Source organism: Vibrio sp. NC2 (genome assembly GCF_025195005.1).
GTDB classification, from domain to species: Bacteria; Pseudomonadota; Gammaproteobacteria; order Enterobacterales; family Vibrionaceae; genus Vibrio; species Vibrio splendidus.
Window position 1 is genome coordinate 1 of the sequence record NZ_JANVFC010000030.1, and the last position, 51,205, is coordinate 51,205.

Genomic DNA, 51,205 nt, shown 5'->3' on the forward strand with positions numbered 1-51,205 from the left:
GAATGGAGGCGCCTCCCGGAGTCGAACCGAGGTCCACGGATTTGCAATCCGCTGCATAGCCACTCTGCCAAGGCGCCATTTTTCAACACGTTAGAACCGACTAAACGTTAGCCCCGCTGTGTTCGGGTGCCTACTTTACGGATTGAGTGAAGATAGTCAAACAAAAATGTGAATTTACATTCTGTTTGCTGACATTTAAATCAAATTGCTGCATGTTCGATCTCTTCAATCAAAAAACACACAGCAAAAACGATTTAAATAAGAAGTTCTAGCGCTACCACTTCTTCATGAAGCGGCCAACGAGACTTGGATGATACGACCAACAGTGATCAAACATGGTCATAAGTTGAGGGTTACCATACTTAGAAAGACTGACCGCATGGAAACGGTTTTTGTGCTCTTTCAATTTTTCAACCTGTGCAATCATTTCATCAGATTGCTTAGGGGCAATAAAGTCAGAAAGTACGATCAAATCTGCGTTCTTGTATTTATCACCCGTCATTAGGTCAATCGACTTCATGAGTACAGGTTCTAGATCCGTGCCGCCGTGGAATGAATAGCTTAAGAAGTCACTCGCTTCACGCAGGCCATCTTGTCTTGTTAATTCATAGGTAATCTGCTCAGAAGAGAACAGAATCACGTAACAGTCTCTCTCTTCCGCAAGCGCGATTTGCATCAAAGCGTAAGCCATTGCTTTGGCTGACTGCTCTGGGAACCCACTCATAGAACCAGAAGCGTCCACACAGACGATGAACGGACCTTTTTCAATATCGACGTTTTTGCTATCGGGCTTTTGCGCTTTTACTTTACGTAACGTGCGTGACTTACCTTGCGAGCGATAGCTAAGTAAACGTTTGTCAGCCAAATGTTTATAAAAGATAACCTCAAGTTCAGGATAAGCTAGGAACATGGTCTCGTTCGGCAGCATTTTGTTGAGGTCATCACTTTCATGAATCCCAACAATATCATCGACCGCCTCATCACTTTTCTCTTCAACCATCTGCAGTTCTTCTACAGGGGCTTTATGCAAAGAAGGATCATCTTCCTCGCTAGCCATACGACCTAGCTTTTCAGCGATATCTTGCAGGCCTTTGTGCTTATTCAAGAACTCCGCATGACGCTTCATGATGGTGAGATCAGTTTTGCTTAATTTGGCAGATGCCATGTCCCACAAGCGCCCTACGCTACCCTCATCACCCGACTCCGTCACTTTATCCATGTTTTTCATGGTTTCCATGCGTTGATAAAGATCAGCTAAGACTTTTTCTTTGCTTGTTTCGAGTTCGGTTACTTGAGCTTGTTTAATGGCGTCTGACAGTGATTGGTACCATTGATCGCAAAAATAGTGTGGAAACATCGCGTTATAAACGCCTTTGTTGTTTTCCATCAAGCGTCTTGCTTGTAGGTAGAACGCTGAGTGCCACTCCAATTTTTTGATGACACTATCAATCTCATCAAAAAACTGGGGTTCATCCCAGTAGATAACCTCTTGGTACAGAGCAATCTCTTCTTGGAAACGATCCGTTTCACACACCTTTGTGACACGTTTTTTCACTTTACCGCGCCACTTAACCAAATGGTTTTTAACCGACGTTTTCACGCCCTTGTTCTCAGCAGCCATCATGACTTGAGAACGAGCGATGAGGTCATTCATCGCTGTATCAATGATGCCTGAATCAGCCACCATCAAAGCGAGGTTTAAGCCGTCTGCTCCTAACATATGCTCTCCCCTTACTCGAAGTACTGACTCATGAACTTAATGCGCTGTGCGATCTTGCTACTCTTCACTTTCGTGGTTTCAAGATCTTGCGTTACTGCTTGCAAGCTTGATTCCATCGCTTTCGGTAAGTCAGGGTCAATATAGTTATGAGGTAGCGCATCATGGAATTCAGTGCGAACTCGTTTTAACTTGAATTCAGCTTCAGTTAACTGCTCTAGGGCTTTCTCAGCACCACTCAACCACTTGTTGTATAATTCTTGGTCTAAACCGTCAGTTGTAACCACACTCACCAGTACAGAACGATTGGCAATATCTTTAATGACTAACTGGTTCGATGCATCCAAGTCGAGTTTTAAACGGCATAGGTTTTTATTTTCGTTAACGTAACCGTAAATGTCGCCATGGCCTTCTTTAAGAACTCGATCAAAATCGTCTTTGGCTACGTATACCCAACGGCTATCGCCTTTCTCAGATTCAGACACCGACATGTTGCTTTGCAGCATCACCAGTTTAACTAGGTTGTATGCACTGCCGACGCTGTACATTTTCGCGTTCTTGATGTCATTCTGATAAACGTCTTTACGCAGCAAGCCACTGGTTGACTCCATAGAGAGCGACACAGACAGCGTTGATTCAACATCGTCTTGAATCTCTTCGAGTTCTTCACGGGACATTTCAATTTGAGCTTTCGACTCTTGTTGGTCAAACGCTCGGTTCAATGCAAAGTCTTTTACCACACTACGAACCACATCACGCGATTCTGGGCTATGCCATAAACAGTCTTGCAGTAGCATAATATCCAGCGGATTTACGCTATCACGACCACTGAAGAATGCGCTTGCCTTCAACAGCTTGACCGCTTTCTTCCAGCGTCTGTCCGATACGTATAGATCAGTTTCAGTAGCCGAACTTTGCTTTTTGACAGTCTCTTCAAGCATGCTTTTCAGTTCAAATAGCTTGTTGAACGAGTTATCTGTCAATTCCAGGTTATCGAGCTCTTTCTGCCATTGATGGTATTCAATATCAGTAATCGCCAATCCTTTTGGAATCACAGCTTCCTGAGAGGTACCCGTCGTCAGCATCGATTTGAAGTTTTGTTTGTTTTGAATACGGTTTACGAACACACGAACGAGCATCCGGTCGTAAAGAGCTTCTAAGCCGCTGTCTTCATCTGGAAGTTCGTTGGATGCAGACACTAATAAGCGCATCGGTACGCGTTCGATATCTGCGCCATTTTTGAATGTCTTTTCGTTAACGACCGTAAGCAACGTATTTAGGATTGCAGGACCTGCTTTCCAGATCTCATCAAGAAATACAACTTGTGCTGTTGGTAGGTAGCCTTCGGTCAGTCTGACATAGCGACCGTTATCTTTTAATTCTTGAATACTTAGTGGGCCAAACACTTCTTCTGGAGTAGAGAAACGGGTCATCAAATATTCGAAATAGCTACTGTTGTCAAAAGCCTGGATGAGGCGTTTAGCGATAAGGCTTTTTGCGATGCCCGGAGGACCTAATAGAAACACACTTTCGCCAGCCAGGGCCGCCAGTAAACAAAGCTTAATCGTGTCTTCTCTTTCATAAACGCCATCAGAGAGAGCATGTGCTAATTTATTAATTCTTTCAGAGAGTAGCGCCTTGTCAGCATGTGAGGAAATAGAAGGGTTCATGCGTTACTCCGAAAATCTTTGAACAGTTGAGAGTGTAGATACGTTTTTATACATTTGTTAGCACTTTGTTACAAGTATCTTTTATTATTGAGTTGCCTTTATATCAGATGGTTACGCTGCAATTTTCGCGCAATCATAGATTCCAATTATGAGAGTAACATCACGAACGGCGTGACATTAAATCTATTACTAAGCCTAATTTTTCTTTTATTTTCGACACCATAGACGTTATGGTGGTACACGTCTTCAGTTATACGAAAAATTGGCAAGGAATGTGGCCAAATTGCATGAGTAAAGTTATCCATCAATGGAAAAGTATTTCTCTCATCGAAGAGAACGTGACGCTCCCTACGAACGTCGTGGTAAAACATACAACAATACACCACCCTGGCGCGGCCGTTATTCTTCCTATCACTTCGTCAGGAAAAATCATCCTCATTAATCAGTTTCGTCCTTCTCTTAAGAAATGGCTTTTGGAGCTACCTGCAGGCACGATGGAAATTGATGAGACACCTCTTCAATGTGCCCAGCGCGAACTGGAAGAAGAAACCGGTTACAGTGCAACTTCTTTTCAGAGCTTAGGACAAGTCACACCTTTGGCTGGATTCTGTGATGAAATTCAGCATTTATTTGTCGCAAAACATCTTAGCCTCACTACCCGCTTTGAATGCGACGAAGATGAAGTTATAGAAGTGATAGAGCTGAGCTTAGAAGATCTGCACAACAAAATACGACACGATCAAATCACCGATACAAAAACTATCGCTTGTTTAAGCAAAGCCCAACTATGTGGCTATCTATAGCCAACTATATGACTACCTAAAGTACTCTAGGAGAGAAGCATGGACTTTCGTTCTGATACCGTAACTAAACCTTCGCAAGCTATGCGTGACGTAATGGCAAATGCAGAAGTGGGCGATGATGTTTATGGCGATGACCCAACTGTAAACGAATTGGAACAGTGGGCTGCCAATGAAACCGGCTTTGAAGCAGCGATGTTCACTTCTTCAGGGACACAAGCCAACCTACTTGGTTTAATGGCACACTGTGAGCGTGGTGACGAATACCTTTGTGGCCAACAAGCGCATAACTATAAGTATGAAGCCGGCGGTGCTGCAGTGCTCGGCTCGATTCAACCTCAACCCATTGAGAACAACCCAGACGGCACGTTAGATTTTAAAAAACTTGCTGCTGCAATTAAGCCAGATGACAGCCATTTCGCTCGCACCAAGCTTCTGAGCTTAGAAAACACCATTAATGGCAAAGTGCTGCCAATGTCGTACTTGGCAGAAGCTCGTGAGTTCGTAAATCAACATGGCCTGCAAATGCACCTAGATGGCGCGCGCGTTTATAATGCAGCAGCGGCGCTAGATATACACATCAAAGAGATCGCACAACACTTCGACTCTATGACAATTTGCTTATCAAAAGGTTTAGGCGCTCCAATCGGTTCACTACTCCTTGGCAACAAAGCGTACATCGCTAAAGCTCGTCGACTGCGTAAAATGGTCGGTGGCGGTATGCGCCAAGCGGGTATTCTTGCCGCCGCAGGTAAAATGGCGCTGACTGAGAACGTAGCTCAACTCAAAACTGACCACGAGAACGCGAAAAACCTAGCGATTGGCCTAAGTAAACTAGAAGGCTTCTCTGTTAATCCTGATTTCATTCAAACGAACATCGTGTTCGCTAAGTTAGATGAGTCTGTTGATATTAACCGCATCACACGAGAGTTAGGTGAACAAGGCATTACTATGTCGCCTGGTAATCCAGTACGTTTTGTTACCCATAGAGACATCAGTTCAGAAGACATCGTTACTTTCCTAACAAAGCTAGAAAATGCGCTTTAACTCTTGACGAGATTAGCCTCTATAGCAATTGAGATTTGAGCTTCCCCTGTGGGAAGCTTTATTCTTTCAGCAAAATCATTAACCAATTCCACAGCCCAAATAGCCTTCGACACATGCTAGTTTTCTAATAAACACACTTGATTGACTGGAACAGAACGCAATCTCGTTTTGGCCTATGAGAATACCCTCTGAGAATTATTCTAACATTTAAACATTAAATTATTGTTTAAGTTTAATTTATATTAATGGATTATCCGCATTGTATTGTCACTAAAGGTAAATGACTTAGTAATAATAGCTTAAAGTGTTTAATCACCACGTACACGGTAATTAAAAATAGAACACATCAATCCTAATAGATTCTTGTAAAGAACTAATTTCAATAAAGAAATAGTAGATAGTCGCTGTCCATTATTACAATTTAGAATCGCTACAATCAACTTATAAATTAAATAATAAAATTAGTGTTTTCGTTAATAATGCTGTCACATTCATGATGACAGTAACCCATCAAAAGACCCAAAACGTCCGTATAGACCATAGTCCTATTTTAATCAATTAAATAAAAAACCTCCGTTAATACTAGCATTGAGTAAAACCAACCTATCTAATTGAATATTAAATTATTCTCTAATAATTTCGCTTCTATCTCTCTGCTTAAAATCATACTAAAACTCATACTTCTCCTAAATAATAAACTTTTTTTACTACTTCACCATTTTTTAAAGCACTTATAGTTTTGAAAGTTAAGCAACAAGTTACATTCAATCAGTGAGAGGTGAAATTATGGTTAGAGTATTTCGGATTCTTCATAACTTCATCGTCTCCGTGTTAATTTTTAGTCTGTCACTTTCATTCTATGCTAGCGCTAACAACTTAACGTTAGGAATTAGTGGTCAGATCAAAGATCGATGCGAAATAAACTTTTTCTCTGGCAATATTATGAATTTTACGGAACACCGTGATGTGCAATCGCTGCCTTTTAATATGTATTGTAACCGTCCGTTGGGTATAACGATCAACTCAAAATATGGAGGCTTAAAATATCAACACCAAGGGGTTGATATTATTGAGAGTTACAATTTTTCATTACAAATAGACGAAATTCGTCTTTACGAAAGTAGGCACAGCAGCCAACTTACTTCACCGGTAATGATAAACAGTTCTGGTGTTATTCCTTTCGCTCAACATGGGAGCCTTAGGGTAGCACTCGAAAATAGCTTGCGTTTCGCAGGTTATTATCAAGACGTTATTGAGATCGAAGTTTACCCTTCGATTCATAGCGTGACAAAGTGAAAACTCTGCAATGTATCTGCAGAACAACAAACGCTCAGCAGTATTCGAGCCAATCATTTAAGATAAAGGAATTTCTAATGAAAAAGCTAACACTCTACGCAGCAACAGTCACTGCTATTTTTGGTGCTCAAGTCCAAGCCGCTCCTGGTGATGTCCAGTTAGTTGGTTTTGTTTCACCTGTATGTGAAGTTACTGGTCTTTCAACGCAACTGATGGACTTCGGTAACGTCTCTCAAATTCAAAACCTTTCTGTTAGTGGTCTTAACATGAAGTGTAATGACGTCGATGGTGCAACTGTGACACTGACAAGTGCTGAAGGTGGTCTAGAGTCAGACGATAGCGAAGACTACGCTCTTACCTACGATGCAACATTTAATCCTTCAGGTTTAGCTGCTTTCACGCTTAATGCACCAGGGGGCCCAGGTCTAAATGACGTTTCAGTCAGTAATTCTTATGGCGGTTCTGGAGCATTAGCGACAGGTGTTGCCGCATCTATTGATATTGTGACGACAGAAACCTCCCCGTGGGCAGGTGGCTACTCAGATACATTAACCGTAAATATCACCTCAAATTAGAGGTTAATAAGTCGGGGGCTATTATTTGGCCTCCGACTTAATCTCGATATCAATATCAACGACATAAGTTTAATTTGGAGCTCTTCGCTATGTATAAATGGATCATGCATAAATGGATCGTTCTTTTCCTATTGTCATTCACTTGTCTGTCCGCTCATGCGTTCAAAGTCGAACCGATGTCTATGGAAATGACACCGCTTGGCAAAAGAGCTCAAATGACCATGAGGGTTGAAAATTCTTCAACCGAACCACTCACGGTTGAATTGTCTCCAGTATTTATGACCATGAACGAATATGGAAAAGAGACCACGACGCCTGCAGATGACGAGCTATTAGTGATACCGGTGACCGCAATAATAGAACCTGGACGATCACAATCCATTATGGTGCGGTATTTGGGCGATCCTTCCATCACAGAATCTAAAGCGTATCGCATTGCTGTTAAGCAAGTAAAAGTTCAAAGAGCGAGCAGTAATCAAGGGCAAGTAAGTCTTTTGCTTCAGTTTAATACGCTTATCAACGTGCGACCTCAGAACACAGCTTCCCAGCTAGAAATTAAAAGCATCGAGCAAAATGACAAAAAGAACAAATGGGTTCTTGAAGTACTTAACAGTGGTAATAGTTATGGTCGATTAACCAATACAACATGGAAGATATCTGATGGTAAAAATTCAACATATTTAAAAGGCGTAGAAATCGCTAAACGTATTCCGGGTACTTTGGTTCTTCCCTACTCCACTCGCTTTTTCGAAATGCAGCCTCTTAAAAATTATGACATTAACACCCTATCGATTGAAATAGAGCAGGATCAATAGCAATGAGACGCTATATCTTGGGTGGGCTCATTTATTGGCTTCTGTGTGCACAAACGTTTGGCATAACATTGTTTCCAACCGTCATCGAGCTCAATACAGATCACCGGGCAACATCGCAACTGGTTGTCACTAACAATTCAACACAAGCTCTCCCACTAGAAGCTAACGTTCGTCGTTTGAACTTCTTATCTGATGGCACGTTCCAAACATCAGATCTATCGAGTGAAGAGATGTTTGTGTTTCCACCAGCCGCAATGTTGGCACCCGGTGCACGTCAAGTATTCCGTATACAGTGGTTGGGAAACCGATCACTCGAAACCTCCCAGAGTTACTTCGTTCGCTTCAGTACCGTGAATATTGGCCAGAACAACGCGAGAATAGACAAACCCATCGGCTTAACAACCGGTATCAATTTACAAGTTCACTACAATGCGTTGTTACACATTCACTCATCCTCTTTAGAGCCTGACGTGAAATTACACATAGATGAACAAGGTAAACTAACACTCACTAATTCTGGGTCGCGATTTACCTATACATCGTTACTTCATTTTACGGGGCTCGAATCTCAGAGCCAAAAAGTACATGCGGCTTTAGGTGAACAGTTTATTCCACCACGCTCCACTATTACTTTGCCTTCTTCTTTAAATTACTTACCAATGGGCACTTACCATGGGCATGAAAACTGAAACCCATCACAAGATGTGGCAAGTTTTGTATGTCTTGGGATTAGTACTTTTTTATTGTGCCGCCTTAAGCCCTGCAGCTTGGGGGCAAGAAATGGTCTTGAACCCGACAGGACGAGATATTCAACTTACCTCTTTGTTAAGGATAAGTGACACCATACTTGGGGAAGCGGACATCATCATTACCGCAAACAATGAAATCTTGTTACCAAAGGAAAGTACGCTTTCTCTCCTTTCGTCCGTCGTAACTCAAGAAGGTATTGGGGAACTCAATGACACAACAGACGATAAGATACTGTCTCAGCACCATTTTGAGAGCGTAGGATTAGGTCTTAGTTTCGATTTTTCTTCATTAGAATGCATCGTGACAGTACCGCCTGAATTTAGCTTAACCCAGCAATTGTCTATGAACGGTGCAGATGATTTTTATAACTATGCCGAGCCAAGTTTGCTTAGTGGATACGTTAACTTTGCCCTTTCGGCTAACGAGAGCCAATATGTCGATCAGAATTCGTCAAGGCAGGACCTCTATCGCAGTCAGTTTGACTCAGCACTTAACATTGGTTTTCTAAACTTTGAATATGAATCCTATTTAGAAAACAGCTCATCACAAGATTCGCGATACGTAAGAGAAGGATCTCGTCTTAATATTGACTTTGCAGAACAAGGCACGCGACTTGTGCTCGGCGATATGTACAACAGTGGTCAATCTTTTCAGGACAGCACCGACATACTTGGTATTGGCTTAACTCGAGATTTCACACTCATTCCAACCAGAAACGCTCGACCACGAGCCAATCAATCATTCACACTTCAAAGGGCGTCAAATGTCGATGTCTATATAGATGGGATTGCCGTCCAAAGATTAACCCTAGGTGCTGGTAGCTATAACCTTAGTGATATACCCCTGGCGCAAGGTAGCAATGATATTGTACTCGTCATCACCGACCGCTCAGGTAATGAAGAACGCATCGAGTTTTCTATTGCAACCGGTAACGATTTGCTCAATAGCGGTGAGTTTGAATATAGCATCATGTATGGAGCGCCTTCTGAATTACAAAATGGACAACTAGAATACCTAACCAACGAGCGTATTTTCCATGGTTATGTCGATGTGGGTATTAATCCTTGGTTAACGTTAGGTACCAACTTCCAAACCCGTGAAGATCTTTACCAATATGGTGCTACCGCGTTATTCGCTTCTACATGGGGCGTCACTGAACTCAATGCTTCGCGTAGCGAACACCCTACATTTGGAACTGGCGACGCTTACAAATTTGCGTTCGATGCGGAATTTTCCAATACGAATACGCTGTCCCCACAACTGAGTGTGAGCTATGAATATCTGACCAACAATTTTGCTGGGGTCTCAGGGTTTGATGCTTCCGATATCGATATCAACTTAACCACCCATTATGTATCTGCATTCAGCTCTATTTACCTTGGTCAGTCTTTACGCGCGGCCATGACCCTCAATTATCGCTCGGGAGTAGACAAAGAAAACGATTATTGGCTGATTAGCCCGAGTTTATCGGACGGACTGTTTGATACCCCCGCCACCTGGAGTGCCCGTGTTAACTATCGGCATAACGCAACCGAAGACGATGATATCAGCACTACTGTCACCATAAGTTGGCCTCTTAGTCGACAAACTCGTGTTGTCGGTCGTTACACCACAGAGCTTAATGAAGCCGCCTTAGATTACAGCTATCAGAATAATATTGGTAACACAGGGGGGATGTCGGCGTTTGCGAGTGTCATTACTAACGAAGAAACGGATGCCGATATGGATGCTGGGATTAACTACACGGCTAACCGTTATGAATTAAACGCGACCCACGCTTCGCGGCTTGAAGACATTAGTGGTGAAACACGAAATCACAGTACTGATGTGACTATAAGTAGTGCCCTTGCTTTTGCAGGTTCATCTGTGACGATCGGCAGACCGGTGCGCGAAGCATTTGCTATTGTTAGCAAGCACGAAAGCCTCGCAAAAAATGACGTGGCTGTCGACCCAACAAAAGATGGTGAGTACGCACGCGTTTACCTTAAAGGAGATGCAAGTGCCATGGTTCCTGACCTTGTTGCTTATAATGGCCAAGTAGTCGGTTACGAGGTCGATAACTTGCCACCAGGGTATGACTTAGGCGATGGTGCTTTTTGGATCAAGCCTGGTTATAAACGGGGATTCCAGCTACAGATCGGATCTGATGCTGTGTTAACTGTTATTGGCAAGCTATTCGATCGTCAAAGTAACAACCCTATTTCACTTGTCGCTGGTGTAGCACATTACCTTGGTGAGGCAAAACAGTTGCCGATTGACTTCTTTACCAATCGTAACGGCATATTCGCAATCTCTGGATTAAAGCCGGGAAAATATCAATTGGTACTCGACACTAAAGAACAAGAATCAGTCATCATTACCCTCAGTGAACGCAGTGACAACTTGATAAGACTAGGAGATGTTTATGTGGAATAAACAAGTTCTTTGGGGATCCTTGTTCCTCATCGCCATAAACCATGTACCTTCGGCATTGGCGTGTGAAGCCAGTGCCTTGACTATTCAACCCGTCTCATCGAAATCACAATATGATGTTTTCAGCGCAGGAACGTTCGCAACAATAAACACTTACCGTATAGATGCGATCATAATTGGCGAACCCTGCAAATTAGGCTTAATTTTACAACTTAACGATACCAGTCGATCGTTAAAAGGGGCAAACCAAGCAAAACTCGACTTTGAATGGAGTGGGCAGATTGGTATGTCAGTGGCTAATCAATGGCACTTATCATTAACCGACAGCCAACCTTCGGCAACGATACAAATGCGTTTCCCAAGTAAACAATGGTTAGCGTCAGGAACCTATCGAGGGTTATTGGAAGTCTCGCCTTCTAATACCTCAGATAGTAAACAAATAGAAATTAGCCCTAGTTCACTCCCGGTATCTGTTAACGTTCCGCCTGCTGCAAAAATTCATTTTTATGGATTGACCCAACAACATTATGACCTTGATCTAGGGACTTTATATTCCAACAAGGTTATTCGTTCCGCACCTAACCTATGGGTTCAAAGCAACACAGCTTATACCATCGTATTGGAATCAACCCATCAAGGAATGCTACGTCATGAATCCAATGAGGCAAAATGGGACATTCCATACGAACTTTCCCTCGAAAACGACAGAGTAAACCTTGAACAACTTGACGCAAGAATTCAACGTCTTTCCGCTACGATTGGTCAGCCTATTCCTTTGAGTTTTGTCATCGGTGAGACAGAGAACAAACCAGGAGGACAATATGACGATACATTACAAATTTCTATCGAACCCCAACTTTCACAACAACCATAATTATGTAATTATATAAAAAGTGAGATATGCAACTCAATTATATAAAATCCATCATCATACAATCAAACGTGATTTTTCAGTTTCGGAGTAAATTATGTATGAAAATAAAAATAATTTAAAGCACATACTCCTGGTAGGTGACAACGGTATTAACAACCAGTTTATTCAACGAGAAATAGGGAAATACAGTGATTTTTCTTTTAGCAGGGAATGTATTTTAAGCATTGAGCGCTCTCGTAATCATAAAACGTTCGATGTCGTTCTCATTAGCTACTTACTCTTGGAAAATATCGAAGATATCAACATCATCTTATCAAAAATAGAGTCCAGTAAATGGGTAGTCTATGACGTTCCCTCAGATATTACCGGACAGAGTATTACCGTAATGCAGATATTCAACCTGTTTAATATAAAGGGGATGATTTATCAAGATGCTCCTATTGAACACCTTACACGTTGTTTAAAAACAGTATGTGATGACGATCTATGGCTACCTAGGAAGTTAATGTCACATATTTTATCCAATGCGTGCTCTTATACTTTCAAGTCTCAGGTAATACTGTCTAACCTGACGAAAAGAGAGGCTCAGATATTTAAACGAGTTGTCAGAGGAGATTCAAATCTAGAGATATCAAGCGAACTATTTATTTCAGAAAGTACGGTAAAAACGCACGTATACAACATATACAAAAAAATAAATGTCACTAATAGAAAAGAAGCGATAAGAAAAGCACATTTTATCAATAGTTTAGAGACTATTATACAACCAGACATATAGTTGAAATTATGAACATAAATATAAAAATTCCGATTACAGTTCTTTTTCAAACAGACGTATTAGAATTTAAGCCCTTGATAGGTGACCTGATATTATTCAGTTCCTCATAGAATCACTGTCAGGGCAATAAACGAAGTTTAAATCGAATCGTCTGTGGTTTAATCATACTTTAAAAAGTAGAAAAACATCCCGCCCTCTAAAATACGAGTCGAACTTGTCAACTCTCGGAAACATCACTTCTGCAGCCCCTCTACTTACCTATCAGAGCAAAAAGTACGCTTTAACTGTTAACACCATTAGCATCTATAGCAATTCAGACTTGAGCTTCCCCTTAGGGTAAGCATTATTGTTATGTTTTTAACTGGAGTAAAAACATGACTTATCAATCCTTCGCTTTACTATTACTCACTCTTTCCCCTAGCCTTCATGCCTCTGATTTTGGCGATCCTGAACTGGGTAAAATGAAATCACCAAGTTGCGCTTTCTGTCATAGCCCCACGGGTGAAACAAGTAACACTGATTACCCCAAACTTTCGGGTCAAGATTCAACTTACCTCTATAACACGATGAAAGCTTACCAAAGCGGAGATAGACAAGGCGCTTACGCAGAAATGATGCGAGCACAACTCAGTAAGCTCGATGATCAAGACTTGAGAGATATAGCGGCTTTTTATGCTTCACAACATTAGCGGCTCCCACCTTTATTAGAGCAATCATCAACTGAATAAACATCACCACTTCGCCTATACTTCAAGCAAACTCAATGAACTCATTGAAGGTCGGGATAGATATACCTTTACACGTATCATCCAACCCTTACAATGTGCAGCAAATATATTTATCAAGGTTTATCTCTATGTCTATTCAATGGTTTCCGGGTCACATGCATAAAGCCCGCAAAGAAATCGAAGAAGTTATCCCACAGGTTGATGTGATCATCGAAGTACTGGACGCTCGTATCCCGTTCAGTAGTGAAAACCCAATGATCTCTTCACTGCGCGGCGATAAGCCTTGTGTAAAAGTGTTGAACAAGCGCGACCTTGCCGATCCTGAGCTTACTGAGCGTTGGATTGAGCACTTCGAGAAAGAGCAAGGCGTTAAAGCGATTGCCATTACCACCAGCGTAAAAGAAGAAGTTAACCACGTGATGGAGCTAGTACGTAAACTGGCACCGCACCGTGAGCAAATGGGCAAGAACATTCGAACAATGATTATGGGTATCCCTAACGTGGGTAAATCGACCATTATCAATTGCTTGGCTGGACGTACGATTGCGGTAACGGGTAACCAACCTGCGGTAACTCGTCGCCAACAACGTATCAACCTGCAAAACGGCGTGATCCTTTCAGATACTCCTGGGATCCTTTGGCCTAAAGTAGAAAACCCACACAGCGGCTTCCGTTTAGCTGCGACTGGTGCGGTAAAAGATACAGCAATGGAATACGACGAAGTGGCATTCTACACAGTAGAATACCTAGCAAAGCAGTACCCTCACCTACTGCAGGAACGCTACCAAATTGAAGAGCTGCCAGAGTCTGACATCGAATTGATGGAAGCGATTGGTCGTAAGCGTGGTGCACTTCGTGCTGGCGGTCATATAGACATTCACAAGTGTTCTGAAATCCTTCTTCACGAACTTCGCAGCGGTACTTTAGGTAAAGTAACGCTAGAACTACCAGAGATGATCACCAAAGAGTTGGTTGAAGTAGAAGAAGCAGCTGCACTGAAAGCTGAGCAGCAGATTAAGAAGAAAGAAGAGCGCCGTAAGCGTTACTTGAAGAACAAGCGCTAATCGCTATTAGTTTTTGTTAATCTCCATTAGTTTCTGTTAACCACTCTTACACCAGCCTCTAAGATATTCACGTTCTACCGATAATAGAGCGTGAATATTGCCTTGTACCGTTTGTTGATCTAGCTAACATACTGACAAATCTATAGAAATGGTCATTTACAATCCCAAAGACTGTGACATACTACGCAAATTATTGTGTATCAATCTCGGCTAATTTCTCAATGCGCTCTTATTCTGGGTTCAAGAATCAAAGATTTAAAACCTATTTCGATAATGAAATTTATTTGCCGTACATAAATTTCATCTACATCCCGATCTCAATATTCTGTGCATTCATCATCACTGACTACATTCACTTTGGTACAGAGTGTGTAACACCTATCATTTTCCGAGTCTTACTTTTTCTATTGATGATGGCTGTCGCCAGATACTGCATTACAAATAAACCCAACGTTTTAGAACTCATAGAAAGTACCTTCCTTGTAATTAGCTCGCTTTTCTTGGTCTATGTAGGCCGACTCGCTATCGAGCTGAGTAATTTCGATTACCAAGGTGGCATCATTCTAGTCATGATCTACATCGGAACCTTTTCAAGACTGTCTGTTAAATACAGCATCTCTACGCTGTCATTTATCTTTTTGGCTTATCTCATTGGCCTTGCCCCTCAGCTTTATGAAGCAGAGCCTAGTCACGAAATAGAAACAATTTCCGTATACGCTTCAGCTTATATTCTTATTGCAGCTTCTTGTTTAAGACGAGATTTCGAAGTGCATAAACGCTTCACTCAATCCGAACAGCTTCGTAAACAAGCAATACAACTCCGCAAGCAATCTAATATGTTTGAAGCCCTTTCTTATCAAGATGCGCTAACGGGTTGCTACAACCGCCTTTATCTTCATCAGGTGATCGAACCAAGCATAGACCGTCAGTTATCCATAACATCGATCATGATAGATATTGATCATTTCAAATCGATTAACGACACCTACGGCCACCAAATGGGTGATATGGTGATCAAAGAACTGGCCGATGAGATTCAAAAAAGGCTACCAACCAGCAGTAACTGCTTTCGATACGGCGGTGAAGAGTTTTTGGTGATGGTCCAAGGAGAAACTGAGGCTTCAATTGAATCGCTAGTTAACTCCCTATTAGAATCTCCTTCTCTCCTTCGGTTAGAAGTAACGATTTCAATCGGTGTGAAACATGCGTTACAGGCTCTCGGCTCTGTCGAACAACTTATCGACGATGCCGATCAAGCACTCTACATTTCGAAGAAGAGCGGTAGAAATAAGATCACATGGAGTGATTAATCGCCCAGCATTTCACGCGCCCTAGCGATTCATTATAACGACCATTAATCCAATCAAAAAAGCCCCGAACAATTGAATGCTCGGGGCTTTTGTCTTTGTTCTTGTGCTTTAAAATAGCTTAGTTAAGAACCTGCTACTCAGCAAACAACCAGTACTCAACAAGAATCCACTAAGAATACACAACGCTCGCTGTTTTCTGTTCAAGTTCAACGGGAGAGCTCCAAGAAATCACTTTTTCATTCACTTGGCTGCCACATGGTGCGTTCCAAACTTGCTCTAGTTCTTCTTTGCCACCAATCGCCTGATAAAAAGCAATCGCTTGGTGGTTCTCAGACATCACCTCTAGGTAAAGCCCCGAATCAGAATAGTATTGCTGCAACCACTTTGACAATTCAGACAATAGACGCTTGCCAACACCACGACCGTGGTAATTATTGTCTACGTGTAACGCATCAATGAACGTACCACGTTCAAAGTTGTGATTACCAAACGCGCAGACGAAACCAACCAGTAAACCGCCTTCTTCAAGCAATAAAACATGTTGGTTGAAAGGAGGGTTAATCAAACGAGTCTGCCAAATAACAGATCTGTCCTCCAAAACATCATTTTCTAGGTAATCATCAGCAAGAATGCCACGGTAATATAGCTTCCAGCTATCCGCGTGTAATTGGGCAATCCGCTCATAATCTTTATATTCAGCTACCTTAATTTCCATTTATTAGCCCTTAGTACTTCCATTTATGACTTGCTACTACATTTCACACTACCTTTATACAATATTTAAGCAAAACATACTAATACACGTTTACACTTTCAATATTGACTTACACGTGTACGCTGATATTCTAGCGAACAGATGTAAGCTCAATGGAAATTTACTAATGAATAGTGCCGAAAAACCATCAACAAAAAAGCCACCACTAATCTGGCTCAATATTTTTGTATTCTCTTTTAGCATGCTGTTAGCTGTTGTCGCGGCTCCCGTTTATGGCTACTTTTTTGGCTATGGTATGGAGCACTGGATATGGCTAGCGATCTGTTTTACGTTCTGTAACCTTTCTATCACGACGGGTTATCACCGCTTATGGTCACACAAAGCATTTGAAGCGCATTCAAGCCTAAGATTTCTATTTGCATTAGGTGGCGCATTTGCTCTACAAAACAGCGCGCTACACTGGTCTTCTGATCACCGTGTGCACCACAAGCATGTCGATAACAACGACAAAGACCCATACTCAGCAAAGCGTGGCTTTTGGTATTCGCACATCGGCTGGATGATTCGTAATTACAACACTGCAATGTACACAGATTACGAAAATTGTCGCGACCTGAAAAAAGATAAGATTGTTATGTGGCAGCACAAGCATTACGTTTTATTGGCACTACTTATGAACTTCGGTGTTCCAATCGCATTAGGTGTAATTTACGGTGACGTGCTTGGCATGTTGTTAATTGTGGGTGCAGTTCGTTTGGTCCTCAACCACCACACCACATTCTTCATTAACTCTCTTGCTCACATCTGGGGTAGCCAACCTTTTACCGACAAAAACACAGCGCGTGACAACGGTGTGCTAGCGGTACTCACTTTTGGCGAAGGTTACCACAACTTCCACCACATCTTTGAGAACGACTACCGTAACGGCATCTACTGGTGGCAATACGATCCAACAAAATGGTTGATTAAGAGTGCTTCTTTAATGGGCTTAGCAAGCAAGCTTAAGAAAACACCACAAGCTCGTATTGAAAAAGCCGAAGCATCAATGTTATTAAAGCGCACGCAGCAAAAAATCATGCACCGTGCCGATAAGCAACAAATCGCGGAAAAGCTTCAACAAGAGTTCGATGCGCTTGTATCAAACATGAACGAATACTACGAAGTCAAAAAGCAGCTAATTGAAAGTAAACGCGAAGACGTTGTGAAAAAGTACGAACACTCAGTACTAAAGGTTCGTTACCAACAAATCAAAATGAATTTTGAACAGCAGAAGAAAAATTGGGCGATGACAGTGGAACAATATGCTTAAAGTAAAGCAATACGCTTAACACCCCAATAACAACACTGTTTGATTTTTAGACGAAAGCCTTCATTTTGCTATGGGGGCTTTTTTATTTCACAGATCTAATTAAATACATGAATTTTAAGTCTTTATTCTAATAACAGACACTAGTTCCAAATGTCACACTTTCACTGCAACAAGATGTCAACCTATAGAGCTTGCTGTGACAAATGTCACTTACAGAACGATACCCTTCCCATAACATGCGCGTCCCAAAATTCTTTCAGCAATTAGCGGACCCATTTTATGAAAATGTTAAAATCATCCCTGGCCCTAGCGATTTCTACTTCCCTTTTATTTGGTTGCGGTGACGAAACAACAAATAACTACTATCCTGTCGTCCCTTCTTCTACGGAAGCTAAAATCGCTACGTATAACCTGTCGTTTGATCGTAAAACCTTTGAAGCTCTTGTTGCTGAAATGCAAATCGAACCTAACGCTCAAGCGATGTTAGTGTCCGATTATTTGGATAATACAATTAGCGCCACTGACAAAGAAACGGCAGCAAAAGTTATTCAGATCCGCAACGTCGCAGCTGTGATTCAAAAGAATCGCCCTGACGTGCTTATGATGGCTGAATTTAACAATGACGGCACAGGTACTGATAAATCAGCGCTAGAAGGTTTTCAAAAGAACTATCTCTCTGTCGCTCAAAGTATTAAAGGTGCAGGTGGCGACGCAAACTTAGAGCCAATCTCATACCCATACTTTGAAAGCTACTCAACTAATACAGGTTTACTGAACGAATTTGGTTTTGATTTAGACAATGATGGTAACGCTGGAACACTACCAGGAGATGCGTGGGGCTTCGGTTTGTATCATGGGCAATACGCATTTGCTCTGATGTCAAAATATGAAATCGACACAGCCAACACGCGTACATTCCAAGAATTTAAATGGAAAGATCTCGAAGGTGCTACTATTCCAACAATCACTGTTTGCGACGATCCTAGTAAGTTCCCAACAGGTATGGTTTGCGGCGATGAGTGGTACACGAACGACGAATGGGAAGAAGTTCGCTTGTCTTCAAAGAACCACGTTGATGCGCCAATCCTCATCCCAACCAAAGATGGCACAGAAACTGTTCACTTACTGATGTCACACCCTACACCGCCTGCTTTCGATGTAGGTAAGAACATTGAACAGAACGCAGCCGAAGTAGACTTCTGGCACCAATATATCCAGAACAAATCGTTCATCTATGACGACTCTGGAAAAACGGGTGGCCTTGAGCAAGGTAAACACTTTGTCATGATGGGCGATCAAAACCTAGACCCAGTAGATGGCGACGGTATTAGTTCTGTGATGCAAGACTTGCACAACGATGCATTAGTTAACCAAGATGTCACCAATGGCAGCTTGTATCCGACAAGTTACGGTGCTGCTGAGCATGCCGTCGATAAATCATCATCTCACCCACAGCCAAACCGTATCACTTCGACGTTTGGACTTGCGGTTGATTACGCACTGCCGTCAGCTTCACTGAACATTGTTGAATCTGGTGTTTATTGGGCGGCTTCTTATGAAGAAGGCCGTAAGCTATTTAACGACACTCGTATTGGCGACTATGGTAACGGCAAAGACGTATCATCTGATCACCGTATGATCTGGGTGAAAGCGGACTTCAGTAACTAACCCATTCAATTGAGACCTATGAAGCCCTCTTGTTTCTATGAGGGCTTTTTAATAAGCGTAACCCATTACCACTAGCTCTATGCTCTATGCTCTATGCTCTATGCTCTATGCTCTCGAGTTTGAATTGTGGATGCTAAGAACCATAGTTATTGGATCCCAGAACTCTTTTTTCAGTCTGAATTTATACTTATATTACTTGCACTTATTGAGTGGAACACCGAGGAATAAAGAATGGGCAAGCTAACGATTATTGCAACAATCGTCTCTAAAGAAGATAATATTGAGCTAGTTAAATCAGAGATGATTAAATTGATCGACAAAACCCGTGTTGAAGACGGCTGTATTAACTACGATCTGCACCAAGATAATAGTAACCCAGCTCACTTCGTTTTTCATGAGAACTGGGAGTCTGAAGCTCATCTAGAGAAACACTTAGCGAGCCAACACATCGCCGAGTACATGGCTGCGACTGAAGATTGTATCGAAACCTTTGTGCTTAATAAAATGACGCACATTGCCTAACCAATCACTCAGCACTGATTCAATAAAAAACCCTGCTCTGAACGCAGGGTTTGTCTTTTCTACAGGCTTATATCTGCTCATTCTAATAATGAAAAAACCCGCCAGAGTAGCGGGTATGGTCAATAATCATGACTGTCAAAGACAGATAGATAATACCAATCGTAGTAAATAACTGTCAGCCTAGCTGGTTCAAAAACTTGATAACTGCGTTAGAATTTTTGATTGTAGAATAACTACTTATCGAAAAATTCTGCCTTGTTCTCAAGTCTTTTTCCTGCGCTATTTCTGATCACTTACTTACTGTGATTGGTATAACAACCATCAATCCAATATTGAGTGCCTCTTTACAGTGGCACTCTGACATTTCTTTTGCTGATCGCTAGCACGGGGGCACTAGTTAAAAGCACGAGCCAAAATGCCATTCCCTTGATATTGGTAAACACTTGAATTACTGCTTACAAAGACCGACTCTCCGGGCTTAAGTGATACTGTACGTTCTTCAGAAGTGACGGTCGCCTCTCCTTCCACACAGAACAAGATCTCTGCGCTACGTAGATACTGTGACTTGCTCTCATCAGTCGCAGATAAGATATCAAATCCAAAGTCATCCACAGGAATCGGATAGCTCATCTTGCCCTCTTTCAATACAGGCTTAAGGCGAATATCTTCTGGCTTAATCGGCTCAAAGATCGTGTTGTCGATAAGCTCAGGAACGTCTATGTATTTAGGTGTGAGACCGGCACGCAGCACATTGTCTGAGTTTGCCATGATCTCCAAGCCTGTGCCTTGAACATAAGCGTGAGGTGTTTCTGCGAACAGGAACATCGCTTCACCGGGCGCCAGTTCAACCGTGTTGAGCATCAATGGTGCAAACAAACCAATATCACCCGGATAGTGCTGTTTGAATTCAATGCTGTATTGCAGAGCTTCACGCCCCATGACCGTTTTAGCTGGTCGCGCATGTGCAGCATAAAGCTCATTAAGCGCAGACACTTTGCGGTCACCTTCAAGAGACATAATTGCGCTAAAGAAATACTTCAGAGAATCACTGTCGGCATTGGCTTTAAGTACATTAAGCTCAATCGCTAACGAAGGAATATCCGCTTCTTCGAACAAGGCTATAATATCGTCGATTGGACGAAAGCCATTCATCGCTTTGTAGAACGTCAACGCATAAACCAACTCTGGCTTGTGGTTTGGATCTTTGTAATTACGATTTGACGCATTCAAAGGGATACCAAGTGCATTCTCTCGCTCAAAACCTAATTCAGATTTACGCTTATTCGGATGAACCTGAATCGACAACGGTGTTTCAGCTGCTAATACCTTAAATAAGAAAGGTAGTTCACCGAAACGTGCCGCCGTGTACCCACCTAAGACATCGATTCTATTTTCATCAATCATGTGAGAAAGCGGCTCACCGGTATCGCCTACTTTTGAGCAACCATTAGGATGAGCACCCATCCAAATTTCTGCTTGAGGTTCTTGGTTTGGGTTCACAATACCAAACAGTTGGTTGATGGAGTCTTTGCTTCCCCATGCGTAGTTTTGAATAACGTTGTCGAGTTTAAATAGAGACATAATTACTTCTCATTAAAAATCTGGCTGCCAAGCTTGAGCGTGGCGGCGATATTACGGGCAGTACGAGTCAGGTTTTGATTCGCTTCTGATAAAACTTGGTCTAAAGACTGAGGTGAACGTACGGTTCCAAATAAGCTAGACATCGAGCCGTAAAGTTTTTCAACGTCTTGCCCCAAAGAGCCCGCAATGCCGATAGTCGGAATATTCAGCTTTTGAGCGCGCTGAGCGATACCGAAAGGTGTTTTACCTTGCAGGGTTTGGTTGTCCATCTGTCCTTCTCCAGTTACGACCAGTGAAGCACCTTCAAGAACCTTATCTGCATCCAAGGCATCTAGTACCATCTCAATACCCGCTTTAATTTGGATATTGAATGCCAGACTTAACCCCAGTGGTGTACCACCAGCCGCACCAAAACTAGCGGTGTCTCGATGATTAATTCTCGTATGCGCTTGAGCGATATCGGCAAAGTGTCCGATCGCAGTATCAAGTTGTTTAACTTGAACTTTTGATGCTCCCTTCTGCGGACCAAACACGGCACTGGCTCCGCTTTCACCACACAGAGGATTATTTACATCACACGCGACCACGAACGTAACTTCTTTGCATCTAGGGTGCAGTCCATCAAGATTAATGCTTGCTAACTGGCTTAACTCAGCGCCGCCACCAGATAACTCGTTGCCTTGCTTGTCTAATAACTTGCCTCCCAACGCTTGTAAAATGCCAGCACCTGCATCGTTGGTTGCGCTGCCGCCCAGACCAATGATGATTTGTTCCACGCCTTTATCTAGCGCATCTCGAATCAGCAACCCTGTGCCGTAAGACGATGCTGTGAGAGGTGATCTTTCTTCTACGGTTAATCGGTCTAAACCCGACGCTTGGGAAAACTCTACCAAGGCAGTGTTTACGCTTTTGCCATCAACCTGTTGTACAAGTGAAGCCCAATAAGCCGTACATTCGCGACCGATTGGATCCGTCGTTTGCAACCCTTGTTTCTTACCATTGAGCGCCGCTAGCAACACGTCTACCGTGCCTTCTCCGCCATCGGCGAGTGGCATTTTCACAAACTCTGCATGAGGAAAAACGTCGGAAAATCCACGCTCAATACAAGACGCAACTTGATGCGCGTCGAGTGATTCTTTAAATGAATCGGGGGCAATTACAATTTTCATTGTCGTTCACCATTCCCGCCCACCAAGGTGAGCGGGTGATTGAAATTAGAATTTGATTTGGAATGTTTTTGCTTGGCAAGATGCCAATTCACCAAAAGATAAGTCGCCAAAAGACAAGTCACTAAAGGTTTCAATTGCTACATCACCTTCACGAACGCGCTCGTCCATGCTTGTCTCTTTCCAACTTGAAACGGTTTGAGTGAAGGAGATTGAATCTGACACTGAACCTGTTTCTGCCGGATTGTAGACACGCATGACCAACGCATCTTCATCTTCCGCTTTCTTCAGCACACTCAGCACAGCGCCTGATTGTTGCTTAGACAAAAGGCTAAAACTCATCGGTAGGTTTTGCTCACCTACGTTTAGCTTCATCGCGTTGTAAGGGATCTTGTTGTAGCATTCGATTTGAGTGACATTGTCACGTGCTTGCGCCATGACGTTCGCGTCAATATGGTTGCCAGAGAAGCCACACAGCGTGAATTCACACACTAGCTTGCCGCGCACTTGTGAATCAGGGGTCGGGATCTTGATGCCTGATGGACGGCCCGGACGAAGCAATAGCTCTTCTTTACCTAACACGCCGATACCGCGGAATAGTGTCAGTGCGAAGGTATCTCGGTTTTCGTCACCTTGAGATGCAATCACTTCAAATTCACGTAGACCATTCGACATGATTGCCATGCCCGCGTTACCGTTTTCTAGCGCAGCAAAGTTCATTAACTGATAGACAGGAACCGGTGCTTCTTTCCACTTCTCTTCTTCCCAAACCGCCATTGCTGGGTCATTGGTTGGTCGAGTAATACAACCGAACTGGTTATCTGCAACCACAGTTTCAGAAACAAATGGCGTTGGTACTAACACACGTACACGGTGGTCGTCGGCTTGATTGTCTAGTTCCATGCGTACTTCAATGCGGCGAGAACCTTGCTTCAATACCACTTGGCATTGCGCTTCAACAAAACCATTTTGACCCGTGCGCTCTTCACGCTCTGCAAGGTTTGCAGGTACGTTCATTCGGAAAGCGATGTTCGCTACCGATTGGAAGCCTTGGTGGGCAATTGATGTTTCTACCGGGAATTCATCTGAGTACAGTAACCATTCTTGACGAGATGGAGAGTAATCGTACTCATCGCCGTCATCAGAACCGTCTTCCAAACGAAGTACTTGGTCGAACACTTGCTCTGTCTCTTTATCGAAAATAGTCAGAGTACCATTGTCGTTTACATTGATTCGGTAGTATTCGTTCTCTAGCAAGTAGTCTTTTTGCTCAGCAACTTTTACTGCGCCCTTCTCGTTACCTTGAACGTGTAACGTGGTGAAGCCCATAGCTGGAACAGTGCGTTTGATTTGAATATCAAACTCCATGAACGGGTCGTAGTTACCGTAGTGAACGATTTGACGGTCTACTTTGCCTGGGTCAATTTGGCGCTTATCTTGGATGAAGTACTCAACAGGGTTTTCGTTTTCATCAAAGATAGAGAACTCTTGTGCACGGATAGTGATAGTCGTGTTAACCACTTCTTCACGCTCGTATGGTGAAAGGTTGAACATTGCTAGTTTGTCGGAACCTTCGCGATCCGGCATATGGTCAACAATCTTACGCTTGTAGAAATGAATCAGGTTGGTCGCCATGTCGTCCGCAAGGATGTAACGGTTTAGGATTTCAGCGTGAACCTTGTCAGAACAACAGCAGCCAATCGAGTCGTGAGCGTGGTTCTTCATGCTCTCTTTCCACATTTTCTCAATCAAGCCGTGGTGGTATTCGAAGCCTAATGTCCAAGCGATAGACGCTAGCGGCTCTAAGATATTTACAATCTTGTTTTCGATTTCAGCGTGGATCAGTTTGATGTCCATACGCGTAGACGAAATAGTACGGTGAACACGCATGTATTTACCGTCGTTGAATTCGCCTTTAATTGTGTCGAGTTGGTCGCGTGCTGCTTCTACTTTTTCGAATACTTCTTCAAAGCGGCTCATTGAGAATTCGCGATCTGGGTAGATTTCGCGAAGTTTGTCCATTACTTCAAAGATGTCTTTTTGAATCGGCATTTGGTCATGGCCATTCGGCAGCAAAATGTCTTTCGTTACCGATGGCTTTTCTAGCACTGGGAAGTACTTATCTAAACGAGCACGCAAGCCTTCTTCGTCTTGTGGAAGGTATTTGCCAATTGCGTAACCTAGCGGAAGCACTTGTGCCGTAACTTCACTGCCGTCGTTTGATTGCCATAAGAATTCTGTTTTATTCGTGCCATGACGTTCTGAACAACCACGCCAGAACATTGCACGCGTGATGTCGAAGCCGTTGTAGATCATCGGCAGCTGTGAGCTCATGCTGAATGAATCTGGTAGGTAACCGATCTTCATTGCATCGCCAAATTTCATACAGTCTCGAATGCCATACATCATGTTACGTACAATTGACTCACCAGAAACTTGCATTGTGTCGGTTTGAGAATACCAAGGGCCAATAATAAGCTTGCCCGCTTCAACCAATGCTTTTACGCGTTCTGTGTTCTCTGGTTTGATTGCGAAGTAATCTTCTAGAACGGCTGTTTGACCATCTAGAACGTAGTATTTGTATTCTGGATCACTCTCCAGACGGTTCATGATTTCTTCCATGTTGTTCACTAGAAGAATACGAGACTCTTCTGTTGTGAAATACCATTCACGATCCCAGTGCATGTGTGGAGTAATATGTACGCGTGATGTAGTCATAATCATTTACCTAAATGTGTCGCTTCGAGTAAAACTAAAGTTCGAACCCAAATACGACTAAATTAAATTTTTTCAAGGGGTTAAAATTGGCTGCCACTAAATTTAGGGTGCAGAAAACCACGCCCAGAATCTGTGTGAATAAAACCGTTAGGAGCACAGGTATTTAGGACAGCCAGTTGTTTGTTATTTTTTATATATTGATTTCGCAGTGAGTTAGGAGCTAACTCAAAATTCAGTTAGTTCTGTGTTGCAGTACTTGCTTCAAACTTACCCTTTTTTACAGCGTGACCACGCCACATCAGAAGAGTAATGGTTGAAATTACTGTGCCGACAATCGCAGCACCGAACCAGATTGCCGCAGCAGAGAATGCGCCCAAACCAGAATCGTGTAACAAGAAGATAGAGAAGATACCTGCGCCCGGAGTCGATAGACCAATACCTGCCGCGCCAACCATTGCACCTGTAACCACAGAGCCTAGTAAGAATGAACCGATTACACGGATTGGATCTTCAATCGCCATTGGGATTGCACCTTCAGTAATACCCGCTAGGCCAAGTAGCCAAGTTGATTTACCCGTTTCAATCTCAAAGTCTTTGAATAGGCGTGGAGCGATCATGGTTGACGCCGTTACGGTGAACGCCGATACCATTTTTACTGAGCCAAAGATTGCGTATGGGCCATAAACACCGTTCGCCATTGCACCTAAACAGAATGCGTAAGCGGCTTTGTTTACCGGACCACCCAGGTCGAATGATACAAAAAGACCAAGAATCGCACCTAGAAGCAGAGCGTTAGTGCCTGACATCCCGTTCAACCAGTCCGTTAAACCTTGGTTTAGGAACGCAACAGGTTTACCGATAACAAACAGCATCAAGCTACCTGCCACCAAAGTACCGATCACCGGATAAAGGTAGAAAGTAAGGAAGCCGTTAAACGCAGGGCCTAAGCGAACATGCTCTTTTACCCAACGCATCACGTAACCAGCAATCAAACCACCAACAACACCGCCTAGGAAACCAGAGCCAATGATGTTTGCTGCAATACCTGCGGCAAAACCAGGACCAAGTGCGGGTTTGTCTGCTAATGAGTAAGCTGTGTAAGCCGCCAGCACTGGCACCATCAATGTACCCAGTAGGCCGCCACCTAGTTTGCGATACATCCATAGCCAAGAATCTTTTGTTGCGTAGAGCTCTTGCAGGTCAAAAATTTGCGCGATAAGAACAGCAACCGCAAGAACAGTACCACCAGCAACGATAAGAGGAACCGCGTAAGAAATACCAGAAAGCAGTGCTTGTTTGAGCTCAGTTTTCAGTGGCAGTTTCTTCGGTTTATCATCAGTAGCTACTTTACGCTCTGCACCGTTGCCTTTTTTCGACTCTTCGATCGCTTCGTTTAAAATGCGCTCACCGTGTTTAATCGGTTCTGCGACTGGCGTTTCAATACGAGGAATGCCGTTAAAGCGCTCAGATTCTTTAATCGCCACTTCAGCAGCAAAAACACACGCCACAGCATTGTTTAATTGCTCAGCCGTTAAGCGATCTTCAATACCGTTTGCGCCCTGCTTTTCAACATGAACCTTGTAGCCAAGCTTTTTGCCGGCTTTTTCTAGGTATTCTGCCGCCATATAAGTATGAGCAATACCTGCAGGGCAAGCAGTAACGCATACAATTGTCGGTGCATTTGTATCTAAGTTGTCTTGTTTTTCTTCTTGTTGATTGTCGCCATCAAGAAGCGCAAAGATTTCTTCAGCCGTTGTCGCTTTTAATACCGCTTCGCGAACATCGTCATCAACCAATGTAGTTGTCAGTGCGGTAAGCAGATGCATGTGGGTAGAACCCGCTTCTGCATTTGGAATCGCAATTAGGAAGATAAGATTTACATCTTCGTCTTCATCCAAGCCTTTCCATTTCATGTCTTCTTTAAGCGTTGCTACAGCGAAGCCAGCTTCTTTAACCGCGTCAGTCTTGCCATGCGGTACTGCTAGGCCTTCGCCAAGCGCTGTCGGGCCTTGCTCTTCACGAGCAAATACTGCATCAAGATACTCTTGCTTGTTATGCAGTTTGCCTTGCTGATCCAGTTGGTCAGCAAGTGCGTAAATCGCTTCTTCTCGACTGCTAAACGTAGTTTGCAGATTTACGAGCGACTTATTCGTTAGAGTAGTAAGTTTCATAACCTTTGTCCCATAGTCACGGATTAGTACGACAGTCGTCCCTGCCGACGAGAAGAATAATACAACTTCAAGACATTTAATCCGTGATCACGATCTCACCAATACATATTTGTATTTAATTTGTATTTAAATCGTATTGGCAAATCCTTTAAGAAAGCTTGTTATGTATCGTTTAATTTGTATTATATGTACTACAAAACGCCGATACGACGCTCACACTAACCTTTAAAGCAAGGCTTATATAGAGCAAATTTACGTATTTAAGGTACAGGTTGTTAATCAAAGTCTAGTTGTTCTAGCGCACAAATGAGGCAAAAATGGCAAGACTCCCTATGTATCGCCAAATCGCAGATGCAATAAGAGAAAAGATCAGTTCTGGAGAATATAAAGTTGGAGAAGCACTCCCAACAGAAGCGCAATTGCGTGAAGTATTCTCGGTAAGCCGTGTGACGGTTAGGCAAGCGTTGAAACTACTGATCGAAAACGATGAGCTTGAAAGCGTTCAAGGCAGCGGCACTTACGTTAAAGAGAACAAGATCAATTACGACATCTACAAACAGTCGAGCTTTCAAGAAAAGTGGGCGCATTTGGATGTGGTTACACACAGTGACGTTCTGGCCTTTGAAATGAAGCCGTGTTCTTTGGCGATGTCTGAGCATTTAGATATCAAAGAAGGCGAATTGGTTTTCTACGTAAAGCGTGTTCGTTTCATAGACAACAATCCAATCACGGTTGAAGAAACTTGGTTACCTGTTGCCATATTTCCAGATCTCACCTATCAAGTGATGCAGACATCAAAGTACGACTTTATTGAGAACACCAAAGGCATGGTGATTGATCGAAGTGAGCAAGAACTGGTGCCGATTCTTCCGCCTGAAGATGTTGCGAAACAGCTAGGTATTGACCCAGCTCAGCCTATCATTGAAAAACGTACTCGCGGTTACCTCGCCAATAACACGGTGTTTGAATACAGCCGTAACTACTTCACGTCTAACGATTACCGATTTACTTTGGTCGCAAGACGCCAAAGATAATACTCATCAGCGAGTTTCTATAGTCGCAATATGACCAACACAGAGAGCGCCTGTTCTCTGTGTTTCTATGCTGTTATTTCAATCAAAAACCTAGCTTTCTCCCCAAAATATTCCTAAACCAATATCAAGCAACCTCACGAAAGATCATTCACGTTCATTTAAATACTGTTCGCGCACTTTGAACATAAACTAAGCGCCAAATGACAAGAACAACAGTCGACAGGAATGTAAATGAATACCAAACAACTTGAAGACGCGGTAAGCGAAGTGAGCTTATTCAATCAGCACCTCCACTTAATCCAATCCGTGCATACCATTCCAACCCCAAAAATAAATTGGGAGTCGATTGCGATGGAACCTGCGCCGGCAATGCCAACGGTCCGATTCGATCATAAAGTCAAAGCCATGGGAGCGCTTGATGAGTACAAGCCTAACTGGTTAGATATGCTGTTGGGCAACAAGTCGAAATTGTACACCCTCACCAATAATATAGAGCGTGCCGCCGAACAAGACATCGAACAATACAAAACTGAGTTTATAAGTTGGGTTCAACACTACAGCTACTGGGCCAAAGATAATCAGTTGTCGAAAGGCATTTTAAACAACGACAGTGGCGCCAAACTTTCTGCCCTTTCAGAAGCGCAACAGAACCCTATAAACGCCGCTGTAGTCGACACCAAGCTGATAAACCATAACTTTAATACCTATAAGAATGGGCACCTGTTAGAAGTCAATATTCAGGTTAATAAGCACAACGTGATCCCAAAAGAGAAAAAGGTATTGTGCCAAGGTGAAGTGAAGCTTGAAACGATGCCTCTTTCTGAAAGCAACACCTTATATCGTGAGTATGTGTGTAGCTGTATTCTTAAATGCGCGCAACATGCTTTCAACGTCTTGCCTGAGACGAGCGTCTTAATTAATGTTGAACAGGTTCTAGCTGACTATTCGAGTGAGACCATTGTTTCATGCCATGTCGAACAGGGATTACTCGAGTTCCTATTAATCGAAGATGATAAACCCTCTGAGATACTTGAATTCTTTGTGCATATTGAAGATTTCAACCCTCATAGAGGCAACGGGTTTTCTGCGATTAAAACCATCTTCTCGCCTTTGCCTATCGCGTCATAACTCACGCGCATTTTCGATTCAATCATTGACGACTCTTCACGACTAGCCTTGCGTTCGTCGTGTCCAATCACCTTATATACCAAATCATTATGTCGAAACACACTACCTCACAAACAACGCGCCCATTAACCAATACAGTTTCATACACACGATCCCGAGCAAAACTGCCTTTATTTCTCATCGCGTTCTCTATGCCCGTATTTGGAGAAGAGGTTGAAGAAGTTGTACTCGAGGACGACGTCGTATTAAGCGAAGGTTCTGAGTTAAAAGAAGAAGCTGAAGAATCTCCTTTTACAACCCTGACTAAGCTTGGGTTTATCTACTCGCAAAACACCAGCTCATCTTTGTCGATCAACTCTGGAATCTCTGTTGGATACAAAAAAGAGAACTGGGGGCAGCGAGTTCAGTTCGACACCTACTATACCGATGCTGAAAATGATGAAGATGGTACTAATCGTTATACCACCAACTACGGCATTAGCTATGACCTGAACGAAGTCACCTATTTGGTCGCCACAACACGTTTTGAACACGACCACTTTGGTACTTATCGTAAGCAATTCATAACAGCTACAGGACTGGGTCGCCACTTTTATGATACTGAAAGAATCAAACTCCAAGGGTCTGCCGGTCCAGGTTACCGAATCAGTAAGCGACAGTCATCTGATGAAGAGTTTCCAAACAAAGAGAACTATGAACTGATCGTCAATGCCAATATTGATGGCTCTCTGACGCTCACAGAGACGTTTTCTATGGGAGCAACGGCTAACATGGCTTACGGTGAAGAGAACACCAATTACAACCTCAAAGGCTATCTAAAGAACATCTTGATGGGCAATTTGGCGCTAACTTTTGATACCGAATACATCTACAACACTACTGTCGCATCAGACCAAAGTAACGCCGAAATCTACAGCTCAATGAATCTAAACTACGATTTCTAAATAACGCTTCCCCCATCGATCATGCAAAAGGATTTGCATGATCGTCTAAGCTTCTCCATCACTCCGTAATTTGTTCATCACTACTATTCCTGCCGCTTATTGACTTAAGCAGAACCGCTAAGCCGCTATTTGATTATATAGAAAACGTTAATTCTGTTTTGCCCTGCACCCCGTTTATCTACAAACCTTGGTGTAATAGATTGGTCGTCAGCAAACAAAAGGAGCGAACACATTATGTTATCTAATCAACTAGAGCGCGCACGCGCCATCGATTTACCGACACGAGAAGCGATGCTTCAACGAGCTCCTTCTGTACAACAGTTTTGGGACAACAATAAGGGCTTGTTCAGCGAAGCTTGGAAAGAATGGGAAGCAAGTGCGGAAGGCAGCCAATTGGATTTCGATGATTCGCTGTTAGATGCCCGCCTGCGTGAAGCTGTCAGAGAAGCTTGGCAAAATCCAACGAAAGAAATCGCGGTAAAATATTTGCTCGAAGAGATCTCTCCTGGAGTATTTAAGTTCCAGTTCTTTGATGCTGAACGTCTCGCTGAGTTGCGTGATTACTTGGAAGCGGTCTCTAACGCTCAAATCCCGCTGCGCCCACCATATGGCATAGTGCTGAACCGTGGTGGAGCGATGTTAGACAGCCGTTCTGAAGGTTATTTAGCAGCGCCAAGTTTCCAAGCGTTTTACCGAGATTTACTCGATAGTTACATGCGCCCTATCGCTCGTTTATTGTTCCCAGAAATCATGGGCTACGATACACAAACTTTTGGGTTCTCGATTCAGTATCAAGCGAACAAAGATACGTCTTTGCGCCTTCATACTGATGCGTCTTCTGTCACGCTCAACATTAACGTAAATATGCCAGATGAAGAGTTTTCAGGGTCAGAACTTAATTTTTATGACCCTGCTACGGGTAAGATGAACGAAACGACATTCACGCCCGGTGTCGCTATGATTCATCGAGGAAACGTTGCCCATGCGGCGTTGCCGATAACAAGTGGTGAACGTTCGAACTTGGTATTGTGGTTGTATGGCGACCGTGGACAAATACCACACCACAATTCGCTACCAGAGCCTATAAATGCGCATCAACGTTGGACGGTACCAACCGTGGTACATGACGATTTTGCGCCGTTCTAGACTGTTTTGTACCGTTCTAGACAATTTCGCACAGTTCTAAACAGTTTCGCGCCGTTCTAGAGAGCTTCGTACCGTTCTAGACAGCTTCGTATCATGTTAAATGAAACAAACTTTCTTAGCCTTTCACGGCAATTGAGAGAATAAATACAAACGCGCCCACCATGGTCATGGTAGGCGCGTTTTAGTTTTCACTTCAATTAACTCGTCAATCTATATAGCGAGTTATGCAGGTTTCGTTCTCAATCGAGTCAGTATGTCCATCTGTTTTAGATTCGCCATACCAACGTAAGCCACTGGCACTAAGAACAGTGAGAAGAAGGTTCCGGCAGTCAAACCTCCGACCAACACTAAACCAATATTGATTCGACCTAACGAACCCGGACCATCTGCTAATGCCAATGGCAATGAACCAAGGATCATCGTCAGTGAGGTCATCAAGATAGGACGCAGCCTTGAACGCGCACTGCTGATCGCCGCTTCTTTTGCACTCACGCCAGATTTGCGTTTCTCGTTGGCAAACTCCACCAGCAAAATACCGTGTTTGGTCACTAGGCCAACCAATGTCAGTAGCCCGATCTTCGAATAAATATTGAGACTTTGACCAAATACCGACAGCGTCAAAATCGCACCCACGATACACAATGGAACCGTCAGCAAGATGATCATTGGGTCAACAAAGCTTTCAAACTGCGCGGCCAATATCAAGAAGATGAAAATCAACGCTAATACGAACAGCACTTGTGCGCCCGCGGTTGAATCAACCAAATCTTTAACTATGCCATTGAACTCGTAGCTCTGAGCAGGTTTCAATAAGCTTGGAACCGTATCATCAATGTAGGTTTTCACATCACTAGCCGTGTATCCGGGCATCAAATCTGCGGTAATTTCAGCGCTGTCTTTACCCATGAACGTCTTAAAGTTAGATTCTGATGTCACTTGTTTGATCGAAACAAACTGAGACAAAGGAAGCCTTTGCCCCGACTGTGAATCCACATACAGCTTATCGAGAACCTTAAAGTCGCCGAGATCCTTTCGGTTAACTTGAACTTGAATGGGGTATGTATAACCGTCATCGGCTTGCAAATCTGCCGCCTTCACAGAACCAAGGAAGGTCGATAACGCGTTGGTTACGTTACTGTAATCAACACCAGACAACACAATCGCATTACGGTCAATCGACAAGTCATAACGTAATTGGTCGCGTAACATCGAATTATTAATGTTGGTCACGCCCTCATAACCCTCAAGCGCCTCAACGACCTCACTTGCGGTTTCAGACAGCACCGAGGTGTCGCGGTTAACCGTCGTCAGCTCAAGGATCATATTGGTCGCTATGCTTAAGTTATCTGCCGAGCGAACCTTGAAAGACATGCCATAAGCAGAGACCGAACTTTGCGCTCTGGCGATAAACTCGTTAACCAGTTCATCAGCTGACTTGTCACGCTCGCCCCATGATTTCAATAAAACGTGATTGGTCGGAGTCCCTTCGATGTAAGACAAGTTGGCCTCTACCGAACGATCGCCTTTGAACACACTGTTAAGTTGCTCGTTGTTGTCTAGGTGATACTGACGCCCTACCCCTGTTGGTGGCGTTGAAGTCACCTCAACAAAGCCAGTGTCTTCGGTTGGAAGGAGCACTTGAGGCATTTTCCACACTGCCAAAACAGACAGAGCAATCAACACCAAAGCAATACTACTCATCAGTGTTTTACGCTCAAACCATTTGCCCAGTTCTTTGGTGTACAAGTCAGACAGAACATTCAGCTTCGCATCAACTTTTTTGTACCACTTTGCTGGCTTTGTAACTGGCTTCATTAAGTAAGCACACATCATGGGCGAGAGCGTTAAAGCAACAAACCCTGAGATGATCACTGCAGCTGCTAAAGTGAAAGCAAATTGTCTAAATAGATCGGCGGTTAAGCCCGACATCAGGCCAATAGGTAGATACACGACCGCTAACGTGAGCGTCATCGCTATCACAGGAAAAACGATCTCTCGACACCCTTTGATTGCAGCATTAAAAGGGGTTTCGCCCTCTTCGATATGCCGGTAACAGTTTTCAGCCACAACAATGGCATCATCGACAACTAAACCAATTGCAAGAATGATGGCCAAGATAGTCAGCACGTTGATACTAAACCCAAGTAGATGCATGACGGCAAATACACCTATCACACACACTGGGATGGTAATGATCGGAATCGAAGCCACACGAACAGAACCAAGGAACAAAACCACGACCGCTGAAACCAGAACAATCGCTTCAACTAAAGTCATGAAGCCTTCGTCAATTGCGGTTTTAATGAAATCAGCTTGGTTGTAGACCATCTTCATCTCAATGCCTTCAGGCAACTGAGGTTGAATCACGTCTATTTGCTTCTTAACCTTATTGGCAACCGTGACTGGGTTTTCACTTTTCAGTGGCAGTACCTGAATCGACATCGCTAAGTTGTCATCCACACGAAGAATGCTCGGCGTAAGGCTCTCTTCGCCCATTTTGACTTCAGCAATATCTCCGACACGAATGATCTTGCCGTTATCGACACGAACCACCAAATCTCGCACATCATCAACACTGGTCACTTGGTTGACTGGGTTAATGGAGAAATCTCGCACCTGACCTTTGATAGTACCCGCGGTAAACGTCGCGTTGTATGAGCTTAATGTACCGACCACGTCTGACGCACTCATGTTAAGCGCCATCATTCGATCAGGTTGTAACCACACACGAACCGCTTTTTCACTGCCACCATACGGCCCCCAAATCCCACCCACACCTTGTATGTGCTTAAACTGGGGCACGACTTGCTGGCTAATATAGTCATACATGTCTTGCTTAGACATCTTGCCGGTATTCACAAACGTGATGATGTTACTCGGCATGCTGGTATCAGAAGAGTCATCCGTTACCGTTGGCTTATCCGTCATACTAGGAGGGAAATCACCAATCGCTTCAACACTGCTACGCAGGTTGTTCATCAAGCTCGTGTATTCGACGTCATTAATGTCATCTTCAAACATGATTTTTAGATTACACGTTCCTTCCTGACAGTCGGTCGTCATGGTTTTCACGCTGTCTAAGCCCGTTGCCGCCGTGATCAGTTTATCTGCCACATTGCGCGACATGAACTCAGCACTGGCACCATTGATCGCAGCGGTTACCGTTGCTGAGGGCGTTTTATGTTCAGGAAAGTATTGGATTGAGAGCTTTTGAAACGACAAAAGCCCAAGCAAAACAATGGTAATACTCAGAACAGACGCAAACACAGGGTGCTTGATACAAATCTCAGGAAGCTTCATTCAGATTCTCCTTTGTTACGGCTTCCTTGCTTTGGGTTTGCTTGCTTAAAGTTTCCTTGCTGTGAGTTTCCTTGTTTAGACTTTCGCTCGATGAATCCTCAACAGTCGCGCTAGTCTCTGCTTGCTCGCTGTTTTCATTGATCGCTTCGTCTACACCTTTTGTTGCTTCCGTCCAATCAACCGAAGGCTCAACCGGATGTGCTTCATCAATCTGTGTTTCGGTCTTTGCTACCTCGGGTTTAACGGTCTGCTTAGTGACCACTTTATCTACCGGCTCCGTTATTAACTCAACCGTTTTCTGCTCCGCATTAGGGTTCATTACCTTAACTAGAGACGCTTTCTTTAGGTTCTGTTGTCCCGTCACTACGACCTGATCACCCAGTTTCAATCCGCTTTCTACAACGACGTACCCATCGTTAGTGTTCACGCCCAATTCAACAATGCGTTGCTCGATTTTTTCGCCATTCACAATCCATACAAAACGTTGTGCATTTTTTGCTTGAACGGAATTTTGTGAAACCACCATTTGAGTCGTGTCTTCGCTCGTCATTTGGCTTACTTTGGCAAACATGCCCGGAACTAAGCGATGATCTGGATTGGTCACGTGCGCGTGTACTTCTACGCGACCTGAACTCTCATCAACCGCGGGCGCAATGTAATCCACCACACCAGAAAACGCTTCATCGACAAAAGCATCAACTTGGATAGAGACATTCTGCCCAAGTTTTGCGTTGCCTAAATCCGATTGTCCAATCGAATACTGAACTTCGACAGGATCGAGTTTAATCAAACTCACCAACGCGGTTGCGCCATCAATCTTACTGCCCACTGAGTGGGTAAAATTAGTTAACTGCCCATCAAATGGCGCTACCAATAAATAGTCATTCATCAGCGCTTCTTTCTGTCGGTAATCCGCTGCTGCTAGATTCGCCTGCTCTCCCAGTTCTTCCACATCTTGTTGAGACATAGAGTCGGGCTGTTTCTTTAGTAATTCTTGTACTCGTTTTAATTTCGACTTTGCTAGCGCTAGAGAGCTTCTTGCTTTGTCTAGATCGGCTTTCGCTTTGGTATTGTCCAATTGAGCGATCAACTCGCCTTTTTTAACTGAATCTCCATCTTTGAAATGGATATTGAGAATTTTGTCGGAGGCACTGAATGTCAATGCAGCAGAATCCGTTGCCCTGATTTTGCCAACCTCGTTGATTGAAGATGTGAATGCTTGTTTGTGCGCTTTTTCGATAGTCACAGGAATCAAGTTTGAGTCTTGGGCAAACGATGGAGAGGTATGTAAGGCAAACAGTGCCAAACAGATTGTTTTACTAAGCTTTGTAAATTTCATTTTTAATAACCATAACCGTTTGAATTCGTCTGAATTAAAACGTTTTTCTAAGCAGCTATTTCTTACTTAATGAGCTTCCAGCTATTTAAATAATGCTAAAACAGCTAATAATGAGAAAAGGGCTCAACTCACTGTCGAGCCCTGCAATTTTTATATGATTCCTAAATTTTTACGTTCTGAACTCCAAAGTAAAAGTTAAAAACGATGTTGATATTGAACACCAAGCAAGAGAGCATCGGCAGTCACATCAGCAGTTATATTGGAACTCGTTCCTGGAATCGTCGTCAGGTTTTCGTCAATATCTTGTGATTCTCCGATGATAAATCCGACTCCAACGTCCACAGAACTGGCATCGGTGAAGTTATACGTCCCTCCGACTGTTAACCAGTGACGGTTAACATCAGGAATAGAGAGCGATGTGAGTTCGTCAGTCGGGGAAATGTCGTACATGTAGCCCGCTCGTAGAACGATGTCTTTTGACATGGTGTATGTACCACCGACAGAAACATGTCCTGCATCTTTCCATTGATACTCTTTAATTGAGTCGTCATAAGAGTCAGACGTTAATGAATCAAACTCAGACCAATTCACCCACTGCAGGCTGTAGTGAAAAGCCCACTGTTCGTTGAGCTGGTGCCAACCGGAAAACTCTAGAGTGTCTGGTAGAGGTACGTTCATCTTGTCGGCAGGGACACCGCCTTTGGTAATGTCACCTTCCACTTCGATATCTGGGCTGTAACGGTAACTAATACCGAACTTGTTATGTTCGTTGACTTGGTAAGTCGCACCAACATTTGCACCCAGACCGAAACCGTCTGCATCTACATTTAACAAGTTTTGACGGTATATCTCACCCTCACCGTAGATAACATCTAGCCCTGCGCCCAAATTGATTTTTTCAGATAACTCGTAAGCCACAGCGAAACCAACATTGATACTGGAAAGCGCTGTTTTCCCTCCGAACTCATCCGCTTCGAACGACTCGTCAAACTCAACATCAGTACCGAAATTGGAATGAACTGTTGCGCCCAAGGTAAATTTCGAATCTTGAATTGGGTGAACATAATGAATGTTTGGGACTAGTGTCCCTGCGTCCAATGATTGGTCATCTAACATTTCAGTATCACCAATCATTGGTGTGTAGCTAACACTCGACACATCAATACCACTATCGATATAGATAGCGCCGACAGAGAGTGTTGGTTGCTTTATGTAAGCCATCGCAGCGCTGTTCTTAGCCACAATTGCCGCACTATCGGCCATAACAGCATCACCCGCGAATGCACGGCCTAAACCCGTTGCTGATTGTGCGTTAAGTTGGAATCCTGCGGCGTTTGTTAAACATGGAATGAGAGCAGCTGCGGTGCCCAATATGAGTTTATTCTTCATCTTGAGGCACCTCTGTTTCGATATGGTCTTCGTTATTAATGACAACAAGCGAACCGTCAGTCATCACCATCGAAGCAACAGCTAATTGTTGGGTTGTCACGGCTTCACGTACATCTGACATATTTTCGCCAGGCATACCCGGTAGGCCATTTTCATCAACGGGGCCTTCATAAGGAAACAAATACGTACCGTGTCCACCGGTTGTCGTTCTTATGACTCCACCGAGTTCGATCTGATCACGCTTTGTACCCGTTATAGGGTCTAAACCAAGGGCCGTAATTAAGGGCTCAGTGCCAGTTCGAATATTATCTGGCGCGGTATTAGGAATTACGCTATCAGGAACGTAATCAACGCCAACGTCACAGGTTTCGCCGCAATCTCCAACTGCAGCTAACAAAAGAGTCGGTTGCTCAGCCTTAACTTGACGAGAGATGAAGCTAGCAGGGTCTGCACTATCAATTGTTGCTTGAACCCCTTGTTTAAGGTCTGTCACAACCAAATCGAAGATGTCGTTCTCTAGCTGACTAACAAGCAGCACGTTATCAGATGAAAGCTCTACAAACTCTCGAAGTGCTTCAATACATTGTTGATTCGTTGCTTCTGCTGTACATGTATCTGGTATGACAGTTTCAGCAATACCGCGCTGAACATCTGGAGACTTCTTAACACCTTCAGACATTTCAGGTCCTAGGGTTTGAGAGGACAGAACCAAGTTGGTTAACCCCTGCCCCGGAACAACAAAGTTCACCGTATTAAATGCAAAATCAGAGTTGGTATGGAAATCAGGACTTACCTGACTAAATTCACTGACCATCACCGACATGATTCCGCCTAGGGATTGTCCAATTAAATGAACATCATCTTTTTTCACCCAACGCTCTTGGTTCAACGCGTAACGAAGCCCCAAAAAGTCAGACACTGATTGCTGTAGGTTAGAGCGCAGTGCTAAAGGCGAATCTATGTTGATGAAAAACGCTTTGTTTGCTCTCGCGCTGATTTCCACGTGTTCCGGACTTGAGTCATAACGCATTCGCTCCCCGTGATATGGCATATCGATCGCAACAACGGCATAGCCTTTTTTCGTATATTCCGCAGCCATCAAAGAAGCAGTACCACGCTCTGCTGTAACACCATGAATAAAAATAGCTGTAGGTAACTGACTACTTTTATCCCATCCATTAGGAACATAAATATCTGCAGTTATATCTAACTCTTCGGTTATCTTCGGGGTTGGTTCTCTTTCTGTAGGAAAACCACCGTCGGTGTTTGTAATCCATTCGTAAAGTGGCGGGCAATTCTCCTTCGGTTCAAATTCATCAATGATACACTCTGATTCTCTCGCTTTAGTAAAAGGTAAATAGGAAGGAATTTTAAGTTGTTTGGTATATAGATCGTAATCTTTCTTCCGTTCTGTAATCGGATTTAACTGACCAGTAAAAGCGCTTCCAAATGCCTCATGGTTATATTTCATCGCATCCAATGGAGAATAAGCACTCTGAGTTTTAAATTGTGCCGCATATACAGGAATACCCTTCTCTGGATATAACGCATAATAGGAGTCAATAGCGCTTAATGCTTGCTCTTGAAGAACTTCTTCTTTTTCGTTATTTAATGGAACTTCTGAATAAATCAAATCATCAAAGCTAGCATCTGATTTTAAAGGCTCATTAAATTCAGTTTTTACCCCATCCGTTACTACAATCGAATAAGTACGACTCTCAGCTAAGCCTGATTCACATTGAATTTTAATATTGGAACCATCAGCTGATATTTGAGTGACAACTTCCTCACCTGTTAGGTCATCAATTAATACAACATTCCCGGCTAAGGTTTCGTTATTGAGTGGATAACGCTTATCAGAATTAACACTTTGTAGTGGAATTAAAATCGGTTCTGCACAAAGTCCCCAGCCGTCTAGGGCTGCGTATGAATTGTTGTAGTCCTGATAATAAGCATCATTGGTCGATGACATTGCGGCAACGTCTTCACCGGCACCGGATATTGTTCCATCGTCGTCATACCCATACCCATCGTTTGGTTTTGGTAGTTCATTAATGTTGTAGGGAACCAATACCGAAACGGCCTCTTGAGTCGAGTCTTCAGACTGACAGCCGAGTAAGGCAAGCGTAATCAGTCCACATATATATGGCTTATTGAAATCTTTCAAAACAGCTCCTTCGTAGCTTTCGCATTTAACTGGTGTGGTCATGCGATTTATCGTTATTTGAGTTGCCGATTGAGTCGGAGGTAAGCTCGACTTTTTATTCGTAGAGAGCAAGGCAACACAGAGTTGGAATGACACGTTGATAAAACTACGTAAGAAATTTGAGCAGTTAACCCACACCCACTAAATCAGCGTCACCCGTTAATGATCCAATAGCTACTAACGGCAAGCACCTGAAACCGCATTAAACAACCTCAAAAAGGTATATAAGGAAATCTAATTAGGTTAATAATCAACATAAATTCAGCCACTTAAACATCAAAGACGATGAAATCAGTAAGTTTATGTTTGTTGTAAGATTTGTTATATTTAGGTTAGAACGCTTATAACAATGAGAACCCAGATGTCTGCTGAATTTATTATCAATGATGATATACAGGTCAATTTAGAAGAGAGTGAAATCCATCACTTTAAGACGGGCCGTACCTACCCAATAGGTTCTAATGAATCAGAGCTGCTTAAGTTTTTTATCTCGAGACCCAATGAGGTGATCACTCGCCAAGTTCTGATTGAACAAGTGTGGGTGTCTAAAGGTATCTACGTTGAAGATGGCAGCCTAATGCAGACCATCTCGATTTGCCGAAAAGCATTAGAAGATAAGAGCGGGATGATCATCGTCACTGAGCGCGGTAAAGGCTACCGATTTGCAGGACAAGTGACACAAGACAAAGAACGTGCGCTGCGTAAAATTCAATCGCAACCCAAACAAGAAACGAATCAACCTGAAGACAACACAGCGACAGATAGCATAGCGACAGAAAATTCAACAACCGAGACAACGGCCGCGACGAAAAAGACAAACAGTGTAGTAGCGCTGGTTGCATTATTTGTAGTGGCTGCAGGTTTATCCCATTATTTGTTTTCTTATTTAGATAGAAATAGCCTAGGCGAAGACCTCGTGGGCCAGCATTTTATCTCTTGTAAAATTGAATCCGACGAATTCACTTTTAACGAGTTATTCAACGTCACGCTTTATGAATATAAGGGACGAAAAATAATCATCGATAATTCAGGAAAATCTCTGAGCTTCCCTGCCGGATTTAAAGGAGTGACTTGTGAATAACAAAACAAATACAGCAATTTTTGTGGTACTGCTTAGCGTATTAGTCGGCTGGCTTTCTACTTTCATTCCTAAATCACACCTTGAAGGGCATTATTTAGCAAATACAGCATCAATTATTAACCCGTCCAATAATATGATTCATAACCAGTCTTCTATTAACATCGAATTTAAGAAGAATGACAGTTATGACCTATTATACGTGTCGACCAAGCAAGTCGGTTTTACGTCATCAGGATCTTACTCTGTCACTCAACACGACATCTCACTGGATGAGAACCAACACCAGCAAATCATCCCGAATCGCGAGTTGTCGTTTTACGAAAAAGTCATGATAAGTGAAGGTTCTACACTATCGTCTGACGCCATGGCTTACATTCCATTGAATAGAGAAGAGTTTTTACTGGTGACGCGTTATGGGATGATTCATTTTTGTAAGAAGGTAGTCTGCTCTGAGCTGTCAACGTATTCAAATGACATTCCTGACGTTGATATGAACTAAACTCACTCGCTATTTTTAACCCTAATTATATTTTAGTGCTAGCTTGTGTTTTAACGCTTACTTAGGCAAATAAGTAGGCGTTAAACCTAAGTAAGCGTCAAAGCTAAGTAATCGTCAAAGCTAAGATTCTCACCTCTTTACTCCGATAAATACCCACTTCGTTACACATTTCCTTCCAAAGTACAAAAAACACTCACGGTTTATAAAACAACGTATCCATATGCAACTAGAACAACCAAAAGTGATCCAAGTTATATTCTAACGAGCCACAAAATTTGTTTATTAACATCTAAATAACAGTAGTTAATCACGATTTACAACCACAATTAACATCGAAAAAAATGTTTGTCTTAGATCATATCAACCTCAACTATGCCTCGTGCCACAGTGCAGTTTTCTGTACATTCATTGTCATATTCTGAAACACTTTCTTATATTTTTTAAACTTTGTGGAGATTTCTATGTTAGAGCTCTTGATCGGATTAGTGATTACTATCGCTGTTGGTTACTTTATTGTGAAAGGCTATAAAGCGGCAGGCGTATTACTAACAGCTGGCCTTGCCCTACTTCTTATTACTGGCCTTATTGGTCACACAGTCTTACCAGCTAAGGTCGCTTCAACAGGTAACATGGTTACCGACTCACTAGAATTTGTTAAGTACATGCTTCAGTACCGTGGAGGCGGCCTAGGCATGCAAATCATGCTTCTTTGTGGCTTTGCTTCTTACATGACGCACATCGGCGCAAACAACGTGGTAGTGAAACAATTCTCTAAACCACTTGCTGCTATCAAATCTCCATACGTACTTCTTGTTGCGGCTTATATCGTAGCGTGTCTAATGTCTCTAGCAGTAAGTTCTGCAACAGGCCTTGGTGTGCTATTGATGGCTACCCTATTCCCAATGATGACGGCAATGGGTATTTCACGCCCGGCAGCGGTTGCAGTTTGTGCGTCCCCTGCAGCAATCATTCTTTCACCAACCTCTGGTGATGTGGTTATTGCAGCTGAAAAATCAGGCATGTCTCTTGATGTGTTTGCCGTTCAAACGGTACTACCTGTTTCTATCTGTGCAATCATCGTGATGGCTGCGGCCGCTTTCTTCTGGAACAAGTATCTGGATAAGAAAGAAAACACACCAATGGAAAAAGTAGACGTTTCAGACATTGAAACAACGGCACCCGCTTTCTACGCTGCACTGCCATTCCTGCCTATCATCGGTGTATTCCTATTTAACGGCCGTACGATTCCAGGCCTTTCACTTGATATCTACACCATCGTCGTGGGATCTATCTTCGTGGGTGCTATCATCGATTACGTTGTGAAGAAGTTCGACGGTGAGAAAACATTAGAAGACCTAGATTCTTGCTACCAAGGTATGGCTGAAGCATTCAAAGGCGTGGTAATGCTGTTGGTTGCGGCGGGCGTATTTGCTCAAGGCCTAATGTCTATCGGTGCGATTGATAACCTAATCGGTCTTGCTGAGTCAGCTGGTGCTGGCGGCATCGCGTTAATGCTTATCCTAACGGGTCTAACGGTTGCAGCGGCTATCGCGACAGGTTCTGGTAACGCACCGTTCTATGCATTCGTAGAACTGGCTCCGTCACTGGCTGCGAAAATGGGCTTGAACCCTGCGTTCCTAATCATCCCAATGCTTCAAGCATCGAACCTAGGTCGTACCATCTCGCCAGTCTCTGGTGTAATTGTCGCGACATCTGGTATGGGTAAGATCAGCCCATTTGAAGTAGTAAAACGTACTTCTGTCCCTGTAATCTGTGGTCTTATCACGGTTATCTTCGGTACGCTTGTTCTAGTACCAATGGCAGCTTAATTGTCAGTAAAACAGACATGATTATTTGGATATAAAATGCCCTAACAAAAAGGCGCTGAACTTAATAAGTTCAGCGCCTTTTTTCATGTCACGTGTTCAAAATCATTAGAGGCTATTTAGATGCTAAATTAAAAGTAATCACGAGAAACTGTCGTTAAAACCTCGCGTTATTTGCCCCTAACATTTACAACCAACAGTACGGCTTGAAATAGTTTTATTTCAAAGGAACAAGCCCTACTTCATGTCACCATAGCGTTCTAGGTACAGAACCGTTGCTGCAGTACGTGAAGGAACTTGTAGCTTTTTCAGCAAACTCTTCATATGTACCTTAACTGTCGATTCAGAAATGAACAGATGGTCTGCGATCTGCTTGTTGCGGTAACCTTTTGCAACTTCTTGAAGGATCTGCATTTCACGTTCAGTCAGTTGGTCGAAGATGTCGTTGCGGCTCTCAGCATCATTTAAGTAGCGAGATACAACACTGCTGTAGGCTTTGTCGCCATGGTGAGCTTGTTTCAGTAATTCGATAAGTTCATCGGGTTCAGTGTCTTTAAGCAAGTAACCATCAGCGCCCGCTTTTACAATTGCTTCAATATCTGCAGGGCTGTCAGAAACCGTTAGAATAACGATGTTAGCGCTTGAGCCATCAGTACGAAGTGCCTTTAACGTGTCAAGGCCAGACATGCCTTTCATATTAAGATCCAAAAGGATCAAATCAGGTTCTTCTTCATGGGCAAGAGCGACCGCTTCAGTACCGTTACTTGCTTCTGCAATCACTTCGAATTCATCTTCAAAGCTCAGTAATTGGCTTATACCTCTGCGCATCAATGGATGATCATCAACCAGCATTACTTTACAAATCGTCAACTTTAACTTCCTTCAAACTTTTATATTTCAATATGACTGTACAGCCTTCACCTTGAGCTGCTTCAATCGTTAAGTCGCCATTCAGTCTTGCCGCACGCTCCTGCATAATGCTCATCCCGTAGTGGTTCATCTTCGAACTACTTGGGTCAAAGCCATCTCCATTATCCTTAATCACGACGAATACTTCACCTTCCTCATCGATACAGCATACATCTATCAAGTCGGCATTGGCGTGTTTTATTGCGTTTATTGTTGCTTCACGAATCAATTGAAGCAAGTGAACCTGACTGTGCGCATCAAGCTCAATCGATGAAAGATTATTGGTTAGGTTAATCTTCGCTTCTGTTCTTTCGCTGAGTTCTTCAAGCATGGTGCTCAAAGCCTCTCCGAAGTTGCCCTCTTTTATCGTCAACCTAAAGGTTGTGAGCAACTCTCGTAACTGAGTATAGGCATCAGCCAAACCGTTACCGATTTCCGACGCTATTTGTTCCGACTGCTCTCGGTGTTGTTGCTCTGGCAGTTTGCCAATCACACGCTTCAGCAATGTCACTTGGATTTTCAAGTACGACAGTGATTGAGCCAGTGAATCATGCAGTTCACGTGCAATTGTTGCACGCTCCTCCATAATAATAAGCTGCTCAGCTTTTTTTTGCGCACGATTATAATAGATAGCTCGCGATAAGAGTTGGATAAAACTATCAATCAGCGTCCTGGTTGAATGGCCATGATGATATGAACAATATAAATAGCCCAAGATAAGCGCATTATCATCCAGCTTCATTTCAAATTTTTCATAATCTAAGTTCGAGTCGTATCCTTCATCCATAATCAGTGAACGACCTGAGTTGTCTACAATCTCTAGCCTTAACGATTCGATGCCTTCTAAGCTCACGAGGTGTTGGAGGATTGCTCGGAAATTCTCTGGGGCGATACGTGTTACGGTCAGCTCTTGTGAAGAGTGATACAACGCCTGGAGTGATTGGTTAGCATTTTGTAGCTCTATTGTCTTAGCATCCACAACGTCTTCAAGGTTTCGATAGAGCGCACCCAAGTCTTTCGCCATTGAGTTAAATGTCTTGGTCAAAATACCCAGTTCGTTGTTATTGGTGACCTTCAACTCGACTTCAAAATCACTGTTTTTGATTCGCTGACTGGCGCCAACGAGTGCATGTAACGGCTTAACAACTTGTTTACGGACAAAGTGAACAACAAAAAGAGATATGACGAGAATTCCACCTAAGCCAACACCACCAGCCCACGCCAACTTTATCAACTTATCTTCAGAGAACTCTTGCAGCTTAAAAACGAAGCCATCAATTTCAGTAACGAAGTTTTCAACTAATACGAGATAGTGCTTTCGATCTTCACTGCTTAATACCTGTTTAAGCTCGTGCCAACGACCAATAATTAAATAGTAATCTTCGGTGATGTCTGTAGGAACTTCCCAACTGACCAAGTTGGCCATTGAAGGGGAATAAAGAGAACTTTCGAATTCACGAATATGAGAATCATAATCAACTGATTCTATTTGAATATCATGCGCTAAACGATAGCTTTGCATACGCATTGAGCCAGCCACGTTAACCGCCTCTGCGTCGTTGAGACTTGACGCCAATGTGAAGATAGCAAAACCAGTAGTGGCAACCGAAAGGAGCAGTATGGACAGCAATGATTTAGCTATTGTACTCGTTACAGATGAAACTGGTTTAATAAGCAAAATCAAAATCCTGAAGGTATATAAGTGGCTGTCCGAAACCTATTGTCACACATCAAAAAACAGAGCTCCATTCAATATGTGACCAAACGCTTCGTAATTTATTGATCTAAGACAATATAGGATCCTATTTAGCCCTTAAGGGGTATTTATACAAATATTTCTAAAACTACACTACTTGTGAGGATAAATGACAAGATATTAACAAAACAATGATCTACAATTACAACATCTTAGCAACATTAGTAGGCATTTAGTGGTAGACCTATCGAGACGACGCCTATTTTCTAGGCGAAAAGTAGATTCAAGCCAAATTCGATTGCCTTGGATTAACAGCCTAGAAAGCTTTACAGATGACTGCACTCGTTGCGGTAAATGTATCGAAAATTGTGAGACTAAGATAATCATTGTAGGCGATGGTGGTTTTCCTACTGTCGACTATTCAAAAGACGAATGCACTTTTTGTTATCAATGTGCTGACGTTTGTCCTGAACCAATTTTTAAACCCAAGGAAGAAACACCTTGGCAAGCAAAAGCAAGTATCTCTGATAAATGCTTAGCGCAACAAAATGTTGAATGCCGAAGCTGTGGTGACATGTGTGAACCTATGGCCATTCAATTTCAACTTAGAGCAGGCAGTGTTGCTCTACCAAAAATCGAGTTAGATGAGTGTAACGGTTGTGGAGCCTGCGTAGCAGTTTGCCCTACTTCAGCTATTCTTGTGAGTAATGCATAAAACAAAAATAACGAGAGCAATTTATGGCACTAAATGAAGTGCATATATCAAGTTTAGTCGTGCATGTGAGCCCAGAGCATCTAGACGAGATCAAAGCACAAATCGAGAAATTCGATAACGCAGAGATTTACGGCAGCAGCCCTGAAGGCAAAATCATAGTAGTCCTAGAAACCGAAAACCAAGGTTTTGTAACGGACACCATCGAAGAAATTAATAATATTACGAACGTTTTAGGCACAGCTTTGGTTTATCACCAAATCGAAACTGAGCTCGACGAAACGGATTTAGAAACTGGAAGCAACAATTCTCAACTTGAGGGTGAAGTATGAAAATGACAAGACGCGCGTTTGTGAAAGCAAACGCAGCTGCATCAGCGGCAGCCGTTGCAGGTGTAACTCTGCCAGCAACAGCAACCAATCTGATTGCTAGCTCTGATCAAACAAAAATCACGTGGGATAAAGCGCCTTGTCGTTTTTGTGGTACGGGCTGTTCGGTACTAGTTGGTACTCAAAACGGTAAAGTGGTTGCGACTCAAGGCGACCCAGAAGCACCTGTAAACAAAGGCCTTAACTGTATTAAAGGCTACTTCCTTTCAAAAATCATGTACGGTAAAGATCGTCTTGAACAGCCTCTTCTTCGTATGAAAGACGGCGAGTTCCACAAAGATGGTGATTTTACACCAGTATCTTGGGACCAAGCTTTCGACGTAATGGCTGAGAAATGGAAAGCGGCTCTGAAAAAGAACGGTCCAACAGGTGTTGGTATGTTCGGTTCAGGCCAGTGGACTGTAATGGAAGGCTACGCAGCAGTTAAGCTGATGAAAGCCGGCTTCCGTTCAAACAACATCGATCCAAACGCTCGTCACTGTATGGCTTCTGCGGTAGGCGCATTCATGCGTACCTTCGGTATCGATGAGCCAATGGGCTGTTACGATGATTTTGAACACGCAGACGCATTCGTTCTGTGGGGTTCAAACATGGCAGAAATGCACCCAGTACTATGGACTCGTATTACAGACCGTCGTCTAAGCCACCCACACGTTAAAGTAAACGTACTGTCTACTTACTACCACCGTTCTTTTGAGCTTGCAGACACGGGTTACATCTTCGAACCTCAATCAGATCTAGCGATTGCTAACTTCATTGCTAACTACATCATTCAAAACGATGCCGTTAACTGGGACTTCGTGAATAAGCACACGAACTTCAAACAAGCAACGACAGACATCGGTTACGGTCTTCGTGATGACGATCCTCTACAGAAAGCAGCAGCAAACCCTAACTCAGGTGCAATGACTGCAATCACGTTTGAAGAGTACAAAGCTTCTGTTGCTGAATACACCGTTGAGAAAGCATCTGAAATGTCAGGTGTCTCTCAAGATGATCTAATCAAACTTGCGAAGCAATACGCGGATCCAAACATCAAAGTAATGTCACTTTGGACTATGGGTATGAACCAACATACTCGTGGCGTTTGGATGAACAGCCTTGTGTACAACATCCACCTTCTAACAGGTAAGATTTCTACTCCAGGTAACAGCCCATTCTCACTTACTGGCCAACCATCTGCGTGTGGTACAGCTCGTGAAGTTGGTACGTTCTCTCACCGTCTTCCTGCAGATATGGTGGTTGCTAACCCTAAACACCGTAAGATTTCTGAAGAAATCTGGAAACTTCCAGAAGGTACTATCCCAGCGAAACCTGGTGCTCATGCTGTTGTTCAAGACCGTATGCTTAAAGACGGCAAGATCAATGCGTACTGGATAATGTGTAACAACAATATGCAAGCTGGTCCAAACATCAACACTGAACGTCTACCAGGTTACCGTAACCCAGACAACTTCATTGTATGTTCTGACCCTTACCCAACAGCAACAGCTCAAGCTTCTGACCTTATCCTTCCAACAGCAATGTGGATTGAAAAAGAAGGTGCTTACGGTAACGCAGAACGTCGTACACAAGCATGGTACCAACAAGTTAAAACGGTTGGTGATGCGAAGTCTGACCTGTGGCAAATCATGGAGTTCTCTAAACGCTTCACTGTTGAAGAAGTTTGGGGCGAAGAGCTTCTTGCTAAAGCACCTGAGTACCGCGGTAAAACAATGTACGACGTGCTTTACAAAAACGGCAACGTTGATGCATTCCCATTGTCTGAAGCTCAAGAGCTTAACGACGATGCACAAGCTCAAGGTTTCTACGTACAAAAAGGTCTATTCGAAGAATACGCAACCTTTGGTCGCGGCCATGGTCACGATTTAGCACCATACGATACTTACCACAAAGTACGCGGTCTACGCTGGCCTGTTGTTGATGGTAAAGAAACACTATGGCGCTTTAAAGAAGGTTCAGATCCATACGCTAAGAAAGGTTCTGACTGGGACTTCTACGGCAAGCCAGACGGTAAAGCACTGATCATCAACGCACCATACGAAGCGCCACCAGAAGTACCAAATGATGAGTACGACATGTGGTTATGTACAGGTCGTGTTCTTGAGCATTGGCATACAGGTACTATGACTCGTCGTGTACCAGAACTTTATAAAGCAGTACCGGATGCACTTTGTTACATCCACCCTGCAGATGCAAAATCTCGCGGCCTTCGCCGTGGTGATGAAGTTCTTATCGAAAACAAACGTGGTGAAGTACGCGTTCGTGTTGAAACTCGTGGTCGTAACCGTCCACCACAAGGCTTGGTATTCGTACCATTCTTTGATGCAAGAATTCTGATCAACAAGTTGATCTTGGATGCAACGGATCCTCTGTCTAAGCAGACGGATTATAAGAAGTGTCCAGTTAAGATCACTAAGGTTTCTTAAGCGCCAATTGCTTTTAGAACCTAGATACAAGATCTAACGTATTTAATATTGCGACTACTTTTTTCATCACTTTTTGAAAAAAGTAGTCCACTCAAAGAATTAGCCTTTAGGCGGAGAAATTAACCATGAAAAAACTGATTACTGCCCTACTATCAGCTGGTCTTTTGCTAGCTGGTGCAGTTCAAGCTCAAGCTGAGCTGGATAACCCAGGCGGCATTGGTGGCGTAGAATCTCTACGTGGTGCAAGTGAACTTGAAGCTACTCGCGCAGCAGATGACTTCAAAAAGTTCCCTCGTGACCAAGTACTTGAGAGTGACTACGTATACCAACCACCTCTAGTGCCTCATACTATTCGTAGCTATGAAGTTTCTCTTAACGCTAACAAGTGTCTTTCTTGCCACAGCTGGAAAAACGCAAAAGAAATGGGTGCGACTAAAGTGAGTGTAACTCACTACATGAACCGTGAAGATGCGGTACTTGCAGACGTATCACCTCGTCGTTATTTCTGTCTACAGTGTCACGTACCTCAAGCTAATGCTAAGCCACTAGTTGAGAACGAGTTCAAACCTGTAGATTCACTGCGTTAATCGTAGCCAGACGGTAAGAGAGGCTATATATGATAAAATTACTTAAAGCGTTTTGGAAAAGACTCGCGACACCAAGTAAAGCAGCGGTAGGCGTTGTACTTTTCTTGGGTTTCGCTGGCGGTCTTTTATTCTGGGGTGCATTTAACACCGGTATGCAAGCAACCAACACGGAAGAGTTCTGTTCTGGTTGTCATGCGCCTATTGTTGCTGAAATCCAAGAAACAATTCACTACTCTAACCGCTCAGGCGTTCGTGCTATCTGTTCAGATTGTCACGTACCTCACGAGTGGACAGATAAAATTGTTCGTAAGGTTCAGGCATCTAAAGAGTTATACGCGCACTTTATTGCAAAAACCATCAACACTGAAGAGAAATTCAAAGCACGTCGTGCCCACCTTGCTGAACGTGAGTGGAAACGTATGAAAGGCAATGACTCACTTGAGTGTCGTAACTGTCACCAGTTCGATTACATGGACTTCTCAGAGCAGAGCCCTCGTAGTGCGAAACAACACTCAACTGCGCTAGCTTCTGGTGAAAAAACGTGTGTAGATTGCCACAAAGGTATCGCACATAAACTACCAGACATGCACGGCGTTGAAGGCTGGCAATAAGGAGCGATTGAATGAGTACTTTAGAAAGCGTAATTTGGCACATCTTAGGTTACAGTGCTATGCCAGTTATCATTCTTGGTGGCTTTGCAGGTGTTGCAGCCGTATCTCTTTGGCTTTTATCTATGACTAAAGACAAAGAAATCGATTAGAAATCGAAATTGCGTCAACTTTTACCAGTTATTTTTGAGATGAGTTGATACTAGAAAGCCACTGAATTTGAAGTGACCCCGTAAAGTTGGACATTTCTGTTAAGCGGCTTTCAAGGCCTGAGTTCGATATTCTATCGGAGTCAGG

Annotated in this window: 41 protein-coding genes and 1 tRNA gene; 28 read left to right on the forward strand and 14 right to left on the reverse strand. The window is 43.2% G+C overall.

Translation table 11 applies throughout. The features are described from left to right. Nucleotides 1-3: 3 nt before the first annotated feature. The 3 genes from NX845_RS22135 to NX845_RS22145 form a co-directional block, all read right to left on the reverse strand. Nucleotides 4-77: transfer RNA gene (locus NX845_RS22135), tRNA-Cys, on the reverse strand. Nucleotides 78-274: 197 nt separating this feature from the next. Beyond that, on the reverse strand, nt 275-1,720 hold the full coding sequence (gene viaA / locus NX845_RS22140; protein ID WP_065682476.1) for an ATPase RavA stimulator ViaA: 1,446 nt from the start codon (nt 1,718-1,720) through the stop codon (nt 275-277). Nucleotides 1,721-1,731: 11 nt separating this feature from the next. Further along, complete coding sequence (locus NX845_RS22145) at nt 1,732-3,387, reverse strand: ATPase RavA domain-containing protein (RefSeq protein WP_065682475.1); 1,656 nt, start codon at nt 3,385-3,387, stop codon at nt 1,732-1,734. A 287-nt stretch (nt 3,388-3,674) separates the two neighbouring features. Between NX845_RS22145 and NX845_RS22150 the strand changes: the two genes are divergently transcribed. From NX845_RS22150 to NX845_RS22205, 12 genes are all read left to right on the forward strand, one after another. Further along, nucleotides 3,675-4,190, forward strand: coding sequence for an NUDIX hydrolase (locus NX845_RS22150; protein WP_065682474.1), 516 nt, complete (start codon nt 3,675-3,677; stop codon nt 4,188-4,190). Between the two features lie 39 nt (nt 4,191-4,229). Next, nucleotides 4,230-5,234, forward strand: a complete 1,005-nt coding sequence (gene ltaE / locus NX845_RS22155; protein WP_065682473.1) for a low-specificity L-threonine aldolase — start codon at nt 4,230-4,232, stop codon at nt 5,232-5,234. Nucleotides 5,235-6,005: 771 nt separating this feature from the next. Further along, nucleotides 6,006-6,530 carry a hypothetical protein gene (locus NX845_RS22160; protein WP_175400151.1) on the forward strand — a complete coding sequence of 175 codons (525 nt, stop codon included), beginning with the start codon at nt 6,006-6,008 and terminating at the stop codon, nt 6,528-6,530. Nucleotides 6,531-6,607: 77 nt separating this feature from the next. After that, nucleotides 6,608-7,105, forward strand: coding sequence for a hypothetical protein (locus NX845_RS22165; RefSeq protein ID WP_004731190.1), 498 nt, complete (start codon nt 6,608-6,610; stop codon nt 7,103-7,105). A gap of 89 nt (nt 7,106-7,194) precedes the next feature. After that, complete coding sequence (locus tag NX845_RS22170) at nt 7,195-7,920, forward strand: molecular chaperone (RefSeq protein WP_065682472.1); 726 nt, start codon at nt 7,195-7,197, stop codon at nt 7,918-7,920. A gap of 2 nt (nt 7,921-7,922) precedes the next feature. Beyond that, complete coding sequence (locus tag NX845_RS22175) at nt 7,923-8,609, forward strand: fimbria/pilus periplasmic chaperone (RefSeq protein ID WP_004731194.1); 687 nt, start codon at nt 7,923-7,925, stop codon at nt 8,607-8,609. Continuing rightward, nucleotides 8,593-11,085 (forward strand): fimbria/pilus outer membrane usher protein, encoded by a 2,493-nt coding sequence (locus NX845_RS22180; protein WP_370736681.1) that lies wholly within the window; start codon nt 8,593-8,595, stop codon nt 11,083-11,085. Before NX845_RS22175 ends, NX845_RS22180 begins: the two co-directional genes overlap by 17 nt. After that, the gene (locus NX845_RS22185) at nt 11,075-11,956 is read left to right on the forward strand and encodes a hypothetical protein (protein ID WP_065682471.1); all 882 of its coding nucleotides are present in this window, start codon (nt 11,075-11,077) and stop codon (nt 11,954-11,956) included. Before NX845_RS22180 ends, NX845_RS22185 begins: the two co-directional genes overlap by 11 nt. Nucleotides 11,957-12,050: 94 nt before the next feature. After that, nucleotides 12,051-12,734, forward strand: coding sequence for a response regulator transcription factor (locus tag NX845_RS22190; RefSeq protein ID WP_017086874.1), 684 nt, complete (start codon nt 12,051-12,053; stop codon nt 12,732-12,734). Nucleotides 12,735-13,108: 374 nt separating this feature from the next. Further along, a complete protein-coding gene (locus tag NX845_RS22195) occupies nt 13,109-13,423 on the forward strand; it encodes a cytochrome c (protein ID WP_065682470.1) in 315 nt (104 codons plus the stop codon). 167 nt (nt 13,424-13,590) lie between these two features. After that, nucleotides 13,591-14,526, forward strand: a complete 936-nt coding sequence (gene ylqF / locus NX845_RS22200; protein ID WP_004731276.1) for a ribosome biogenesis GTPase YlqF — start codon at nt 13,591-13,593, stop codon at nt 14,524-14,526. Nucleotides 14,527-14,810: 284 nt separating this feature from the next. Continuing rightward, entirely contained in the window at nt 14,811-15,836 is a 1,026-nt protein-coding gene (locus NX845_RS22205) for a GGDEF domain-containing protein (protein ID WP_065682469.1), read from the forward strand. A 169-nt stretch (nt 15,837-16,005) separates the two neighbouring features. Here NX845_RS22205 and NX845_RS22210 read toward each other — a convergent pair whose 3' ends face one another. Then, the gene (locus NX845_RS22210) at nt 16,006-16,551 is read right to left on the reverse strand and encodes a GNAT family N-acetyltransferase (protein WP_004731280.1); all 546 of its coding nucleotides are present in this window, start codon (nt 16,549-16,551) and stop codon (nt 16,006-16,008) included. 166 nt (nt 16,552-16,717) lie between these two features. On the opposite strand from NX845_RS22210, the gene NX845_RS22215 reads away from it, so the two are divergent. The 3 genes from NX845_RS22215 (at nt 16,718) to NX845_RS22225 (ending at nt 20,050) form a co-directional block, all read left to right on the forward strand. Beyond that, the gene (locus NX845_RS22215) at nt 16,718-17,860 is read left to right on the forward strand and encodes a fatty acid desaturase (protein ID WP_029222538.1); all 1,143 of its coding nucleotides are present in this window, start codon (nt 16,718-16,720) and stop codon (nt 17,858-17,860) included. Nucleotides 17,861-18,139: 279 nt separating this feature from the next. Then, nucleotides 18,140-19,528 carry an endonuclease/exonuclease/phosphatase family protein gene (locus NX845_RS22220; RefSeq protein ID WP_065682468.1) on the forward strand — a complete coding sequence of 463 codons (1,389 nt, stop codon included), beginning with the start codon at nt 18,140-18,142 and terminating at the stop codon, nt 19,526-19,528. Between the two features lie 231 nt (nt 19,529-19,759). Next, nucleotides 19,760-20,050 (forward strand): putative quinol monooxygenase, encoded by a 291-nt coding sequence (locus tag NX845_RS22225; protein WP_065682467.1) that lies wholly within the window; start codon nt 19,760-19,762, stop codon nt 20,048-20,050. A gap of 393 nt (nt 20,051-20,443) precedes the next feature. Here NX845_RS22225 and manA read toward each other — a convergent pair whose 3' ends face one another. The 4 genes from manA to mngA all read right to left on the reverse strand — a co-directional run bounded on the left by manA (nt 20,444) and on the right by mngA (nt 27,686). After that, nucleotides 20,444-21,631, reverse strand: coding sequence for a mannose-6-phosphate isomerase, class I (gene manA / locus NX845_RS22230; RefSeq protein ID WP_065682466.1), 1,188 nt, complete (start codon nt 21,629-21,631; stop codon nt 20,444-20,446). Between the two features lie 2 nt (nt 21,632-21,633). Beyond that, complete coding sequence (locus tag NX845_RS22235) at nt 21,634-22,800, reverse strand: glycerate kinase (protein ID WP_065682465.1); 1,167 nt, start codon at nt 22,798-22,800, stop codon at nt 21,634-21,636. Nucleotides 22,801-22,845: 45 nt separating this feature from the next. Next, nucleotides 22,846-25,515 (reverse strand): mannosylglycerate hydrolase, encoded by a 2,670-nt coding sequence (gene mngB, locus NX845_RS22240; RefSeq protein WP_065682464.1) that lies wholly within the window; start codon nt 25,513-25,515, stop codon nt 22,846-22,848. A gap of 236 nt (nt 25,516-25,751) precedes the next feature. Further along, the gene (mngA, locus tag NX845_RS22245) at nt 25,752-27,686 is read right to left on the reverse strand and encodes a PTS 2-O-a-mannosyl-D-glycerate transporter subunit IIABC (protein ID WP_102441289.1); all 1,935 of its coding nucleotides are present in this window, start codon (nt 27,684-27,686) and stop codon (nt 25,752-25,754) included. Nucleotides 27,687-28,003: 317 nt separating this feature from the next. Here mngA and NX845_RS22250 point away from each other — a divergent pair, with 317 nt between their 5' ends. The 4 genes from NX845_RS22250 to NX845_RS22265 all read left to right on the forward strand — a co-directional run bounded on the left by NX845_RS22250 (nt 28,004) and on the right by NX845_RS22265 (nt 31,938). Continuing rightward, nucleotides 28,004-28,720, forward strand: a complete 717-nt coding sequence (locus NX845_RS22250; RefSeq protein ID WP_065682462.1) for a GntR family transcriptional regulator — start codon at nt 28,004-28,006, stop codon at nt 28,718-28,720. Nucleotides 28,721-28,951: 231 nt separating this feature from the next. Beyond that, nucleotides 28,952-29,848 (forward strand): hypothetical protein, encoded by an 897-nt coding sequence (locus tag NX845_RS22255; RefSeq protein WP_065682461.1) that lies wholly within the window; start codon nt 28,952-28,954, stop codon nt 29,846-29,848. A gap of 191 nt (nt 29,849-30,039) precedes the next feature. Beyond that, a complete protein-coding gene (locus NX845_RS22260) occupies nt 30,040-30,792 on the forward strand; it encodes a YdiY family protein (RefSeq protein WP_065682460.1) in 753 nt (250 codons plus the stop codon). Nucleotides 30,793-31,026: 234 nt separating this feature from the next. After that, nucleotides 31,027-31,938, forward strand: coding sequence for a 2OG-Fe(II) oxygenase (locus tag NX845_RS22265; protein WP_260257169.1), 912 nt, complete (start codon nt 31,027-31,029; stop codon nt 31,936-31,938). Between the two features lie 222 nt (nt 31,939-32,160). On the opposite strand, the gene NX845_RS22270 is transcribed toward NX845_RS22265, so the two are convergent. From NX845_RS22270 to NX845_RS22285, 4 genes are all read right to left on the reverse strand, one after another. Next, nucleotides 32,161-35,238, reverse strand: a complete 3,078-nt coding sequence (locus NX845_RS22270) for an efflux RND transporter permease subunit (RefSeq protein ID WP_260257170.1) — start codon at nt 35,236-35,238, stop codon at nt 32,161-32,163. Then, nucleotides 35,225-36,577 (reverse strand): efflux RND transporter periplasmic adaptor subunit, encoded by a 1,353-nt coding sequence (locus NX845_RS22275; protein WP_260257171.1) that lies wholly within the window; start codon nt 36,575-36,577, stop codon nt 35,225-35,227. The genes NX845_RS22270 and NX845_RS22275 overlap by 14 nt, the downstream gene beginning before the upstream one ends. A gap of 195 nt (nt 36,578-36,772) precedes the next feature. Further along, nucleotides 36,773-37,966, reverse strand: coding sequence for an outer membrane protein transport protein (locus NX845_RS22280; RefSeq protein WP_102447739.1), 1,194 nt, complete (start codon nt 37,964-37,966; stop codon nt 36,773-36,775). Next, nucleotides 37,956-40,175, reverse strand: a complete 2,220-nt coding sequence (locus tag NX845_RS22285; RefSeq protein WP_065682455.1) for an alpha/beta hydrolase-fold protein — start codon at nt 40,173-40,175, stop codon at nt 37,956-37,958. The genes NX845_RS22280 and NX845_RS22285 overlap by 11 nt, the downstream gene beginning before the upstream one ends. A gap of 358 nt (nt 40,176-40,533) precedes the next feature. On the opposite strand from NX845_RS22285, the gene NX845_RS22290 reads away from it, so the two are divergent. From NX845_RS22290 to dcuC, 3 genes are all read left to right on the forward strand, one after another. Next, nucleotides 40,534-41,253, forward strand: coding sequence for a winged helix-turn-helix domain-containing protein (locus NX845_RS22290; protein ID WP_065682454.1), 720 nt, complete (start codon nt 40,534-40,536; stop codon nt 41,251-41,253). Beyond that, entirely contained in the window at nt 41,246-41,752 is a 507-nt protein-coding gene (locus tag NX845_RS22295) for a hypothetical protein (protein ID WP_065682453.1), read from the forward strand. Before NX845_RS22290 ends, NX845_RS22295 begins: the two co-directional genes overlap by 8 nt. A gap of 461 nt (nt 41,753-42,213) precedes the next feature. Beyond that, complete coding sequence (gene dcuC, locus NX845_RS22300; RefSeq protein WP_016785306.1) at nt 42,214-43,581, forward strand: anaerobic C4-dicarboxylate transporter DcuC; 1,368 nt, start codon at nt 42,214-42,216, stop codon at nt 43,579-43,581. A gap of 234 nt (nt 43,582-43,815) precedes the next feature. Here dcuC and NX845_RS22305 read toward each other — a convergent pair whose 3' ends face one another. Then, the gene (locus tag NX845_RS22305) at nt 43,816-44,448 is read right to left on the reverse strand and encodes a response regulator (RefSeq protein ID WP_004731316.1); all 633 of its coding nucleotides are present in this window, start codon (nt 44,446-44,448) and stop codon (nt 43,816-43,818) included. Then, nucleotides 44,435-46,165 carry a nitrate/nitrite two-component system sensor histidine kinase NarQ gene (gene narQ, locus NX845_RS22310; protein WP_260257172.1) on the reverse strand — a complete coding sequence of 577 codons (1,731 nt, stop codon included), beginning with the start codon at nt 46,163-46,165 and terminating at the stop codon, nt 44,435-44,437. The genes NX845_RS22305 and narQ overlap by 14 nt, the downstream gene beginning before the upstream one ends. Nucleotides 46,166-46,418: 253 nt before the next feature. Between narQ and napF the strand changes: the two genes are divergently transcribed. The 6 genes from napF to NX845_RS22340 all read left to right on the forward strand — a co-directional run bounded on the left by napF (nt 46,419) and on the right by NX845_RS22340 (nt 51,060). Continuing rightward, complete coding sequence (napF, locus tag NX845_RS22315) at nt 46,419-46,898, forward strand: ferredoxin-type protein NapF (RefSeq protein ID WP_017078318.1); 480 nt, start codon at nt 46,419-46,421, stop codon at nt 46,896-46,898. 23 nt (nt 46,899-46,921) lie between these two features. Continuing rightward, nucleotides 46,922-47,227, forward strand: a complete 306-nt coding sequence (locus NX845_RS22320) for a chaperone NapD (protein ID WP_004731320.1) — start codon at nt 46,922-46,924, stop codon at nt 47,225-47,227. After that, nucleotides 47,224-49,713, forward strand: a complete 2,490-nt coding sequence (gene napA, locus NX845_RS22325; protein ID WP_017086853.1) for a periplasmic nitrate reductase subunit alpha — start codon at nt 47,224-47,226, stop codon at nt 49,711-49,713. The genes NX845_RS22320 and napA overlap by 4 nt, the downstream gene beginning before the upstream one ends. Before the next feature lie 125 nt (nt 49,714-49,838). Next, nucleotides 49,839-50,300, forward strand: a complete 462-nt coding sequence (locus tag NX845_RS22330) for a nitrate reductase cytochrome c-type subunit (protein WP_004731324.1) — start codon at nt 49,839-49,841, stop codon at nt 50,298-50,300. Nucleotides 50,301-50,329: 29 nt separating this feature from the next. Beyond that, nucleotides 50,330-50,911 (forward strand): NapC/NirT family cytochrome c, encoded by a 582-nt coding sequence (locus NX845_RS22335; RefSeq protein WP_004731326.1) that lies wholly within the window; start codon nt 50,330-50,332, stop codon nt 50,909-50,911. An 11-nt stretch (nt 50,912-50,922) separates the two neighbouring features. Further along, nucleotides 50,923-51,060 (forward strand): TIGR02808 family protein, encoded by a 138-nt coding sequence (locus tag NX845_RS22340; protein WP_004731329.1) that lies wholly within the window; start codon nt 50,923-50,925, stop codon nt 51,058-51,060. The last annotated feature ends 145 nt before the right edge of the window (nt 51,061-51,205 follow it).

What these genes read in the sequence shown, in the direction of transcription:
- NX845_RS22145 (WP_065682475.1), bottom strand. Translation starts at nt 3,387, where the DNA reads ATGAACCCTTCTATTTCCTCACATGCTGACAAGGCGCTACTCTCTGAA.
- napA (WP_017086853.1), top strand. Translation starts at nt 47,224, where the DNA reads ATGAAAATGACAAGACGCGCGTTTGTGAAAGCAAACGCAGCTGCATCA.
- NX845_RS22175 (WP_004731194.1), top strand. Translation starts at nt 7,923, where the DNA reads ATGAGACGCTATATCTTGGGTGGGCTCATTTATTGGCTTCTGTGTGCA.
- NX845_RS22260 (WP_065682460.1), top strand. Translation starts at nt 30,040, where the DNA reads ATGCCCGTATTTGGAGAAGAGGTTGAAGAAGTTGTACTCGAGGACGAC.
- NX845_RS22330 (WP_004731324.1), top strand. Translation starts at nt 49,839, where the DNA reads ATGAAAAAACTGATTACTGCCCTACTATCAGCTGGTCTTTTGCTAGCT.
- NX845_RS22225 (WP_065682467.1), top strand. Translation starts at nt 19,760, where the DNA reads ATGGGCAAGCTAACGATTATTGCAACAATCGTCTCTAAAGAAGATAAT.
- NX845_RS22220 (WP_065682468.1), top strand. Translation starts at nt 18,140, where the DNA reads ATGAAAATGTTAAAATCATCCCTGGCCCTAGCGATTTCTACTTCCCTT.
- NX845_RS22150 (WP_065682474.1), top strand. Translation starts at nt 3,675, where the DNA reads ATGAGTAAAGTTATCCATCAATGGAAAAGTATTTCTCTCATCGAAGAG.
- ltaE (WP_065682473.1), top strand. Translation starts at nt 4,230, where the DNA reads ATGGACTTTCGTTCTGATACCGTAACTAAACCTTCGCAAGCTATGCGT.
- viaA (WP_065682476.1), bottom strand. Translation starts at nt 1,720, where the DNA reads ATGTTAGGAGCAGACGGCTTAAACCTCGCTTTGATGGTGGCTGATTCA.
- ylqF (WP_004731276.1), top strand. Translation starts at nt 13,591, where the DNA reads ATGTCTATTCAATGGTTTCCGGGTCACATGCATAAAGCCCGCAAAGAA.
- NX845_RS22285 (WP_065682455.1), bottom strand. Translation starts at nt 40,175, where the DNA reads ATGACCACACCAGTTAAATGCGAAAGCTACGAAGGAGCTGTTTTGAAA.
- NX845_RS22185 (WP_065682471.1), top strand. Translation starts at nt 11,075, where the DNA reads ATGTGGAATAAACAAGTTCTTTGGGGATCCTTGTTCCTCATCGCCATA.
- NX845_RS22255 (WP_065682461.1), top strand. Translation starts at nt 28,952, where the DNA reads ATGAATACCAAACAACTTGAAGACGCGGTAAGCGAAGTGAGCTTATTC.
- NX845_RS22250 (WP_065682462.1), top strand. Translation starts at nt 28,004, where the DNA reads ATGGCAAGACTCCCTATGTATCGCCAAATCGCAGATGCAATAAGAGAA.
- mngB (WP_065682464.1), bottom strand. Translation starts at nt 25,515, where the DNA reads ATGACTACATCACGCGTACATATTACTCCACACATGCACTGGGATCGT.
- NX845_RS22190 (WP_017086874.1), top strand. Translation starts at nt 12,051, where the DNA reads ATGTATGAAAATAAAAATAATTTAAAGCACATACTCCTGGTAGGTGAC.
- NX845_RS22165 (WP_004731190.1), top strand. Translation starts at nt 6,608, where the DNA reads ATGAAAAAGCTAACACTCTACGCAGCAACAGTCACTGCTATTTTTGGT.
- NX845_RS22180 (WP_370736681.1), top strand. Translation starts at nt 8,593, where the DNA reads ATGGGCATGAAAACTGAAACCCATCACAAGATGTGGCAAGTTTTGTAT.
- NX845_RS22340 (WP_004731329.1), top strand. Translation starts at nt 50,923, where the DNA reads ATGAGTACTTTAGAAAGCGTAATTTGGCACATCTTAGGTTACAGTGCT.
- mngA (WP_102441289.1), bottom strand. Translation starts at nt 27,686, where the DNA reads ATGAAACTTACTACTCTAACGAATAAGTCGCTCGTAAATCTGCAAACT.
- NX845_RS22280 (WP_102447739.1), bottom strand. Translation starts at nt 37,966, where the DNA reads ATGAAGAATAAACTCATATTGGGCACCGCAGCTGCTCTCATTCCATGT.
- dcuC (WP_016785306.1), top strand. Translation starts at nt 42,214, where the DNA reads ATGTTAGAGCTCTTGATCGGATTAGTGATTACTATCGCTGTTGGTTAC.
- NX845_RS22290 (WP_065682454.1), top strand. Translation starts at nt 40,534, where the DNA reads ATGTCTGCTGAATTTATTATCAATGATGATATACAGGTCAATTTAGAA.
- NX845_RS22320 (WP_004731320.1), top strand. Translation starts at nt 46,922, where the DNA reads ATGGCACTAAATGAAGTGCATATATCAAGTTTAGTCGTGCATGTGAGC.
- NX845_RS22270 (WP_260257170.1), bottom strand. Translation starts at nt 35,238, where the DNA reads ATGAAGCTTCCTGAGATTTGTATCAAGCACCCTGTGTTTGCGTCTGTT.
- NX845_RS22235 (WP_065682465.1), bottom strand. Translation starts at nt 22,800, where the DNA reads ATGAAAATTGTAATTGCCCCCGATTCATTTAAAGAATCACTCGACGCG.
- NX845_RS22195 (WP_065682470.1), top strand. Translation starts at nt 13,109, where the DNA reads ATGACTTATCAATCCTTCGCTTTACTATTACTCACTCTTTCCCCTAGC.
- NX845_RS22275 (WP_260257171.1), bottom strand. Translation starts at nt 36,577, where the DNA reads ATGAAATTTACAAAGCTTAGTAAAACAATCTGTTTGGCACTGTTTGCC.
- NX845_RS22210 (WP_004731280.1), bottom strand. Translation starts at nt 16,551, where the DNA reads ATGGAAATTAAGGTAGCTGAATATAAAGATTATGAGCGGATTGCCCAA.
- manA (WP_065682466.1), bottom strand. Translation starts at nt 21,631, where the DNA reads ATGTCTCTATTTAAACTCGACAACGTTATTCAAAACTACGCATGGGGA.
- NX845_RS22265 (WP_260257169.1), top strand. Translation starts at nt 31,027, where the DNA reads ATGTTATCTAATCAACTAGAGCGCGCACGCGCCATCGATTTACCGACA.
- NX845_RS22215 (WP_029222538.1), top strand. Translation starts at nt 16,718, where the DNA reads ATGAATAGTGCCGAAAAACCATCAACAAAAAAGCCACCACTAATCTGG.
- NX845_RS22170 (WP_065682472.1), top strand. Translation starts at nt 7,195, where the DNA reads ATGTATAAATGGATCATGCATAAATGGATCGTTCTTTTCCTATTGTCA.
- NX845_RS22335 (WP_004731326.1), top strand. Translation starts at nt 50,330, where the DNA reads ATGATAAAATTACTTAAAGCGTTTTGGAAAAGACTCGCGACACCAAGT.